Annotated in this window: 44 protein-coding genes and 1 pseudogene; 23 read left to right on the top strand and 22 right to left on the bottom strand. The window is 45.0% G+C overall.

The window, feature by feature from the left end; genetic code table 11:
* The 3 genes from IQ270_RS03630 to IQ270_RS03620 all read right to left on the bottom strand — a co-directional run.
* Positions 1-347 (bottom strand): calcium-binding protein (locus IQ270_RS03630; protein ID WP_305076206.1); only part of this gene is annotated, 347 nt, incomplete at its 3' end.
* 291 nt (positions 348-638) lie between these two features.
* Entirely contained in the window at positions 639-6,026 is a 5,388-nt protein-coding gene (locus IQ270_RS03625) for an ATP-binding sensor histidine kinase (RefSeq protein WP_193971895.1), read from the bottom strand.
* 166 nt (positions 6,027-6,192) lie between these two features.
* The gene (locus IQ270_RS03620; RefSeq protein WP_193971894.1) at positions 6,193-7,179 is read right to left on the bottom strand and encodes an AEC family transporter; all 987 of its coding nucleotides are present in this window, start codon (positions 7,177-7,179) and stop codon (positions 6,193-6,195) included.
* 362 nt (positions 7,180-7,541) lie between these two features.
* Between IQ270_RS03620 and IQ270_RS03615 the strand changes: the two genes are divergently transcribed.
* The gene (locus IQ270_RS03615; protein WP_193971893.1) at positions 7,542-10,073 is read left to right on the top strand and encodes a vWA domain-containing protein; all 2,532 of its coding nucleotides are present in this window, start codon (positions 7,542-7,544) and stop codon (positions 10,071-10,073) included.
* Between the two features lie 94 nt (positions 10,074-10,167).
* Complete coding sequence (locus tag IQ270_RS03610; protein ID WP_193971892.1) at positions 10,168-10,512, top strand: hypothetical protein; 345 nt, start codon at positions 10,168-10,170, stop codon at positions 10,510-10,512.
* A gap of 191 nt (positions 10,513-10,703) precedes the next feature.
* On the opposite strand, the gene IQ270_RS03605 is transcribed toward IQ270_RS03610, so the two are convergent.
* Positions 10,704-11,996, bottom strand: coding sequence for a ribonuclease D (locus IQ270_RS03605; protein WP_193971891.1), 1,293 nt, complete (start codon positions 11,994-11,996; stop codon positions 10,704-10,706).
* A 217-nt stretch (positions 11,997-12,213) separates the two neighbouring features.
* On the opposite strand from IQ270_RS03605, the gene IQ270_RS03600 reads away from it, so the two are divergent.
* Complete coding sequence (locus IQ270_RS03600; protein ID WP_193971890.1) at positions 12,214-13,095, top strand: Uma2 family endonuclease; 882 nt, start codon at positions 12,214-12,216, stop codon at positions 13,093-13,095.
* 287 nt (positions 13,096-13,382) lie between these two features.
* Here the strand turns inward: IQ270_RS03600 and IQ270_RS03595 are convergent, their stop codons facing one another.
* Positions 13,383-14,039 carry a Uma2 family endonuclease gene (locus IQ270_RS03595; RefSeq protein ID WP_339384254.1) on the bottom strand — a complete coding sequence of 219 codons (657 nt, stop codon included), beginning with the start codon at positions 14,037-14,039 and terminating at the stop codon, positions 13,383-13,385.
* Positions 14,040-14,224: 185 nt separating this feature from the next.
* Complete coding sequence (gene gyrA, locus IQ270_RS03590) at positions 14,225-16,942, bottom strand: DNA gyrase subunit A (RefSeq protein WP_193971889.1); 2,718 nt, start codon at positions 16,940-16,942, stop codon at positions 14,225-14,227.
* Between the two features lie 138 nt (positions 16,943-17,080).
* Here gyrA and IQ270_RS03585 point away from each other — a divergent pair, with 138 nt between their 5' ends.
* A complete protein-coding gene (locus tag IQ270_RS03585) occupies positions 17,081-17,371 on the top strand; it encodes a hypothetical protein (protein WP_193971888.1) in 291 nt (96 codons plus the stop codon).
* A 100-nt stretch (positions 17,372-17,471) separates the two neighbouring features.
* Positions 17,472-18,395: a histone deacetylase gene (locus tag IQ270_RS03580; RefSeq protein WP_193971887.1), complete on the top strand. Its 924-nt coding sequence runs from the start codon at positions 17,472-17,474 to the stop codon at positions 18,393-18,395.
* A 41-nt stretch (positions 18,396-18,436) separates the two neighbouring features.
* Here IQ270_RS03580 and IQ270_RS03575 read toward each other — a convergent pair whose 3' ends face one another.
* A complete protein-coding gene (locus tag IQ270_RS03575) occupies positions 18,437-18,595 on the bottom strand; it encodes a hypothetical protein (RefSeq protein WP_193971886.1) in 159 nt (52 codons plus the stop codon).
* A gap of 193 nt (positions 18,596-18,788) precedes the next feature.
* Between IQ270_RS03575 and IQ270_RS03570 the strand changes: the two genes are divergently transcribed.
* Together IQ270_RS03570 and IQ270_RS03565 are read left to right on the top strand one after the other, a co-directional pair.
* A complete protein-coding gene (locus tag IQ270_RS03570) occupies positions 18,789-18,977 on the top strand; it encodes a hypothetical protein (RefSeq protein ID WP_193971885.1) in 189 nt (62 codons plus the stop codon).
* Positions 18,978-19,470: 493 nt separating this feature from the next.
* The gene (locus IQ270_RS03565; protein WP_193971896.1) at positions 19,471-20,493 is read left to right on the top strand and encodes an ATP-binding cassette domain-containing protein; all 1,023 of its coding nucleotides are present in this window, start codon (positions 19,471-19,473) and stop codon (positions 20,491-20,493) included.
* A 287-nt stretch (positions 20,494-20,780) separates the two neighbouring features.
* Here IQ270_RS03565 and IQ270_RS03560 read toward each other — a convergent pair whose 3' ends face one another.
* The 4 genes from IQ270_RS03560 to IQ270_RS03545 form a co-directional block, all read right to left on the bottom strand.
* Entirely contained in the window at positions 20,781-21,398 is a 618-nt protein-coding gene (locus IQ270_RS03560) for a Uma2 family endonuclease (protein WP_193971884.1), read from the bottom strand.
* A gap of 127 nt (positions 21,399-21,525) precedes the next feature.
* Positions 21,526-22,203: a hypothetical protein gene (locus IQ270_RS03555; protein WP_228056049.1), complete on the bottom strand. Its 678-nt coding sequence runs from the start codon at positions 22,201-22,203 to the stop codon at positions 21,526-21,528.
* An 893-nt stretch (positions 22,204-23,096) separates the two neighbouring features.
* Entirely contained in the window at positions 23,097-23,441 is a 345-nt protein-coding gene (locus IQ270_RS03550; protein WP_228056048.1) for a hypothetical protein, read from the bottom strand.
* Between the two features lie 661 nt (positions 23,442-24,102).
* Positions 24,103-25,599: a glycosyl hydrolase family 57 gene (locus IQ270_RS03545; RefSeq protein ID WP_193971882.1), complete on the bottom strand. Its 1,497-nt coding sequence runs from the start codon at positions 25,597-25,599 to the stop codon at positions 24,103-24,105.
* 511 nt (positions 25,600-26,110) lie between these two features.
* Here IQ270_RS03545 and IQ270_RS03540 point away from each other — a divergent pair.
* The 6 genes from IQ270_RS03540 to IQ270_RS03515 all read left to right on the top strand — a co-directional run bounded on the left by IQ270_RS03540 (position 26,111) and on the right by IQ270_RS03515 (position 30,026).
* Entirely contained in the window at positions 26,111-26,287 is a 177-nt protein-coding gene (locus IQ270_RS03540; protein WP_228056047.1) for a hypothetical protein, read from the top strand.
* A gap of 247 nt (positions 26,288-26,534) precedes the next feature.
* A complete protein-coding gene (glgA, locus tag IQ270_RS03535) occupies positions 26,535-28,010 on the top strand; it encodes a glycogen synthase GlgA (RefSeq protein ID WP_193971881.1) in 1,476 nt (491 codons plus the stop codon).
* A 286-nt stretch (positions 28,011-28,296) separates the two neighbouring features.
* The gene (locus tag IQ270_RS03530) at positions 28,297-28,668 is read left to right on the top strand and encodes a DUF4342 domain-containing protein (RefSeq protein ID WP_193971880.1); all 372 of its coding nucleotides are present in this window, start codon (positions 28,297-28,299) and stop codon (positions 28,666-28,668) included.
* Positions 28,669-28,943: 275 nt separating this feature from the next.
* Positions 28,944-29,276 (top strand): hypothetical protein, encoded by a 333-nt coding sequence (locus tag IQ270_RS03525; RefSeq protein ID WP_193971898.1) that lies wholly within the window; start codon positions 28,944-28,946, stop codon positions 29,274-29,276.
* Positions 29,248-29,385 (top strand): deaminase domain-containing protein, encoded by a 138-nt coding sequence (locus IQ270_RS32195; RefSeq protein ID WP_193971879.1) that lies wholly within the window; start codon positions 29,248-29,250, stop codon positions 29,383-29,385. Before IQ270_RS03525 ends, IQ270_RS32195 begins: the two co-directional genes overlap by 29 nt.
* Before the next feature lie 167 nt (positions 29,386-29,552).
* Positions 29,553-30,026 carry an SMI1/KNR4 family protein gene (locus IQ270_RS03515; protein WP_193971878.1) on the top strand — a complete coding sequence of 158 codons (474 nt, stop codon included), beginning with the start codon at positions 29,553-29,555 and terminating at the stop codon, positions 30,024-30,026.
* A 97-nt stretch (positions 30,027-30,123) separates the two neighbouring features.
* On the opposite strand, the gene IQ270_RS03510 is transcribed toward IQ270_RS03515, so the two are convergent.
* From IQ270_RS03510 to IQ270_RS03500, 3 genes are all read right to left on the bottom strand, one after another.
* Positions 30,124-31,446: a serine hydrolase gene (locus IQ270_RS03510; protein WP_193971877.1), complete on the bottom strand. Its 1,323-nt coding sequence runs from the start codon at positions 31,444-31,446 to the stop codon at positions 30,124-30,126.
* A 276-nt stretch (positions 31,447-31,722) separates the two neighbouring features.
* A complete protein-coding gene (locus IQ270_RS03505) occupies positions 31,723-32,073 on the bottom strand; it encodes a hypothetical protein (RefSeq protein WP_193971876.1) in 351 nt (116 codons plus the stop codon).
* Positions 32,074-32,104: 31 nt separating this feature from the next.
* Entirely contained in the window at positions 32,105-32,251 is a 147-nt protein-coding gene (locus IQ270_RS03500; protein ID WP_228056046.1) for a hypothetical protein, read from the bottom strand.
* Between the two features lie 390 nt (positions 32,252-32,641).
* Between IQ270_RS03500 and IQ270_RS03495 the strand changes: the two genes are divergently transcribed.
* The 3 genes from IQ270_RS03495 (at position 32,642) to IQ270_RS03485 (ending at position 36,567) form a co-directional block, all read left to right on the top strand.
* A complete protein-coding gene (locus IQ270_RS03495; protein ID WP_193971874.1) occupies positions 32,642-34,507 on the top strand; it encodes an AAA-like domain-containing protein in 1,866 nt (621 codons plus the stop codon).
* Between the two features lie 116 nt (positions 34,508-34,623).
* Entirely contained in the window at positions 34,624-35,574 is a 951-nt protein-coding gene (locus IQ270_RS03490) for a phytanoyl-CoA dioxygenase family protein (protein ID WP_193971873.1), read from the top strand.
* A 393-nt stretch (positions 35,575-35,967) separates the two neighbouring features.
* Positions 35,968-36,567: a Uma2 family endonuclease gene (locus IQ270_RS03485; protein WP_193971872.1), complete on the top strand. Its 600-nt coding sequence runs from the start codon at positions 35,968-35,970 to the stop codon at positions 36,565-36,567.
* 20 nt (positions 36,568-36,587) lie between these two features.
* Here the strand turns inward: IQ270_RS03485 and IQ270_RS03480 are convergent, their stop codons facing one another.
* On the bottom strand, positions 36,588-37,340 hold the full coding sequence (locus IQ270_RS03480; protein WP_193971871.1) for a 5-formyltetrahydrofolate cyclo-ligase: 753 nt from the start codon (positions 37,338-37,340) through the stop codon (positions 36,588-36,590).
* A 106-nt stretch (positions 37,341-37,446) separates the two neighbouring features.
* Here IQ270_RS03480 and IQ270_RS03475 point away from each other — a divergent pair, with 106 nt between their 5' ends.
* Positions 37,447-40,155 carry an AAA-like domain-containing protein gene (locus IQ270_RS03475; RefSeq protein WP_193971870.1) on the top strand — a complete coding sequence of 903 codons (2,709 nt, stop codon included), beginning with the start codon at positions 37,447-37,449 and terminating at the stop codon, positions 40,153-40,155.
* A 142-nt stretch (positions 40,156-40,297) separates the two neighbouring features.
* On the opposite strand, the gene IQ270_RS03470 is transcribed toward IQ270_RS03475, so the two are convergent.
* A complete protein-coding gene (locus tag IQ270_RS03470; protein WP_193971869.1) occupies positions 40,298-40,762 on the bottom strand; it encodes a COP23 domain-containing protein in 465 nt (154 codons plus the stop codon).
* A gap of 342 nt (positions 40,763-41,104) precedes the next feature.
* Here IQ270_RS03470 and IQ270_RS03465 point away from each other — a divergent pair, with 342 nt between their 5' ends.
* Both IQ270_RS03465 and IQ270_RS03460 read left to right on the top strand, forming a co-directional pair.
* Complete coding sequence (locus IQ270_RS03465; RefSeq protein WP_193971868.1) at positions 41,105-41,602, top strand: HNH endonuclease; 498 nt, start codon at positions 41,105-41,107, stop codon at positions 41,600-41,602.
* A gap of 239 nt (positions 41,603-41,841) precedes the next feature.
* The gene (locus tag IQ270_RS03460) at positions 41,842-43,116 is read left to right on the top strand and encodes a bifunctional oligoribonuclease/PAP phosphatase NrnA (protein WP_193971867.1); all 1,275 of its coding nucleotides are present in this window, start codon (positions 41,842-41,844) and stop codon (positions 43,114-43,116) included.
* 272 nt (positions 43,117-43,388) lie between these two features.
* On the opposite strand, the gene IQ270_RS03455 is transcribed toward IQ270_RS03460, so the two are convergent.
* Positions 43,389-43,637, bottom strand: coding sequence for a hypothetical protein (locus IQ270_RS03455; protein ID WP_193971866.1), 249 nt, complete (start codon positions 43,635-43,637; stop codon positions 43,389-43,391).
* A gap of 37 nt (positions 43,638-43,674) precedes the next feature.
* Between IQ270_RS03455 and sixA the strand changes: the two genes are divergently transcribed.
* Both sixA and IQ270_RS03445 read left to right on the top strand, forming a co-directional pair.
* Positions 43,675-44,169 (top strand): phosphohistidine phosphatase SixA, encoded by a 495-nt coding sequence (gene sixA, locus IQ270_RS03450; RefSeq protein ID WP_193971865.1) that lies wholly within the window; start codon positions 43,675-43,677, stop codon positions 44,167-44,169.
* 108 nt (positions 44,170-44,277) lie between these two features.
* Positions 44,278-45,450, top strand: coding sequence for a citrate synthase (locus IQ270_RS03445; protein ID WP_193971864.1), 1,173 nt, complete (start codon positions 44,278-44,280; stop codon positions 45,448-45,450).
* 387 nt (positions 45,451-45,837) lie between these two features.
* Here the strand turns inward: IQ270_RS03445 and IQ270_RS03440 are convergent, their stop codons facing one another.
* Together IQ270_RS03440 and IQ270_RS03435 are read right to left on the bottom strand one after the other, a co-directional pair.
* Entirely contained in the window at positions 45,838-46,353 is a 516-nt protein-coding gene (locus IQ270_RS03440) for a DUF29 family protein (RefSeq protein WP_193971863.1), read from the bottom strand.
* A gap of 136 nt (positions 46,354-46,489) precedes the next feature.
* On the bottom strand, positions 46,490-48,604 hold the full coding sequence (locus IQ270_RS03435; RefSeq protein WP_193971862.1) for a TIGR00300 family protein: 2,115 nt from the start codon (positions 48,602-48,604) through the stop codon (positions 46,490-46,492).
* A 556-nt stretch (positions 48,605-49,160) separates the two neighbouring features.
* Between IQ270_RS03435 and IQ270_RS32115 the strand changes: the two are divergent.
* A pseudogene (locus IQ270_RS32115) lies at positions 49,161-49,289 on the top strand (DUF433 domain-containing protein); the annotation flags it as partial.
* Between the two features lie 283 nt (positions 49,290-49,572).
* Here IQ270_RS32115 and IQ270_RS03425 read toward each other — a convergent pair.
* Positions 49,573-52,779, bottom strand: a complete 3,207-nt coding sequence (locus IQ270_RS03425; RefSeq protein WP_193971861.1) for a PAS domain-containing protein — start codon at positions 52,777-52,779, stop codon at positions 49,573-49,575.
* A gap of 780 nt (positions 52,780-53,559) precedes the next feature.
* A complete protein-coding gene (locus IQ270_RS03420) occupies positions 53,560-54,498 on the bottom strand; it encodes a glycosyltransferase (protein WP_193971860.1) in 939 nt (312 codons plus the stop codon).
* Between the two features lie 308 nt (positions 54,499-54,806).
* Here IQ270_RS03420 and IQ270_RS03415 point away from each other — a divergent pair, with 308 nt between their 5' ends.
* Complete coding sequence (locus IQ270_RS03415) at positions 54,807-56,009, top strand: argininosuccinate synthase (protein WP_193971859.1); 1,203 nt, start codon at positions 54,807-54,809, stop codon at positions 56,007-56,009.
* A gap of 3 nt (positions 56,010-56,012) precedes the next feature.
* On the opposite strand, the gene IQ270_RS03410 is transcribed toward IQ270_RS03415, so the two are convergent.
* Entirely contained in the window at positions 56,013-56,165 is a 153-nt protein-coding gene (locus IQ270_RS03410) for a hypothetical protein (protein WP_193971858.1), read from the bottom strand.
* Between the last annotated feature and the right edge of the window lie 472 nt (positions 56,166-56,637).

Here is a 56,637-nt window from a genome sequence, read left to right as displayed (position 1 = left end):
CCGTCGCCCCTAACCAAGTCGTCCCCCGCGTCTCCGAATACGGTGTCTGACCCGTCGTTGCCTTCGAGGATGTCGTTGCCCAAACCGCCGCGAATCGAGTCGTCGCCGTTGCCGCCTAAAGCAAAATCGCGACCTTGGTTGCCAATGAGTTCGTCATTTCCTTCGCCCCCAAACAGCGAATCTCCTCCGTCGCCTCCCAGAAGCTGGTCGTTGCCTGCGTCGCCTTCTAGGGTGTCGTCTCCTCCGGCACCCAGGAGCGTGTCATCGCCATCTAAAGCGCGAATTCGATCGCCCTGCGGAGTTCCTAGAATAAAGTCGTTGCTGTCTGTGCCGATCAGGTTTGCCATAGGGGATACACCGCTCCTCAATAAAATTAATTGTTTTAAATTATGTCAATCGCCTGCGTGACAAGGCATTGCTGCTTGCCTACGTTAGCATAGTTGAGATTTTGTCAATTTGCTGGAGGGGCGCGGGAAATTTTCCCAGTGTCTGGAGTGGCAGCAAATAGGTTCGATCGTTCGGACTAAAGTCCAATCGCAAAGCAGAAGAGTTGAAAACCGCTATCATCACTTTTCTGACGAATGTTCGCTCGGGGGGGGACGCGATCGCACTTCTGACTAATCACCAATCACCAATGACTAATGACTTTCTTCGCTAACAGGTAACACGATCGCAAACACAGTCCCCTCGCCAGAGGCAGAATCAACTGTAATTTTTCCGCCATGTTTTTCCTCAATAATTTGACGCGCAATTGCCAATCCTAATCCCGTCCCTTTACCTACAGCCTTCGTTGTAAATAAGTGGTCGAAGATGCGAGATTTAACATCTTCTGATATTCCTTTACCAGTGTCGGCGAGATCAATTTTTACTTGTTCGCCTTCCACTCTCGTCCGAATTATAATCCGATTGGGATTGGCTGCAATTTCGCCAAATTTCCTGTCTGTATTTGATTCATCCAACGCATCGATCGCATTCGCCAGAATATTCATAAATACCTGATTGAGCTGTCCGGGAAAACACTGGATTTTCGGTAAATCTCCATACTCAGTGACTACTTCAATGGTGGGACGTTTTTCGTTAGCTTTGAGGCGATGTTTGAGGATAAGAATTGTGCTGTCAATCCCTTCGTGAATATTGAAAGAAACTTTGTAATCTTTGTCCGCACGGGAGAATGTTCTTAAACTGGTGCTGATGTTTTTCAGGCGATCGCAAGCCATGACCATTGAATTGAGAGACTTAGGAAAATCTTCTAAACTATAATCCAGGTCAATCTCTTCTGCATGATCGAGAATTTCTTCTCCGGGATTAGGAAGAGCGTCTTGATACAATTTTAAGTGTTCGATCAGATCGGCGACAGTCGGTTTAGATTGTTCGAGGCTGGCTGAAATAAAACCCAGAGGATTGTTCATCTCGTGAGCAACTCCCGCCACTAAGTTACCCAATGCCGACATTTTTTCGCTCTGCACAATTTGTAATTGAGCTTGTTGTAAATCAAGCAAAGCTTGTTGAGATTGTTGATAAAGCCGTGCATTTTCTAGGGAGATGGCGGCTTGGGAGGAAAGGAGTTTGATCAGTTGTAGGCGAGCCCTCGTGAATACCCCGCTAGTAAGTTGATTTTCCAGATAGAGAATCCCCACCAAATGACCCTGATTGATAATCGGCGTGCAACATACGCTTTGAGGTTGATGGGCGAGCATATAGTCCCCAATCAGTCCAGAAATTTCGGGTTTTAGGCGATCGATGATAACGGTTTTTTGAGTATTTTTGACATATTGAATAATCTTCCTCGGCACATCTTGACAAGTATCTAAGGGTTGGGAATCAAGAACAGTTTGGATCTCTTCAGAGTTGGTCTGATAATTGACAGAAGTCATTGCTCTGACTTGCCAATTCCCATCTTGCAGGAGAATCAGAGCCGATTTTTTCGCCCCAGAGTTTTCTAAGAGAATGCGGGTGAGGCTAGTCATCAATTCATCGAGTTCAATACTACTAGAAATGGCCCCGGCAGCTTTGAGGATGGAGGCGAAATCTAGGGCATCGGAAATCTTGCTACTGCTGCTGTGAGTAGATGTCGAAATTGATGTATGGGCAATGGTGGCGATCGTTTCTAGGGGATTTAGGTTGAGTAGTCGCTGTTGCAGAATGGGTTGGAGTAGTTGGGGATAGCGTTTTTCTAGGTCGTCGGTTTTGGCTTGTGCACCCCAGCGCGCATAACCGTAGTAGGCTTCAGTCATATAGACTTGAGCAATTTTTTCTTTGCCCCAATGAAGGTAGAATTTAGCGGCGAGTTCGTTGGCTAATGCTTCTTCTTGAATATAGCCGTTTTCTTTGGCTCCAGAAATGGCGCGATCGTACAAATCGATCGCCTCAATTTTATTTTCCAAAACGCGACATTTTTCTGCTTCAACCAAGTCATATTTGTGTTGAAAGTTCATCGGCGCGTGGTAAGCGCGATGGTGCAGTTTGGTCTGGTTTTCAGAAACGCGATCGAGGACTGCCGTTTTGTCTGTCACCTCCGAAAAGTCAACCAAGGCTGTCAGAGAATCATAGAAGTAAAAAATGGGTGTGCTAATCTGACCTGCGCCGGCGGCTAAGGTTTGGCGTGCTGCCACCACATCTTGTTTTGCCTCAACCATTTCGTTGAGCAAATAGGAAGCTGTCAGCCGATAAACCCAATACATATGTAATCCGGTTAAATCATTAGAAGTAGTTAAGGTATGATGCAACTCCTTTTGGGCAGTCAGCATAGCCTCATTTCGAGTCGCTTGTAATCGCCGGATAGTTTGCAAAATAGTAAAAATGTAGTTTGAGTTCGTGACGATGTTTAGCTTCAGAAGTGTGGCGAGATAAATTTCTATTTCTGCCCGCAGTGTCGTTAATTCTTTGCCAACAGCATAGGAAAATTGACAATGATTGGAAGCACTGTAGCCAGTAGATTCAAAATCACCCACTTCTAGCCCAATTTTGAATGCTTCTGTCAGTAGAGGCAAACTATTTTTAAAGTGGGATTTATGGTGAAAAATCAAAGCTCCGACAACCATATTCACCTTTGCCTGAACAGGTGGCACTTTAAACTTCTCCGCCAGTTTCAATCCTAGCTGACCAAATTCATAGGCTGCATCGAAGTCTTCTAAAACACCGCTTAATAAAACAGCATACGCACTGTAGCCAAAAGCAGAGAGGGCTGTATTACCTACTTGCATCGATAGTTTGATTTGAGCTAAAACGACAAAGGGAAACAGTAAGGGGGCAGAATTATAAGAGGCTGGCGTAATACTCGACAGTAACTGTATACTTGCCAAAGATATCGCGTCTGTCATCAAAGGCAAATCAAGTAAATCATGGGCAGTTCTGCCATTGAGTAATATAGCCACTTCTTGCATGGCTGGGACAATATCTGCGGGTGTTGGTTGTTGGGGTAGATGAATATTGAGTTGCTCTAGGGCGTTTCGTGCGATCGCGATCGCCTCTGAAAACTGACCCTGATTGCTATGGGCTTGAATCTGGATTTCATAGGTTTTAACCAGGTCAAGAGGAGCCAGTTTTTGAGCTAAGATCGCGCTCACACACTGCTCCATTTGAGCAAAATCACCACAGAGATAAGCCGCTGATGCTGCACCTTCATGCAATGCCAGCATCAGGCTGGTTTGGTTCTGCCAGCCACCCAGATCGTCTAGAAGAGCTAGACCTGTCCTGCAATACTTCAGGGCGGGTTCGTAGGCATTAGCTGCTTTGGCTTTGCTTCCAGCAATTAAATTGAGTCGGGCGAGATTGGTTGTTTCCAGTGGATCGACTAGAAGTGCGATCGCGCTATTCCAGTGGTTGACAATCTCAAAAATATTGGCTTCTAGTTCTGCATCTGGGGTATTTTGTCGCAGCAAGCGAGCAATTGTTAAATGAGTTGACTGTTGTCGATCTTGTGGAATCAGAGAATAAGCGGCTTGTTGGACGCGATCGTGCAAAAAACGATATTTGGGATTGACCGTATTTTGCATATCCGATTTCTCTCTCCCCTGAAAGAACTTATAGATTTGGCTCGTGGGGAGAATCAAACCTTCTTGTAAAGCTTTCCACAAGGCCGTTGCTGCATCGGTTTGAGACTGCTCAGAAACGATCGCCAAGGTATTCAAATCAAACTGATTGCCCACACAAGCCGCTAACTTCAGCACCTGTTGCGTTGTGGCTGGCAATTTCTGCAATTGCGTTGCCATAAACTCCACCACATCATCGGTGAGAGACAGCGCGTTCACTTGAGCGATATCACATTCCCAATAGCGTTGAACTTGATCGAAGGTAATTTGTCCATCGTCATGCAGCGCTTTGAGAAACTGCGTTGTGAAAAAAGGATTGCCTTGGGTTTTGCGATCCACTAATTCAGTCAAAGGTTGAGCCAACTGTGCATCACAGTTCAATGTATCTGCAACCAATTGATTTGTATCTGCCAAACTCAATGGTTGCAACGTAATAGTATTCACTCTTGCACCAGTTTTGACCATTTCATCCACTGTCAATATAAATGGGTGAGCCGGGAATACTTCATTATCTCGATAAGCACCCAACACCAATAAATGCCCTGTATCCTGCATCAACAGTTGCAATAATTTCAGCGATGCCAAATCTGCCCACTGCAAGTCATCCAAAAATATCACTAAAGGATGTTCTCGGCTGGTAAATATTTGCACGAATTTCTGCATCAGCAGATTGAATCGATTTTGGGCCGCACTGCCTGATAACTCTTGAGCAGGGAGTTGAGTACCGATTATATTTTCTAATTCGGGAATTACCTCAATCAAGACTTGTCCATTGTCTCCAACTGCTGACAGAATTTTGGTTTTCCAAGTTTGCAGTTGCGCGTCTGATTCTGATAGTATTTGTGCGAGCAAATCTCGGAAGGCTTGGACAAATGCACTCAAGGGAATGTTGCGCTGGAATTGATCGTATTTGCCTTTGATGAAATAGCCGCGCTGTCGCACAATGGGTTTGTGGACTTCGTTCACTACTGCGGTTTTGCCGATGCCGGAGAAACCCGCTACTAACATCATTTCTGTTGCGCCTTTGCTGACTCTTTCAAATGCTTGGAGTAGGGTTGATACTTCGGCCTCTCGTCCGTATAGTTTCTCTGGTATGATGAAGCGATCGCACAAATCTCTCTGACCTATTTCAAAACCTTCTATTCTACCATTTTGTTGTATTTGACTCAAACATAATTCTAAGTCAAATTTCAGCCCCAAAGCACTCTGATAGCGGCTTTCAGCATTTTTTGCCATCAACTTGCTGACAATCTCCGAGAGTACAGGCGCAATTTTTGGATTGATTTGATGCAGCGATGGCGGTTGTTTGGCAATATGAGAGTGTACCAATTCCATCGCATCGTTGGATTGAAACGGCAATTCTCCCGCCAGCAATTCATAAAAAGTCACACCCAAAGAGTAAAAATCAGTGCGGTAGTCAATGCCGCGATTCATCCTGCCCGTTTGTTCGGGTGACAAGTAGCCGAGTGTCCCTTCGAGTACGTTAGGATTCATCAGGGTTTGAGTTTCCCTAGGCAGCAAAGATGCAATACTAAAGTCAATTAGTTTGACTTGTTTGGTTTGGGGATTAATCAGAATATTGACTGGTTTAATGTCTTTGTGAATGATGCGGTGGCGGCCAAGTATGTCTAATGTACTGCTGATGTCGATCGCCATTTGCAAAAATTCGCTTAAATTCGGCGCAGTTTCCCCTTGTTGAGTCCATTCCTTCAGAGAGATTCCCCCGAAATCTTCCATTACCAGCGCATAGCTGTTTTGGTAAGCTTTTAAGCTGTATGTTTCGATGATTCCTGGTAAATTGAGGTTTTTGGCAATGGTATATTGATTGCGAAACTGCATGAGTTCACTGAAGCTGGGATATTCGCTGTGCAGGACTTTGATGGCGACTGGCTGTTTGTCGCTAGTACGGAAACCTCGATAAACTAGGGTGCGAGTGCCTGAGTAAATGCGATCGATAATTTCATAACCTGTCAATGTAAAATTTTGAGTTGTCATACTTTTATTATCTGCCTAATCCGTAGACTATTTGTAGCTTAGCAGAAGGAAATTGAATTTCCAACTCCAGTGATTATCAAGTAAAATGAACATGACATAGATCGCTGAATAATTGTGATTCATGTCACTGAAATAACGCAGTTCTTAAACTAATCACATTCTATATTCATGAAAAACTAAATAGCAGCATCCAGATGGGAATAGTGAATAATAGACTAAGGCAGCCGATGCCGATCGCAGTTACGGCTAATTCGCGATCGAGATTAAAAACTTCAGCCAGCAAAGTAGTACCAAAAGCCGGAGGCATTGCCATTTGCAGCACCAGCGAAAGCCGCGGCGCGCCCGCAATGCCAACAAACGTTAAACCCGCGCCAATTACCAAAGGAATCAACAGCATTTTAATCGCCAGACAACTCAAAACTTGTTTGAGATTGTGCAAAGAATTCAACTTGCTCAACTGCATCCCGATCGCAATCAAAGATAAACTAATTACAGCCCAAGCACCAGTTGTTAGCAATGCTTCGATTTGTGTCGGCAGCGGCCAATTGCGCGAGACAAATCCCACAGCCAGAGCCCACAGTGCCGGATTCTGCAAAATTGCCCGCAGGGGAGTTAACCAATGCTGATGCCGATCGCTGTTACCGCAGCCAGAGGCGATCGCAATTCCGAGTATATTGATTGCCATTCCAGTGCCCAGCAAGTCATAAAACAACGACCAAGCAAAGTGTTCCGATCCCAATAAAGACAAGCTGACGGGAATGCCTAAAAAACCAGTATTGCCAAACATCGCCGCTAATAAAAAACTGCCTCGATTCGGCAAACTCCAGGCAGTTGTGTGTTCCGAGGTATTTTTTGCGAGCCGGTTAAGAGTCTTGAAACGTCCAGCGCTGACTAAATATATCAAAAGCCAAGCGAGTCCCCCACCTGCTACAATTGCCGTCCAAGCTGTCAGCGGTGCTATCAAAATAGTACCAGACAAATTGGCGCGGCGGATGAAAGCAACAATGCTCAACGGTGTGCCAAAAAAGAACAAAAACTTAGCTAAATATGTAGCACAGCTTCTCGGTAGCAGGCTGCCAAAAATGAATCCGATTGCTACCCATCCGATCAGATTTAGATAAAGTTTGAGCAGCGGATTGTCTAAATTAAGCATTATTGATTAAATATTTTAGGACTGGCGCAAAAAGTGGTTTGACGCGCTACTCATAGCGGTGAGGTACGCAGTGCATTAGTGTGAACAATTGCCTAAAATCCTTGATAAATCTCGTTTATAGCTTAGTCTAGATCCCCCTAAATCCCTCTTAAAAAGGGGGACTTTGAGTGCTTCCGGTTCCCCCCTTCTTAAGGGGGGATCGAGGCCCTAATCGTCAGACAGTAGAGCGATCGCACTTTCCCTACAATAACTAAGTATTAATGCTTATTTAGCCTACCAGATAATTTTCCACACAGGCCTTGACACCCACAAAATGCCGTGTCAAGATAGTATTGACGAATAAGTCAACACAGGTGAAAAGTATGGCACGGCACTTCAAACAATCATCTCAGATCAAAAGTTCCAGCAGCCAAGCAGCCTCGAATAATCGCACCAAATTTACGCTCTACAATTTTGCCGGAAACGAAAAAGCATTCTATTTAGTCGATCGCACAAATCTCGAAAGAAAGCCCGGGGATATCCCCGAAAAATCCGTCGCCCACAGCATCATCATTATCGATCGCTCCGGCTCAATGTATTATGACTTAAAGCCGCTGAAAGAAACCCTAGTCAAGCTTTTGACCTTAGACGAATACAACAATTACCAGCTAATAATCAGCTTAATTTCCTATGCTGACAATCGGGATGTAATTTCTCACTTCCAGCGAATTCCGATTCAAGAAGTGATGAAGTTTGACTCTCAATACATCAAAGAAATTCAAAAAATAAACACCGCTGGCTGTACCTGCATATCGCAGTCGATGGAACTAGCTAAATCTCTGGTGAAAGCGGGAGAAGTGACAGCAATTAATTTGCACACAGACGGTTATGCCAATGACCCCAGTGCTAATTCCGAATCTGCAAAACTAGCAGAAATTTGCGAAGAACTCAAAGACATGGATGTGTTTGCAAATACCATATCCTATGGCTGTGCTGACTTCAAATTGCTCTCCAAAATTGCCAACACCTTATCGGGAAATTGCATCCGCGCTGGCGAAGTCAAAATGGTTTATGATGCTCTTTATGAAAGTACAAAACTGTTAGGCGGTTCCGTTGCGCCACCGCTGGAAGAACCGTTAATCAAGGAATACGATTATCAAGTTTTTGTTTCCAAAACTGGCAGGAAAATCAGCGGTTCATCGAGTACGCTGAAAATCTGCGGGCTGAAAGCAGACGATGCAGGATTGTTTTACAAGTATCAGCAAGTCACCAAAGAAGAGTATGATAAACTAGATATTCCGGTTGCTCAAACTGATGACTCGGTGTTTGCTTTTGCCAAAGCTAACCTTGCTGATGGCAATTTAAATACGGCGAAGTACGCGCTGGCGAGTACCTTCGACGCGACTTTGACGGAAAAACACGCTAAAGCCTTGACAAATGCTCAAATAGCCGAGTTTACGGAGGATTTGGAACAAGCTGTGTTTGCGCCTGATGTGTTGCAAAATCATCAAATTGGCGATCGGGTAAAAGTCAGCGACAAAATTTCCCTGCTGGAGCTAGTCAAGATATTAGAGGAAAACAGCAACAGCATCATCATCAACTTGAAACACTTGCAAGAAAACTATCAGCGCAAAGGTTTAAAACGAATTGAAGGAAAGCGCGACGAAAACGGCAACCTTGTCAAGCCTTGGCTGAAAACAGAATTTTTAGATGGTGGCGAATACGTGCGGATGGGTTCATTTGCAATCAATCAAAATACTGCTACCATCAATATGCTGATTACCAGGAAAGTTAAACTGGTAAAAGTTGAGGATGGAAGTGCGATCGCAGAAGTGGCAGGAATTCTGGTGACAGACCTCAATACTTTCAACAACTATAGCATTGTCAGCGACGGCGAAGTTAATATCAAGTCGCTGCGAACCAAAATCAGCAGCAAACCCGTGTTTGACTTGCTCAACAAATGCGGTGTCCTCCAACAAGACGGCTTGCCTGCGGGAGATTTTGACTTCCATTCGGAGTATGATATTAACTTAGAAAGTTTGCCGCTAGTGCCTTTTGACGGACGTTACAGCAGCCTTGACGGAGTGTTTGAGGAACTCGCCAACATTAAAATTCTCTCCAGCATCCTCTCGGCTCATTTGAAAGAAGAATCCGAGAGTTATACGGCTCAACAGTTGGAAGAGTTGAAACAGCACTATCTGTCGAAAAGCCTTTACCTCAACTTTCCGACGACGACGGAATATACGGAATTGAAAAGTGCGATCGCCAACGGTGAAGTAGATTCGCGAGTCAGCTACAAAATCGACATCGGCAGCAAAAACATCCTCAACTTCGGCAAATTCCACTCAGCCAACAAATTTCTCGATCGCCTTTACGAAGTTTACCACAAAAACACTGGCGAAAAACTAGCAAAACCCACCTTTGACATCACCTTAGATGAGCCTGTTGTCTTCGCGCACAAAACGCTGTCATCCCGCACCAAAATCACCAAAGTTGACGACTTGATGAAACTGATTTTCGATGACTTTTTGGGGTTGGAGGATAACGGAATTGTTAGCGCTACTTTAGCCAAAGTTGGCGCAGACAGTTTGCTGCGCCTTTTGCAAGCAAAATGGCAGGGAGAAGATGTCAATCGAAACGAGTTTGTCGCTGCTTTAACCCGTGCAAACGAGCGACTAGAAACCTACGCCGAAAAAGTGTACGCTGAGAAAGTTTCGCCGCTAGTTTTCTACATCGGTTCAACCGGACTTATTCCCGATGAAATGGAGGCAAAAGCGGCGACTGCGGATGAACTTAGCTCTAAGTATGGCAACTTACAATTTTCTAAAGATGAGCAAGAGGGGATGTTTTTTGAAGTGGGCGACTGCATTATTAGCGTGTATGCTAAGAATGAGTATTTCACCGTAGGAAAGTAGGAATTAGGGTGGGCATTTGCCCACCTTGCTCAAATATGGTAGATTGAAATCAACTGTAAAATATAGTATATGGTAATATTACAAGGCAAAAAATATGGATACACCACCACTGCCACAACCCCAACTCGATCGCACACCGATCGCTTTCGATCAATACGCAGCCTACACACCCGAAAAACTAGAACTATGGGATGGTTTCTATAACTATGGAGGGCAAGACTTGACAGGTTTTTATCTTGCAGTATTGGCAAATATGGGGTTACGCAAAGCTGTGCGCCATGTACCGCTTTCACTATGGCTACAGGCAATTCAAGAGTTAGCTTTGCAAAATCCTAAACTCAACTTTGATACTGAGATTGGGGAAGCTATGCTGAACCGCTTGAATCGAGGATTGGAAGATTTGCAAGCAGTTGCGGAGTATTTGGAAGAACAAGGTTAATTGCGGTACAAACAGCAAAAATGAAACGCGATTTAACTGGTTCCCAGGCTCCTGCCCGGGCACCCAGAGCAAGAGGCTCTGCCTCGCTTGGGAAAAAGGAGGCAGAGCCTCCGGATATGCGTTACCAGGCCTGAGCCTGGTAACGAGTAATAACATCTTGTAGGGGCGGTGCCCCCGTGCCCGCCCTCCACTCAAAACGGAATTTCCTCATCTTCATCTTCCACAGTCCTAGCCGTCATCCGCCAACTGGTAATATAATCAATTTTCACATCAATTTTGTTAATCGCATCCCCTAACTGCTTTTGGATGTATTGAGTCAGCGTCACCATAAAATCTAATTCAACTCCCGCAGACTGCGCCAGTTTAGCCAACCTAGCAAAATCCACCTTCAAAATCGAAGAACTAGATAACTTAAACTCAGGAGTATTGCTCTTATTTTGCACCAACATTGCTTTTTTGATCCGCTCTTTCAGATGCTCAACTTCCGAATCCAACAACTTCCATTCCGGCAAAATTTCTTTGTACCTTTTCCCCAATGCTGTGAAATCCTCAGTCTCCGGTTGCGGCGCAATTTTCTTAGTAGATTTCCGCCGCTGCTGTAGGTTGGAATTCAACCGCCAACTAGCAATATCCTCAACTTGCAAAGATGGATCGGCGATGAGTTTTCCTAACTGTTTTTGAATTTCTTTAGTCAGCGTCACCGGAAAATTTAACTCAATTCCCTCAGTTTGTGTCAGCCTCGCTAGCGTCATAAAATCAACTTTCATCGTGATCGAACTGGAAAGCTGAAAATAAGAACTATCTTTGAGATTTTGCGCCAGCATCCCCGCTTTAAATCGTTCTTTAACTTCAGCAATTTCTGCATCTAGGGGCTTCCACTGAGATTCTATTTCCTGATATTTTTCGCCCAATGCTGTCAAGTTTTCTGTGGCGGGATCTGGGTAACACTCTTCCAGGATTTCTCGCAAGCGGCTGTGTACTCTAGCTAAATAAACCGCGTCCATCTTGGCATATTCTAGCTGCTTCTGCGTCAGGGGACGCTTGGCCCAATCGCCGCTTTGTTCTGTTTTATCTACATAAGCAATGCCGCAAAGTGTTTCGATTAATGTTTTGAGTTGTCGGTTGGGTAATGGCAGAATGTAAGCTGGAATCTGTCTCGACATTTGCAACGTGCAAGTGACATTTTGGGCATCGTCATTGCCCAGAAATCTGATGTCATAGCTGGCGCTGTGGAAGACTTTTTCAATATTTTGGTTTACCATGATTTGGCTGATGAAATTTTTTGCCAATTCAGGTTTATCTAATACATCTAGTAAAAACGTGGCATCTCCCGTCCCATCTGTGGAGTCTGCTAATACTTGAATTAGAGATAATCGGGGGTTGGATTTATAGTCTGCTATTTCTGTGTCAACCCACAGGATTTTAGCTTTGGAAATTTTAGCGATGAGTGCTTTGATGTCGTTCGCTGCTGTTAAATAAGGCATTTTTACAGACTTTTGCTATTAACTTTTTGATTCTATTATGCTATAGCAATTATCGGATCGATTGTCAAGTATTTGTCTGCTTTTAGTCGCTATAGCGAGAGTGCAGTCACTACCCTACAAGTTGTTAACAGTTGACACAACATACCCAGATTGAGATAAAATGATCGCAGGACGATCGCTCAATCTGAATTTTGATTAAACCCCAGCCAAATCAGCCATGTCTGAGCAGATAACTCTTGACCCAAGTCAATACCCCGATACGACACAACTCGTACAAGAAGACGATACTCCCTTGGATAGTTTCATTAACGAAAAACAACAGCGACTGCTTACGGAAGTTCTCTCTGGATATGAGTTAAATGATGGTATTCCTTTCATTGTCGCAGCCAATGTGGGTATCTTCCGTACTGTTCGGCATCCGGCGATTGTTCCTGATATATTCCTCAGTTTAAATGTGACTGTTGCGGATAGTTGGGATAGGCGAGATGTTCGTTCCTATTTACTCTGGGAATTTGGCAAACCTCCCGAAATTGCGATCGAAATTGTTTCTCCGACTCCGGGGAATGAATTGGGTAGCAAATTTACTGATTATGCCCTAATGGGTGTAATGTATTATGTTGTTTACGATCCTCTTGGTGAATTGAGCGATCGCCCTTTACAGATGTTTCAACTACAAGGAGGGCGTTACGTACCGAAAATCGATACTTGGTTTCCCTTAGTCGATTTAGGTTTAACCCTCTGGCGTGGTGTCTTTGAAAGTGTCAATGATACTTGGTTAAGATGGTGCGATGCTGAGGGTAATGTTATTCCTACTGTGGAGGAATTAGCCTCCAGACTATCTCAAACTCAGTCACAGTTAACTGAATCTGAGGTACAGTTATCTCAAACTCAATTACAATTAACTGAGGCTCAAAATCAGACAAAACAAGCTTTACTGCAAGGAATTCAGTTAGGTTTACAGCTTAAGTTTGGCAGTTCCGGATTAGAGATTTTTGGAGAAATTTCTGCCATTGACAATCTGAATTTACTGCAAACTATAACTTCTAGGTTGTTAACAGTTGAGGGTTTAGAAGACTTACGACAAATTTATTTGTCATAACTTACCCAAAACATCTCATGAAATATCCTGACTCACGACTTATGCAGTAAACCTTAAGAAAGTGGGTTTTTATACCAGAAACGATCGCAATAAGCTGTCGCGCAAATAAACATTGCATATTCAGGGCCCGCTCTCCTGCCCACCCCAGTCATTGTTTGGTTGTTTTTTACATAAAATTTAAATGCCGCAACAGCTTAACGATACTTTTTTCTATAAAAACTCGGTTGAGGCATGATTGGGTAGAAAACTGCGAAAGGTCGATTCACGGGATAGCTAAGTCGATCGCACTATTGAGGATTCCCGCGAACTTCCTCTAAGAACCAGTTGCCTACTTCTGTATTGTCCGTCTGGCGACTGCGGCGCAAACCTTCCTCTAACAAAGCAACTTTTAACCCTGGCAAAATTTGAGATTCTGTCAGACGTTCGCTTCCCCGGTTAGCAGTAATTTTAAAAGCAATAACTTGGGCTTTCTGTACGTCTACCACCCAATATTCAGACACTCCTAATTCTTCATAAATCATTCTTTTTGTGCCCAAATCGTCAACAAGAGAACTGTCGGCAATTTCAATTGCTAAATCTGGGGAAACTGCGCTATCCAAATTCACTACCGAACTGCCACGAGATGCCATTTGTACCCGGTCTCCGATGTAGTAAGAAGCATCAGGTTGAGCGCCTCTGACACCTGTTTTGGCGTAGCTACAGTTGACCAGCAGTCTCATTTTTATACCTTTAGCAATGCCAAATAAATTGATTAAAATAACGATAATTCCGTTGTCATCAGCATGATCTGGCCCGACTGCTGCCATTTCAATCCTCAACTGTCCGTTGTAGTAGTAGCATTTTGCGCGATCGTACTCCGGCTGTTTAATGATTTCTATATATTTATCCCAAGTCGCTGTAACCCAGGTATCAGTTAGTAATTTGGTTTGGAGTTGACTCATCATTACCTCACCGGAAAAAATCTTTGACTTTTGAGCGAAAACTTTTGAGTAGGGGCGATCGCATTTTAGCTTGATTCTTTAGTCGGCGTCCGGCGGACATCGTTTGTATAGACGCGGTTTCAACCGCCGATCGCACTTTTACCCTTCAGCAGTAAGGTGCACCGCAGCGCACCCTACAAACTATTAACCTATGACTCCTCTGTCGCTTCCTCAGATGCCGCTTCTTCGATCGATTCTTCACCGACTGGCGGCACTAACGCCACAGCTACGATCGAATCATCCTCATCCAACCGCTGCACCCGCACGCCCGTTGCAGTGCGCGATTGGGTGGAAATTGCACTCACAGCCTGACGGATAATAATACCTCGGTTGGTAATAATCATCAACTCATCGCTGTCGTTGACAATTCGCAGCGCAGCCACATAATCTTTAGCCTTTTTCGACTTGAATTTAGTAGCCGTCAATCCCTTGCCAGCGCGTCTTTGCAGGCGGAATTGAGAAACTGGAACCCGCTTGCCATAGCCGTTGCTAGTGATTACCAATACCGATGGAACTTCGCTGCTAACTGCGGCAATTTCTTCGGCATCTTCGCCTTCAATTTCCTCAGCTTGCAGTTCTAATCCTTCCTCTTCCAATTCCACATCTTCAGCTTCTAATTCAGCAATTTCTGCTCCTTCAAATTCCAATTCTCCCGTTTCTAGCAGAGCAATTTCTGCTCCTTCAAATTCCAATTCTCCCGTTACCAGTTCAGCAATTTCGGCAATAATTGAACTCGGCAAAATGTCCATGCTAATCAGCTCGTCGCCCGATCGCAATTTCATGGATTTTACACCTCGAGTCGCGCGGCCGACCGGGCGCAACTGTTCGTGATTTGTGCGGAAATGAATCGCCATACCTTGGCGCGTGCCGATGATGATGCTGTCACCAACTTTTGCTCTCCGCACCCAGCGCAGTTGGTCGCCTTCTTCTAGAGAAATCGCGATCAAACCGTTAGTGCGGATGTTGCCAAAAGCTGAAAGTGCGGTTTTCTTGATATAGCCGCCGCGAGTTAGCATCACCAAGTATTCTTCGCTGGTAAATTCTGTGACTGACACCATAGAAGTGATTTTTTCTTCTATAGGAATCGGCAGCAGTTGCACCACGGGAGTGCCGCGCGCTGTCCGCGAACAGACGGGAATTTGATAAGCTTTGACACAGTAAACTACGCCTCTGTCGCTGAAGAACAAAACGCTATCGTGATCGCAACAAGAAAGGAAATGTTCTACTCCGTCGTCTTCCTTCATTTTCGCGCCTGCTTTGCCACGAGTAGCGCGGCTTTGGGCCTCGAAAGTGCTGACAGGCATCCGCTTGATGTAGCCTTGCTCTGTGATCAGAATAATTGCTTGTTCGTTGGCAATTAAATCTCTTTCATCGATTTCTCCTTCGGCGTGTTCGATGACGCTGCGTCTAGGAGTAGCGATTTTGGTTTGGATTTCGACTGCTTCAAATTCAGCGATTTCTAAGATGCGTTCCCGGCGCGCTAAGATATCTTCCAAATCGGCAATTTTAGCTCGCAGTTCTTCGTGTTCTTGCTGAATTTTTTGCGCTTCTAAGGCGGTCAATCGCCGGAGCTGCATTTGCAAAATTGCATCAGATTGCTGTTCTGAAAGACCGTAATTATCCATCAATTGCTGTTTCGCTGCGGCGGAGTCGGCAGCGGCGCGAATCAAGTGAATAATTGCGTCTAAGTTGTCTAAGGCAATTAATAAGCCTTGCAGGAGGTGGTCGCGTTCTTCTGCTTTGCGGAGTTCGTATTGAGTCCGGCGAGTAATTGTCTCAATTCGGAAGTCTAGGAAGACATTCAGGAATTGGGAGAGCGTCAGTAGTTGGGGTTCCCCGTTTACTAGCGCTAACATATTGGCTCCAAAGTTTGATTGGAGCGGTGTTTGTTTGTAGAGGTTGTTGAGGACGACGCGGGGATAGGCATCGCGTTTGAGTTCGATCACGATCCGCATTCCGTCTCTATCGCTTTCGTCGCGAATGTCGGAAATTCCATCTAATCTTTTGTCGTTTACCAGTTCCGCAATTTTCTCAATTAACGCTGCTTTGTTTGTTTGGTAAGGCAGTTCGGTGATAATAATTGCTTCTTTGTCGGGGCGGCCGGCGTGTTCGATGGTTTCAATGCCGGCGACTCCGCGCATGGTAATCGAACCGCGCCCGGTGGTGTAAGCATCGCGAATGCCACCTCTCCCCAGAATTTGTCCTCCGGTGGGAAAGTCCGGGCCGGGAATGTACTGCATCAATTCCAGGTCGGTAATGCCTGGATTGTGGATTAGCGCTACCAAACCGTCAATTATTTCGCCCAAGTTGTGCGGCGGAATGTTGGTTGCCATTCCCACGGCAATCCCGGAGGAACCGTTGAGCAAAATTTGGGGGATGCGTGCGGGGAGCACGAGGGGTTCTTGCTGGGAACCGTCGAAGTTGTCGCCGAAATCTACTGTTTCCGAGTCGATGTCGCGCAGCATGGAATCGCTAGTCAAAGCTGTGAGACGGCATTCGGTGTACCGCATGGCAGCGGGCGGGTCGTTGTCAACTGAACCGAAGTTGCCGTGGCCGTTGATCAGGCGTTCCCGCATGGAGAAATCTTGAGCCATCCGCACTAGGGCATCGTAAACCGCTGTATCTCCGTGCGGGTGATACTTGCCGAGCACCTCCCCGACGACGCGGGCGCATTTGCGGAATGGTCGATCGGGAGTCAAGCCCAATTCGTTCATGGCGTAGAGAATGCGTCGGTGAACCGGCTTGAGACCGTCCCTGGCATCTGGTAGCGCCCGACCGACTATGACGCTCATGGCGTATTCCAAGTACGATCGAGACATCTCACCACCCAGATCCGTCGGGATTATCCGCGACTCAGAGATACTCATAGGTTGAAAAACTCCGTTAAAACTTTAAATTTGACCGCTATAAATCTCAAAAATGCGATAAAATCGATTTGGATTCAGTAGAGCTGCCAAATATTGCAAATTACTCCTAAAATTATATCACAATTTGCCTTTGACTTTATGGGAAAGTGGCCAGAAAGATTCAGGGACGAAACGAGGACAATTGATGATTTGGTAGTTGGTGATTTAGTCATCAATTTGCCGAAACTAGAAAGGTTTTTTGATGCGGTCTGGTTTGATGCTTTGGTGATTTATTTTGAGGGTTCGATAAAAATTTTAAAGCAAGCATCGATCGGGCAAGGTTTAATGCGTGTTCTTCAAGAGAGCGCACGGGTTAGGTCGGCTTTGGGTTCTATGGAAGTGCTGGGAATCAAACAAAAAAAAATACAAAAATCAGATGCTTCTAATTAAAAGGGTTCCCAGAACGCAATGAAAATTTCAAAAAGCTTTCTGCCGAATAGAAGCAAACAGACAATTCTTCAATCTAAAACCTAAAAACTAAAATCTGCCGATGCTACCTGTCATCTACTCCCCCGATTTCTTGCTGCACAAGACTGGAATGCTTCACCCAGAGCGACCAGAACGTTTAACGGCGATCGCCAATGCTCTGAAAGCTGCTCCGATCGCCGATCGCATTGAGTGGCAACTGCCTACGCCAGTGGCGGAGCGCGAACCGGAACTGATCGCGGCGATCAAAAAAGTTCACGCGCCAAGATACATCAAAGAAGTCGAACATTTGGCTCGTCGGGGAGGCGGCTACCTCGACGGCGATACGCCGATTTCTGCAGAAAGTTACGATGTAGCGCTGCTGGCGGCGAGTGCTTGGCTCGATGGGGTCGATCGAGTGCTCGCAGGAAACGCACCAGCTTTTGTGCTGGCCAGGCCGCCGGGACACCACGCTGAGAGCGACCGCGCCATGGGATTTTGCTTGTTTTCCAATGCTGCGATCGCCGCTCACTACGCCCTGGAACAGCCGGGAATCAACCGCGTAGCCGTCCTCGACTGGGACGTGCACCACGGTAACGGCACTCAGTCCTTGGTGGAAAACTACCGACAAATTGCCTACTGTTCCCTGCACCAATCTCCCTGCTATCCGGGAACGGGAGACTCAGACGAGCGCGGCACCTACGACAACGTGCTGAACATTCCGCTGTATCCGGGCGGCGGCATAGCTGAATACCTGAACGCCTTTGAATCTCTTGTGGTACCGTTTTTGTCAAATTTTCAACCGGATTTGTTGATTGTCAGCGCAGGTTACGACGCTAATGCGTCGGATCCGCTGGCGAGCATGACTCTGGTGCCGTCAGATTTCGGTACTTTTACCGGATATTGCTTGCAAATCACCCGCCGCATTGCTTTTGGTTTGGAGGGGGGTTACGCCCTGAAAGAGTTGGCTGAGTCGGTGGTGGCAACTATTGACCGATGCCTCAATTAGCTGGATAATTGGCAAGCGAGGCAAACGAGGAGGAAAACGGATTAGTAAGGGATTGAGAGCAATGGCGGGCGATCGGCTCCCCTGAGATTGGTCGATCGCCCGATCGCCCGATCGCCCGATCGCCCCTCTCCCGTCTCCCCTCTTCCTTCTCCCCTCTTCCTTCTTCCTTCTTCCTTCTTCCTTCTTCCTTCTTCCTTCAAAATCAGTGACGGGGATCACAAATTAAAAAGATCCGAGTCACTGGGCGTCAAAGTCTCAGTCACAGACTTTTAGCGCAAAAATCACACGGTGTAAATGTTTTCGATCGCCTAAATTGGCGCTCCCGGAAAGCATAATATAAATACAAGGATCGTGTGAAAATTTTATTTATCTCAATCAATTAGGAGGTTTATCATGTCAGTTTCCCAAATGACACTCGAAGAATTATTTGGCCAGGTCATGTTCTCCAGCGTCGTGACTCGCCACGACCGGAGACAGCTCAGATACGCGCTCTTAGAAAGAACGCTGAATGAAGATGAGTATGCCATCATCAACCGACTGCTGTACAACGTGCGCCGCGGTTGGGTAAAAATTATCGATTAAAGCCGTGCCAGCCAACTCCCGCTCAGGAGTTAAAAGTAGAACTTGCCACTAGGGGAAGTTTTTCGCGTTTCATAGTGGGATAGACAGTTTTAGGTATTTGAGAGCGGTGTTAAATCATGAAAATCGCGATCGACATGAGCCTATACGTAGAGATAATTATAAAATAACAGGTTTCGGGTGCATATCTAGTTGTTGGTCAAAAATAGTGAGTTTTGAGTCGATCGCCCAAAAGTTAGAGTGACCTCAAAACTCATTATTTTTGCCAAAAAATCAATCGTATAAAAATAAACAAAACGCGGTATCCGATAAACAGGCCCCGGATTGAGCCTTGGTTGAGGGCGGGTACGAGATGATTGGTTTTAGGCTGTAGATGGTTAGCCTAACCCGCCAGTACAAGTTAAATTTACAAGGAATTGGCATTGGTCGATCGACCATTATGCAATTTAAGCGCAGAAGTGTCAAAATATTAACAACCAGTTCATCCCCAAAATATATGGCTCCCGCCGTTTTAATTGAAAATCTTCAGAAACGCTACGGCACTGTAGAAGCCGTTAAAGATGTTTCCTTCAAGGTAGAACCGGGGGAAATATTTGGTTTGCTAGGCCCCAACGGTGCTGGTAAAACCACTACCCTGCGGGTACTTTGTACTTTAACATCGCCAGACAGCGGACGCATTGAAGTGTCTGGCATTTCTGCAGTCAGCCAGCCGAGAATTGCCAGACAAAGACTCGGCTACGTCGCTCAAGAAGTGGCTCTCGATAAGGTGCTGACGGGGCGGGAACTTTTGCAACTGCAATCCGCCCTTTACCATTTACCCCGCAATACAATTAAAGGGCGGATTGACGAAATGGTGAAACTCCTCGGTTTGGAGGAGTGGGAAAATAAAAAGACGGGTACGTATTCTGGCGGTATCCGCAAGCGCTTGGATTTGGCGGCTGGATTGCTGCACCAGCCGGATGTTTTGGTGTTAGACGAACCGACTGTCGGGCTCGATATTGAAAGTCGGGTGGTGGTGTGGGATTTCCTGCGGCGCTTGCGGGAGGAAGGTACTACGGTTTTGATTACGAGTCACTATCTCGAAGAGGTGGATGCTTTGGCCGATCGGGTGGCGATTATTGACAAGGGTACAGTAATTGCACAGGGCACGCCGGAGGAGTTGAAAAATCGGGTTGGGGGCGATCGGGTGACTCTGCGGATTCGGGAGTTTTCGCCACTGGAAGAAGCCCAAAAAGCCAAAACTCTGATGCAATCTCTGCCTTTTGTGCAGGAAGTAATTGTCAACAGCGCCCAAGGAAATTCTCTCAATTTAGTAGTAACACCGCAAAGCGACGCGCTGGTGACAATTCAGCAAGCTTTGAAAGATGCGGGATTGCCTACTTTTGGGATTGCTCAATCTCGGCCGAGTTTGGATGATGTGTATTTGGCGGCGACTGGTAAGACGCTGTTGGATGCGGAGTTGGCTGCTGCTAGCAACCGCGATTTGAAGGCGGAACAAAAACAGGCGATGCGATCGTAGTAGGTGTAGGGTGCGTCGCTATGAAAAATCCCAAAGAAAGATCGACAATCTCACAGCGACGCACCGGTGCACACACTCTTTCAGGAAACAAACACAACACTCATGATAGCATTTCGGCGGTTGAAACCGCATTTACACCAACGAAGTCTGCCTTCGCAGACAAGCGAGATAAACGGAGATATTTAAGAAATTAGGAGACGGCAGTGCCGTGTCCCTACAATATTATTTTGGGGTAGGGACACGGCATTGCCGTCTCCTCTATTACTTCGGTGCAACCGGATTTAATATCATACATCTAACACTTGCTCTGCTGTCAGCGCTAATTCTGGGAAAGTTCGGGATATAATTCTCTCAGTTCCTCGGAAAGCAGCCATTTGATAAACCCCATTTTCATCAAGCAGGTAAACAAAAACAGTCGGTTCTTTCGGGTTTCCCAGATAGTTTCTGCTACCCAAAGCTAAATAATCGACAATCCAATATTCAGAAATTCCCAGCCTCTGATATTCATCCAGCTTGTCGATATAATCATCTTCCCAATTTGTTGAGACAACTTCTACAACTAATTGTGGGGGTTCAGTTAGGGCTGAATAAGCGAAAGGAGCTGAGTCCCAGAGAGTTTTATCTACTACCGTAACATCAGGATGGCGGCCTTGTTCTTTACCATTTGGAGTTAACGTCCTCACCACAATTCTACCAGATATTTTGTAATTCAGGTTGAGCAGTTTTACTTCTTCATGAAACGTATTCTGAATAAAATCAGCTACATTTTCGTGCAGTCTGATTGTTGGTAAGATTTTGACAATTTCTCCATTAACAAGTTCATAGCGTCCGTCTTCATCGGGAAGTTGCTTGATGAATAGATCGAAGGTGAGCATTTGTTTAGGTTGGGTAGGAGTTGCGCTCATATTTGGCTCTCATTTAGGTAGATATTTAATACAAAATCCTGGTTAAATATCCCTTATTTATTAGTCCGCGAAGGCGGAATTCGTTTGTGTAGTAGCGGTTTCAACCGCCAATTAATCAAGGTGGTATCTATTCTGCAACCATTTTAACATACTGTTTTAACACAGGTGGAATCGTGAAAACCGTTTCAGCTTCACCGCTCAATTTTGCAATTATTCCCCGTCTGTCTAAAGATTGAATTGCTTTAAATAATTCGCGTTCTGACCCTTGAGATTTCGCCATCAATTGGGTAAGCAAAACAGGTTCACTTTCATTGCTGATTAGGGCGATCGCCTGTTTTTCTATTTCCGACAACCGCTGATAGTGCTGCTGCAATATTGGTGTCAATTCATCGCTTAAAAATACTGGTTGATAGCTTAAATATTGAGAAACTCTACCGCCAAATAAGTTGTTAATGGTTTGAGCGACTAATTTTAACCACAGGGGATTACCGTGATAAATCTCAATCAATTCTGGCCATAATTCTTCATCTAATAAACCTTTTTGTCTCAGAATTTCTGTGGCGGCTTCACCTAAACCGATTAACTGTAATAAACTTACTGCTGAATTATCGTCGGTGAAGGTGAGAATGTCTGAGGGAGGTTCCCAACTATTGAGAATTAAGCAGCTATTGTGGGGGATTTCGCCGATGAGTTTAAATAGGGTTCCGTAGTTTTCATATTCGGGTTTATAATTTCCTGCAAGTTGCCCGCTGCTGAGAATTTGCTGCACGTCATCAAGTACGATCAGACAGCGATTGTCTCGCAAATATTCGATTAAGATTGATAACTGAACATCGGTGTTGGCGGGGAAAACCCCCAGGGTAAACGCATCTAATTTCTAAACTCCCATATATAGTGTTTGAGTATCCGCTCAATAAGTTGCGGTAAGCATTAATTTTTCGGAATTGTAGAATTTTAATTTAATTGTACAAATATCTTAATTTAGATACAAAAATCTCGCATTTGCTGGCTGCTAAATCTTGATCTAAATAATGTATTATCAATCATGAAGTCAAGGATATTACAGTCTTTTTGGAACAGTCACAATTAACAGTGGGGTGACACTTAATAAAGGAATCAAGTTCCGATAATTCAAAAATGTATGTTTTCTTTTCTGAAGGTGAGTAATACTTCTGTTTCCGGAATAACACGTTATCTGTTTTCAGTAAAATGTCTTGAACTATTACCTCTTCATAACCCTTGAATTCTGAATCGAATGGTAGTTCTGCCTGGGGATACTCGATGATTTTTTCTCTGTCAACTTTGACCAGAGCATTTTTACTACTTTTAATATGTTTTTTTGGTGTTTTTCGCTGTTTCTCGGATGAGTAGTTTTCTTTTGACTTTTTCGGCCCATTAGCTTTAACCTCTGGTTTGCCCTGTTCTCCTTTGGGCCGATTATTTTCGTCTTTTAATCTTTGATTTTCTGACCGTAATTCTTTGGTTTCTGCTTATAATTGTTCTATGAGGTTCAGCAATATGGACACAGTACGACGCAATGATTCGTCTGCAATGTCAGATGGATCAATGCTTTGCAGTAAGGTTTCTACTAATTTTTGAGGAGATGATTCTTGTGTCATGAATCATATTCTACCATGCTGTGCCTAGATTGTGAACCTTCTTTTTTTGCTGTTACCCCGATTTATTGAGCGGATACTTCTACTTGTAATATCCCAACACAGGTTCACAATCATTCTTCTTCGGCGCAGGAGTCGGCCAAGTACGGGTAGATGAGGACCAACAATTGTCTGGCATACTCTGCCGTCTGGTGGGTAGATAACCGTAAGTTAAATTCAGCTTTGGACGAGGAGGTAAGCGTTCTTGAATAGCAAGTTCTTTCTGGGTCGCTTGCACAAACTCTGACTTCAGTTCAATCGTGCGATGAGACCCAACTGTGCGATCGCAACTAATACAAAACTGATTGCCAGTAAGCTTTTGAGGCTGAGGACAGTGAAATTTATTGCAGTAATGTTTTTCGCCACGGCGTGTTTGCAAGTAGTTCATAACGATGCCTTTCATTTCCTGATTAATGAGTTGACAGACAGACAACAACCTCAATCCTGACTTGATTATTCTTGGCTTGGACGGTCTTTGAGTATTTTAATTACAGGCAGTATAGCCAGGGCTAACAAAGTTCCTCCTGTTGTAATGCTGTTGACCCTACTGTGATTTCCAGTAATTCATAATCTCTTTTTTACCCCCGATCGATGAATGAAGAGATTGACCGCGATGCCACAAGCTTAAACAGTAATAAATTGATTTACAAGTATTATAAAAACAACTATCATAAAATATTTATTAAAAATCTTATGTTATGTATATCAAAAATTAGGCTTAAAGTAAGTTAACAAAACCTTGCAATTAGACACATAATTTAGCGATTTCTAATCAGCGATTAGAAAAAAGAACAGACAACAACCTAAATTAATATTTTGCTACTATTTACAAAACGCGCTTGTGCAGGGGCTTTGCGTAAATTCTGCAATGCTCTTAATGCTGTAGGCTAAATTTGAGGGTGCGGAATCGAGGTCTACGTAAAATGCTAGACAATCTCAGCGAATGTAGGGTTAATATCAAATTTGGCTGTACTGGAATTATTGGTTGGTAAAATTTGGTAAACTTCGCAGTTGCGGGTTTTTCGCCACACCGCAACTGCGAACTTTTCCTACTTCATTAAAGCAGCGCCGCGGTTGTAAAGTTCCCGCGCATAATCAGTCCAAGTTCCCTGTCCCCAATAGCGGAAACAACTTGTTTGCACCAACAGGTTGTAAAGCAAAGCTTGTTGGTATTCAAACTGCTTGGTAACGGCGGCATCTTGCTGCAACAGCCGATCGTACTTTTGGTGAAATGCAGCGCTGAGTAGATTCATCGGTTCCAAGACATTTTCGTAGCCTTTCACCCAACTCAAATCGTTAGTCCAAGAGGCACCGTCCATGTGAAAATTGTGGTCTGTTTGCTTGAGTTGGACGATCGCACTTTCGACCTTTTCCGGCGTCGCAGTATCTGGATCGACTAACTGCCAAATTTTGTGCTGGTTGATTCCCTGACAAATCGGATAATCATCAGGATTAACACCCGCGGCCTCAATTATCTCCAAATATTCAGTGCCGTTTAAACCGACAACACCGGATTTTCCGCCGCCTTGTTCGCGGTTTTCGTGCCAAGCTTTCATAAAGGCGCTGGGAAATTCATTCATCATCACGCCGCCATTTTCGCCGTCGGCAATTTGAGTGACTAAAGAAGGAACTGTGACACTGCCAATTTGCTGTTTGTTGCGTCCTTTTGCTTCGTAATACGGCTGCATTTGTCCGACCAACTTTGTATCGGAACCTTGGGTTTTAATCAAAGCTGTAATGCTGATGGTTTCGCCGCGAGAATTGCGGGCTTGCAAACGGTTGGGAATGTATTTTTGGTCTTGAGACAATCCCGAACCGTCGAGATTTTCTACAGAATGTTCCTGCACCATCAGCCAGCGGTAGCCGCATTCTTTCAAAGCTTTGATGTATTCGTAAAGGGTGTCTGGGTGATTGGGAAAGTGCATTTCTGGGGGCGAAAAACCTTTGACGCGCTTCAGGGCATCTATGCCAAAAATGGCTGCAAAATGATGTTGCCACGCTTGTATTTGGAGTTTGATGTCGGGAATGGGGGTTGAGGGAATGACGGCGTGACTCCACATTGTCCCCAGCCATTCTACGTGAGGTTGGTATTGTGGATCGCAGGTAATGCGCTTGAGATTGTCGAAGACATCATCGCGTCCCATTTGGCGCAATCCCCACAATAAATTGCCCGAATAGTCGAGCATAATTCGCGGGTTGCAGCCTTCGGCAATTAGTTGGGGAATGAATTCGCCCATGCGGGAATAGCACCAAGCAAAGACTCCGGCGTTGTGATTGTCTCCTTGGTTTGGATTTTCAAACATATTCTGCAGATTGCAGATTAGTTCGCCGTTTGCACCGGCTGGAATTGTGGGTTGGTGCATATGCAGGGCGCAGGCAAATCCGGCTTGAATGTTTTCGAGGCGCAGATTTGTGTTAGGTAAAAAGACTGGTTCGTTGCTGTTCGTAGCAGCACTGATTTCTGCTTCGGAACCGCAAATGTTGGGCAATCCTGAGTTGATTTCGTTTAAAACGGGTAGGTTGGGAGATTGGGCGATCGCAGGCATAAGACTTTCCTCAGTAATTGTGGATCTGTACTGTCTGCTATTGCTATAATAGCTGTAAAATTTAATCTTAGCAGAATATGCCTGCCAAAGATAAGTTTATTAATTACCGATACGCACTTTTGGGTGCAAGAGCCTAAAAGAGTTTTATTCGTTGCAGGGTTTCAAATACTTACAGGGAGTTTTTTATCAGAGCGTTTATTTGAGTAAATTTAGGTAAGATAAGGAGGAAGAAACATCGCACACAAATTGGCAGTCATGAAAGTGTCTGAGATTCTTAAAAGTAAAAAAGGTAGTATAAAACAAGCGCAACTTCCGGTAACTTCGCCAAGTTGAGAAGAATTTAGCGAAATAATATGGGAGCAAATTGAAAGGGGTAGTGAAGAAAATATCCCGGGTTTTAGGATGGTTCGCAACTTGTTGAGCAATCGGAGATTTGATAGATAAAAGGTAATGGATTTGACAAATTAATTCAATTTTTTCAAAATCTGGAAAAACAGGCGACGGTTACTGTTTGGCGCATCACCGCGATGAATCTGTGATGGTGATTGTGGCTGTACCTGGGGAACGGTGGGAATTTGAATTTTTGAGTGATGGTTCGCCGGAGGTAGAGAAGTTTGTCAGTAATGGAGAGATTGCTGGTGAACAAGCTTTGAGTGAGTTATTCGATCGCTACTGGAAGACGAGATAAATGGCGATTTGACTCAAAAAATTGAGTTGACAAATGCGAGAAAATGATTGATGTTTTGCGGAATTTGCGATCGAACTACTGCAATGCCGAAACGATATGGCCGCCCGCAACCGACTCAAATTCGGCTGCTGGGAATGAATATCGCCCTTTTATGCCCAATGGCCGACTTGCTGATCTGCCGAGAAATCATATACTTTGTCAAGTTAAGAAAATATTTTTTTGATTCATCTAGGAGCGAGTAAAAAAAATGTACATCGTACAAATTGCCTCGGAGTGCGCCCCCGTCATCAAAGCAGGGGGTTTGGGTGACGTAGTTTACGGTTTGAGTCGGGAATTGCAGAATTCCGGCCACTCCGTCGAGATTATTCTGCCCAAGTACGACTGCATGAGGTACGACCACATTTGGGGGCTGCACGAGGCCTATCGGGATCTGGCGGTGCCTTGGTACGGCGGCGAAATCCTTTGCGATGTCTACTGCGGCTGGGTGCACGGGGTGTTGTGTTTTTTCATTGAACCTCGATCGCAAGACTATTTTTTCAACCGGGGCTGTTATTACGGTTGCAACGATGACAATATGCGGTTTGCATTTTTCAGCAAAGCTGCTTTGGAATTTTTGCTCAGAAGCAACAAGCGCCCGGATGTGATTCACTGTCACGATTGGCAAACTGGCTTGATTCCAGTCATGCTGTTTGAAGTTTACAAGTACAATTGGATGGAAAATCAGCGAGTCTGCTATACCATTCACAATTTCAAACATCAAGGTATGGGCGGTAGCGAGGTTTTGCGGGCAACGGGTTTGAATCGAGATGATTATTATTTTCAGTACGATCGCCTGCGAGATAATTTTAACCCTTTTGCCATCAACTTTATGAAAGGTGGCATTGTCTACTCAAACTTTGTGACGACGGTTTCGCCGCACCACGCTTGGGAAGCTCATGTGGGCGAGTTCGGCTACGGTTTGGGCCACACTTTGCATTTGTATCAAGATAAGTTTCGCGGGGTGCTCAACGGCATTGATTATGACGTGTGGAATGCCGAGAGCGATCGCTATATTCCGCAGCACTACACTGCGAAGGATTTGGCAGGAAAAGCCAAAACTAAAAAAGCTTTGCGCGATCGGCTGTTATTGCGCGATGCTGACAAGCCTCTGATTACCTTTATCGGTCGTTTGGACGACCAAAAAGGCGTTCACCTCGTCCACCACGCAATTTATTACTCTCTGAGTAAAGGAGCGCAATTCGTGCTTTTGGGTTCGGCGACGGAAGCGGGAATTAACGCACATTTCCAGCACGAGAAATGGTTTTTAAATGACAATCCCGACTGCCATTTGGAACTTGGTTTTAATGAGGAACTTTCGCACTTAATTTACGCGGGTGCGGATCTGATTGTGGTGCCGAGCAATTACGAACCCTGCGGGCTGACTCAGATGATCGGGTTGAGGTACGGTACTGTTCCTGTGGTGCGGGGTGTGGGCGGTTTGGTGAATACGGTGTTCGATCGCGATTACGGCACCAGCCACCCCCCCGAAGAGCGCAACGGTTACGTGTTTTACCAAAGCGATTACTGCGCTTTAGAGTCGGCGCTCGATCGGGCGATCGGATTGTGGTATGACTATCACGATGAATTTGAAAAGCTGATGATTCAAGGTATGAATTGCGATAATTCGTGGAAATATCCAGCTAAAGACTATGTGGAAATTTACGAACTAATTCGACACAAATAAGTTAGTCAGTAGTCATTGGTCATTAGTCATTAGTCATTAGTCATTGGTCATTAGTCATTGGTAATTGGTAATTGGTAATTAGTGATTAGTCATTCGTAATTGGTCAACTGTCAACTGCCAACTGCCAACTGTCAACTGTCAACAGAAATAATGTTTTGAGTAAAAAGGCGGGTGCGGAAAATACGAATGCAGATTGTAGGGTTTTCTTGCCTGTCGGTGCGAAGTGCGATCGTACAAGATAGAAGTATAGAAATTAAACGGCTGGTGTTCGCCCGCCCTACACAAAATGAACTCACAACTAGAACAACAAGTAACAATCATGCAAGACGAAACAGCAGCCGCAGCCGATTCAGCAAACCCAACGGTTGAAACACCTTTATTCGCCTCAGAATTTGCAACCGAAGAAAAAGTCAGAGTAGAAGAATTTAAGATTAGCGCCGACAGTTTAATTGGTAAAGTCAAAGAACTAATTCAGCAAGGAAAACTCCGCCGCCTCGTCATCAAAAACTCGCAAGGGCGGACTTTGGCAGACATTCCGCTGATGGCGGGATTGGTAGGCGGTGTTGCAGGGAGTGTAGTCTTTCCAATTGCTGCTGCACTTGGCGCAGTTGGGGCAGTTGTCGCTCATTTGACTGTAACTGTCGAGCGCCCAGAATAGTAGTTTGTCCGCAGTCATTTGTCCTTAAATCATCTAATTTGTAATTGCGCGACGAGAGAGCAATCCCAGAGTTGGGGATTGCTCTTTCGTCGCGTAATGGTATTACTCTTGTTACTAGACTCTGCGAAAGTAACGCATATCTTGAGGCTCTGCTTCGCTGCTTCGAGTCTCATTTTACCGGAGGTAGAGGCTAGAAACCAGAGGATAACCTAATTTTTAGGGTGAAGTATTCTGCTAGTTTAAGTTTTTTTCCCAGATGACTTTGCTACAATAGAATGGGGCTACTGAAAAGTTTTACCCCATATAATTATCTCTATTTTAAAAAAATGCAAGAACGGATAACTCGTATCGATATAATACGGGAAGAGCTAGGAGTGTCAGCCTACAAAAACATTGCTGTTGCAGACTTTCAGATTGGGAATGATAGTGACGAATTGATAGCCGTCAGCGGTCGTTCGACTCGTCCCGGCACAGTTGGTTTACCAGACGAGCCATTATTTAAGACTTTTGAAGTCCCACCCGGACATTCACGAGGCTATGACAGCGAATACAAACTTCTTGAGGAAGTGGCATTGAGATATGTTCAAACACTTCTGGATTCAAGGTAACGTAAATCTATGGACGGAAAGAGAACCCTGCGATTCCTGTTGTTACGCAATCGAGCAATTTCGTAGGCTGTTTCCCAATATCAGACTGACGGTAAACCATACAATGTAAACTCAGCAAAATCTACGCACAGCCAGATTTTTAAAGTGGGGATATCTCAAGGTTGGCGTTGCTGAATAGGGTTCGGAAATCTGTAAGAGCAATCCTCCCAAGAATTGCTCCCATCGCCAACACACTCCGGGGCGCCCCGGAGGTATTACTTAAAGGATGTAGTAGCTATGTACTTAGATCGAGTTAAAAAACAACTGATAGAACTAAAACTCATAAGGCAAGATGAACTTGTAGGCTGTACCCCCGATGAGGTAATGGCTATCCAGCAACAGTTGGGGATTTCTCTGCCCCTCGCCTATCAAGAATTTCTGTTATCTATGGGGCGTAGTGCTGGTAAATTCTTGCGGGGTTCGGACTGTTTCTTGAATCATTTACCTCAACTTCAGGAGTGGGCTGTTGAGTTATTAAATGAAAATAACTTTCCTGAATCCTTAGCAGATGATGCCTTTATTTTCTTGATGCACCAGGGCTATCAATTCAGCTTTTTTAGATTATCAGAAGGCGCAGATCCCCCGATTTACTCTTATTGCGAAGAAACTAACCAAATTGATTTCATTAAAAGCCATGAAAGTTTTAGTAATTTTTTGGTGACAGAGGTCGAAATTCATGCGAAGTATTTGATGCCTGTTGCTACCAAGTAATGACTTCACATACAACAGAATCTCACCTTACTGAAGTCAGAGCCTCTTGGTATTCATTCCCAGGCCGAGCCTGGGAATGAGAGGAAGAGGAAATGATTTAATTCGATACTTTCGCCGAAGGCTGATCTAAATAATTATAAACAATCCGCGAAATTCGACGCACAAAATCTCTGACAATTGGGTCATTGTAAGGACGTTTTACAAAAATTGCTGCTAAATAACGCTTGCCGTTAGGCATATCAATAATCCCCGCATCGCCCACCACAAAACCGATATCTCCAGTTTTGTCGGCAATCACGGCTCCCGCCCCTAAACCAGAAGGCAACAATGTTCTCGTTGTAGTACGCCGCAATAATTCTAAAGCCTGTTCTCGACTCGATTCCGAAACTAATTTCTCGCGAGATAACATAGATAGCAACTTTACCATATCCACAGAACTGGTGGTATTTGTTCCTTGAAAATCGCCTAACCAGTTGCGAATTTTCGTATCAGTTAATCCCCAAGTACGAAAACGTTCGTTGAGTTTAGCGATTCCTCCCAAACGTTCGATAATCATGTTGGTGGCTGTATTATCGCTGATCGTAATCATTTTATCTACGGTTTCTCTGATGCTAAACCGAGTGTTATCTGGTTCGTCCTGCATGGTTCCAGAACCGCTGGCCACTAAGTCCGACTTCATAACTAATGTTTCGTCCAAGCTAACTTTGCCTGCGTCTACATCTTGATAAAATGCAATTAGGATTGGCAGTTTGATGGTACTCGCCGCCGGAAATACTCGATCGCCCTTGATATCCAAATATTCTCCTGTATCTAAATCCAGAAAAAACATTCCGGCACTCAGGGAGCTGTATTGGGCGATCGCACTTTCAATCTGAGGCTTAATTGCGCTCATTTCCAAACCCGTTCGCATCTCCAAATCAGCAGCATAGTTTCTCTCAATTCCTGAAGCAACAGTAGGCGAAACTTGACGTGGTTTTTGTTCTACCTGGGTAATAGCTGTTGGTGGAAAAGACTCGTTACCGGAGATTTGCTCTGGATTGGGCAACTGAAACGACCAGCGGGTTGCAGATTCTCTAATAACTCGGACTTTTTGCGGGTCTAGCTGATAGCCTGGAGTTAATTGTATCACTAATCTGGTAGTTTCGCGATCGAATTGCCCGATTCTAATTTGTTGAATAGCTGAGTTGTAGCTTTGAGGAGTTTCGGGATATTCCAAGACTATTCCCGGTAAATCAATTACTAAGCGGGTGGGATTGGCGATTAATTTAACTTCCGGCTGAACTCCAGAATCTGTGGTTAAATTCAGTTGATTTTGGCGGGTGTCGAAGTGCCAGGATGTTAGTGTATCAGCTTTTGCCGGTAGGGCGATCGACAAAACACTAATTAAAGTCGGCAACAGCCATCGCAGTTTTAAAGTCATTGTGTGAGGAGTAAGAGTTGAACGGCTGCAACGAGAAAGCGGTTGGAACATTGTTCTCAACCGCTTTCGAGGCGAACCACCTAGCATCATACAGTTAAGTCTTGCCCGCACCCGTATTTTTTATTATTTTCTTTAAGAATATTCGGTTTCCTGGAATTAGAGCGCATCCGGTTCTATTAAACCTGTTTATTCTCATCTCGCATCCATCTGAAAGTTCATTCAGCCGGAAATTGTATTCGCAGAATTGTTGTTTCCTCGGCGCGAATTGTATTTGTTTTAGAGTACAAATTCTAGTTGTGCGATCGCCAGATTTCTCGCATCTTCGATGGAGTCGATCGCACTTTCGGCAAAAATTTTGCTTTTCGCGACAAATCGGCGATCGCTCAAATGGTCGTAAGCTTCCCAATTACCGCTAACTTCGCGATCGTGCCAGAGAAACCAGCCGCGGTAGATTTCCCCGCTATCTATATCATCGCACAGAACCAGCCAATCATCCCCCGTGAGAGCGCTGTCATCTAACGCTATCAATTCAACCCAGGCTAATGCAGTGCAGGCATCGATCGCCTCAGCATCAACCAAGTCAGAGTGTGTAGCGGTAGGTTGCGGCGAACAAAGTGTAGATTTCATAATTTCTCCTTAATTAAATCAATAAATTTCCTTATTTATGCAAAAAAGCGGGTATAGCAAGTGGGAAAACGTTGTTTTGATGAGTTTCTGGTTGATCGAATTTACCAGCGGCTGATGCTTCTGTTAAATTATTAAGTGTATTAATTGTGAAAATTGCTGCGGTTCCTAAAGCTGCCATTCCCAGTCTGTGTAAGATTTTACTCATTGTGACGATGCTCCTTTTTGGCTCGATGGATTCTGCGAGTGTAGGGTGTGTCAGAGTTAATATTTGACGCGAATCAGACAGTTTGTTTCTGCGGCACCCTTGGGTTTTGATGTATCTACTCTAAAAAATTAAGTGATTCCGGGCGGGGGAGATTGGGGAGTTAAGAAAAGTTTCTGGTTTTCAAATATATTCAACGGTTGAAGCCGTTATCAGGACAGAGTTTGAGGAGTCGATCGCCCAAAAACCCTGCCGCACTAAAATTCCTTAAATTCCGGTTAGGTGACTATCTGCCTCAAAATCGCCTAAAATAGGGACTTAAGACGTTAAACTTTCTAAATTCGTTCCCCTTTCAGTGCAAGCGAAGTGCTCAAGTCAAAACGATCTCGCGGCCGCATTCTCACAGTGTCCGGCTTAAAAAAACTTAACGAGGCGCTCCAAGAATGGTCTGACAGACTTAACATTAGAGGTACTCTGACGGAAATCGAGGCTGAATCTGGTGTCGGTATCGATACAGTCAGCAAAATTAAGCAGGGTAGAGAAGGTGCGGATCTCAGCAAGCTGCGACAGTTGTTCGCGGCTTTCGATCTGGCTCTGGCTGCTGGCGATCACCGATCGGCTAAACTAGACGATGCCGAAGATGTTGGCGAGTCGGACAATTTACCCGTTGCCGGGGAAACCGCCAGCAGCAGCAGAAGTGTTAAAGTATTTGTCAGTTATCGCAGCGCCGAACCCGATCGCGAGTTAGGAAAACAGTTGGAAACGGCCTTAAGTGCGATCGGTCATACAGTCTTCACAGCCGAAAATAACATTAAATTGGGAGATAATTGGTTCGAGCGCATTAACTTCTTCCTCAAAGAATGCGATTATTTGCTGTTGCTATTGCCACCAACGGTCAGCCAAAGCGAACTGCTAACATATCAAGTTCAGCAAGCAAAAGAACTGCAAGACTCTCGCCCCGACAAAAAACCAGGAATTCTCCCCATCCGCGTCGGTTTCCCGCTAAACGCGCCTCTCAACCACGACTTGCGGGGCTATCTGTACCGCATCAAACAGAGGGAATGGCAAACAACAGCCGACACTCCAATTCTGATCGAAGAAGTGCTGGATTTGCTAGCCGAAACACCCGCATTATTCACAGAAGAACCGGAAGATTTAACCGAAAACCAAGTATTAGAAATTAGCAGCGACGAAATACCCCAACCCGTCGCCGAACCGGAATTACCGGGTGGACAAGTCGATGTCGCCTCTCAATTTTATGTAGAACGCCAACCCATTGAAGAACGCTGCTATCAAACTATTTTGCAACCCAGCGCCTTAATTAGAATCAAAGCACCGAGACAAATGGGCAAAACATCCTTGATGGCAAGAATTTTGCATCACGGAGTCAGTCAAGGTTATTGCACCGTGCCGCTAACTTTTCAGTTAGTTGATAAAGGCATATTTGCCAACTTAGATAAATTCTTAAAGTGGTTTTGCGCTTATGTGGGGCGCGAGTTGCACTTAGCCAATCAATTAGACGATTATTGGGACGAGATTTTTGGCAGCAAAGTCAACTGCAAAGATTACTTTGAAAAATACATCTTGCCGCAAATCGACAGTCCTTTAATTTTAGGATTGGATGAGATCGATCGCGTTTTCCAATATCCCGATATTGCCGAAGACTTTTTGGGATTGCTGCGGGCGTGGCACGAAGAATCGAAGCGGCGCGACATCTGGAAAAAACTGCGATTAATTGTAGTTCATTCCACCGAAGTTTACATTCCGATGAACATCAATCAATCGCCTTTCAACGTCGGGCTGCCCGTAGAGTTGCCGGAATTCAACCCGCAGCAAATCCAAGATTTAGCAGCGCGCCACAATTTAAATTGGTCGGATGCAGAAGTTGGGGAGTTGATGGCAATTGTTGGCGGTCATCCGTATTTAGTGCGAGTTGCATTATATCACATTTCGCGATCGGATTTGACCCTTGATGAATTAAAAGAAACTGCTGCCAGCGATGCGGGAATTTATAGCGACCATTTGCGCCGGCAGTTGTGGAATTTAGAAGAATATCCAGAGTTGGCGCAGGGGATGAGAGAGATTGTGGCGGCGGATTCTCCGGTGCAATTAAAGGCGATGCAGGCGTTTAAATTAGATAGTTTGGGGTTAGTGAGATTGCAGGGAAACGAGTGCGTGCCGAGGTGCGAACTGTACCGCCAATATTTTAAAACTAATTGGGGAGTTAATTAATTTGATATTTTAGCTCCTTAATGACGTACAATCAGCAGTAGGGGAAAGATCGGGACAAATATCGCAAAAAAGCGATCGCCCTTTCCCCTGTGCAGTATCAACGTAAAATAGGATCGATGACTGAAGAAACCGTCACTCTGAGAAAGTCTCTTGACTTAGATAAATTAATTCCACTTCTGCCACAAGCAGAAGATATTAACTACTGGCGCGAGCTCAACCCCAATTCAACTATTTCCGATCGACCATTTGAAGGCTTTTCAGAATTTGGGGGAATCCCAAAAGCAGAACTTGACGAGTACAGGCTGCAACTGCGAGAAGAAGGCTATTTCCAAACACCTAGCGTCATACCTGCTGCTACTATTCACCAGATGCGCGACTGTATAGAAAATGTCCGAAAAGCTGGGTTTCCGACAATGTTTGCCCTCGTCTACGATGTCTTCTATCAAGCATTTGGTTACTTTAACTCAACCTTGACAGGAATTTTGGGAAACGGCTACAAGCTAGTTCCAAATTTTTGGGTTTATTACATAGAAACTTCTGACAGCGGCAAAGGATTTGAGCCTCACCGCGACGCCGAGTACGAAAATACTATAGACTCCAACGGTATGCCGACAGTGCTTACTCTCTGGGTGACAATTACTGAGGCCAATCCCCTCAATTCATGTATGTACATGATTCCGGCAAACCGCGATCCAGAGTATGCGGAAGCTATCAAAAATCTCCAGACAAAAGCTACTAAATTTGCCTTGGAAGATATCCGGGCTTTACCTACACAAGCTGGTACTCTATCGTGCTGGGATCAATACGTTTTTCACTGGGGAAGCCGCAGCAGCAGTCGGGCTAAATCGCCTCGAATTAGCTATGCCGTATATTGTCAGCGAGGGGATATTCCACCAGTTGATGATGCGATTGTCGATATCCCATCAGTCCTTGATTTCCCAACGCGGTTATCTCTGATTTGCAGAGGTTTGTATCGCTATTCTTACGCCAGTTTACAGCCATCCCCACAGGCGGAAGCACTGTTAGATTTCTTGAGGAAGCATACGGCAAGTCTGAAAAAAACTTAATATAATTTCCCCAAAAAGCCCGTCATCTCAATAGCGGTTCCATCGGAATGATTTAACCGCAGAGGACGCAGAGTACGCAGAGTCTCCAGAAGAGAGAGAGATGGGGATAACTAACCTGGATTTGGTATAATTTCTGTAATTAATAATCAGGTGAACGGTGGTCGTGAACGATATTTTTTTGATAACTTCCGATAATTGGCTAGACTGGATAGCCGTGTTTGGTTATCTAGGTTTTACTGCTTTCATTACATGGCGCGTGTTCACCACAAAGTAGATGTATTATGAAATTACCTTCTTCCTCTTCTTCTTCTTTCTTACTTTGCGTCCTTCGCGCCTTTGCGGTTCGTTAAATAAACAGTAAAATAAGACAATAATCAACTAGCCCATACAGTTATGTCGCCTGTTGAAAGTGTCGCAGCAATCCCGAACGATTTGATTTTGCGCTTGAGCGTCAAGCAGTATCATGCTATGATTCAAGCTGGCATTTTGGCGGATGACGACCCAGTAGAACTGCTGGAGGGATGGCTTGTTTTCAAAATGCCCAAAAATCCACCGCATCGAGTAGCAACTCGCCTTGTCAGAACAGCTTTAGAGAATATTTTACCTCCCGGATGGTATGTTGATTCCCAAGAACCAATTACGCTGCAAAATAGCGAACCAGAACCGGATATAGTTGTTGTCCGAGGGGATACGCGACAGTATATCGATCGCCATCCGGGCGCTGAAGATGTTGCTATAGTCATTGAAGTATCTGATACAACGCTTGGGCGCGATCGAACTGTAAAAAAACTGATTTATGCCCGCGCCGGAATTGCGATTTATTGGATTGTGAATCTTGTGGAAGGACTGGTTGAGGTGTACGATCGACCTTTGGGAGATTCCGAACAACCGGATTACGGGCAAATGTTGATTTACGGGCGATCGGCTGTTGTACCGATTATTATTGAAGGAAAAGAAATTGGGGCGATCGATGTAGATGCTATTTTGCCTTAATTTTGATGGAAAGCTATTTGCTATTTGGTTAATTGCGCTTGTAACTTTCGCAAAATCGGAATTTGTGCCAACTGTTCCGATCGCAAACTATCCCAGTTTAACCCAGTTGGACGCGGATAACTTGTATTAGTCTCAATTACCTCGTCAGCAGTCACAATCCAATCCAACGGCCAATCGTGAGCCTGCATTGGCAATCGCGAATCTTCGACTATTTGCAAAGGATGCACAGTTGTCACAATCGGCGTGTCGATTTCTACTAATCCGAATTCTGTCAACATTGCCAATTCCAAATCCGCAAATCCTGCACCTTTTCCGGTTCTTCCGCCGCTGCGCCCCGCCGCTACGCAGCCGACTATTACTAAATCAATTGGTTCCATTTCTGCAAAACTTACCAATTTGCCGCAAGCGAGTGCTTTGCGGGCAATCGCACCTTCAGCAATAGATACACTTTGTCTCTGTAAATCCCCAGCAGTCAACTCAACAAAACAGCGATCGTCTGTCAAGCGCGGTACTGCCATATACAGGCATTTTCCGTCTTGCAAAGCCCGCATCCGTACCGGAATTTGTGGCGAATCTGGATTGCACTTAATCGTTTTTGCCTGTTGCCAAATTGGTAAATCTGCCAATTTTTCGGCCGCCACCTGTGCACCAACAAAATTGGGAATATGACCAAATGAATCGCCAACAGATGCGGCTTGCTGCTTCAGCAAAGACCAAATTTCCGTTCTTAACTTGTCTTTTTCTTGATGATATCCAATCCAATCAGTTTTCATCTTATATTATGGTAAAATATATCAGACAAAATTTTACTTGAATTCTTGAGTCCGCGCAGGCGGACTTTGTTTGTATAGTAGCGGTTTCAACCGCCGAATAAGTCATATGAATTTTACCACAAAATCCAGTTACTATCAAGTCGGCGGCAGTCTCACCAATAACGCGCCCAATTATGTGAAGCGGCAAGCAGATGACGATTTTTATAACGGCTTGAAAGCAGGGGAATTTTGCTATGTTTTGAATTCCCGACAAATGGGAAAATCTAGCTTGCAAGTGCGGACAATTCAGCGACTCAGAGATGAAGGAATTGCTTGTGCTGCGATCGACATTTCGGAAATTGGCAACCGTAGCGTGACTCCAGAACAGTGGTATGCTGGGTTGCTCCGCATTCTGGAAAATAACTTTAACCTGTCGGATGTTGTTAACGTGCGGAGTTGGTGGCGCGATCGCAATTTTTTAACTCCGGTGCAAAGATTGAGCGAATTCATCGAAACTGTACTGCTAGCCAACATTTCCGGCAATATTGTCATTTTTATTGACGAAATCGACAGCATTCTCGCCTTGGATTTTCCCGCCGATGATTTTTTGGCGTTAATTCGATCGTGCTACAACAAGCGCGCCAACAATCCAGAATTCGATCGCCTGACGTGGGCTCTGTTAGGCGTAGCATCGCCGACGGATTTGTGCCGCGACAAAAATCTGGGCAGCAACACCCCTTTTAATATCGGCAGGGCGATCGAATTAACTGGTTTTGACGAAACAGAAGCCCAACCCCTAGCAGCCGGGTTAGCAGAGCTGACAGACCAATCTGCGGAAGTTTTGAAAGAAGTTTTGTATTGGACGGGCGGGCAACCTTTTCTGACTCAAAAGCTGTGCAAACTTCTGCTTGAAAATGCCGAATTAATCCCGGATTTACCGCAGCGAGTCAATAATCCTCAAGAGTGGGTGGAGAAAGTAGTGCGGTTGAAGATTGTGGAGAATTGGGAATCTCAGGATGTGCCCGAACATTTGTCCACAATTCGCGATCGGCTTTTCAAAGAAAACCGACGCATTATCAGAAGACTCGGATTGTACCAGCAAATTTTGCAGCAAGTTGAAATTGTTCCCGACGGTAGTGCCGAACAAATGGAATTGCGATTAACCGGATTAATCGTCAAGCGCCGGGAAAACTTAACAATTTCTAATCCAATTTATCAAGCTGTATTTAACAAAAACTTAATCGCCCAAAAAATCGAAAAACTCTCGCCTTACTCAGCAGCTATCAAAGCTTGGCTGAATTCAAACTGTGAAGACGATTCCCAACTGTTGCGCGATGACGATTTGCAGTCAGCATTAGTTTGGGCGACAGACAAAAGTTTGAGAAACGAAGATTTCCAGTTTTTGACAGCCAGCCAAAAAATGATTTTGAGCGACCAAAATCAACTGCTGCTTGCAGCTACGCTAGAAACAAAAAAAGCGGCGCGCGATGCCGAAACAGCTTTGATTGAAGCTGATGCAGCCAAGCAAAAAGCGCAACAGTGGATCGGCATCGGTTCGGCGGTACTGGCAGCATCGTTAGTTGGGGCGATCGGCTTTTCAACTCTCGCTTACCAGCGCTTCAAACTGGCACAAGCAAGTATTGAAATCGAACAAAACGGCAGCGATGCTTTGCTATTGGCGGTATCTCAAAAAACCGAAAATAGCCAAGCTTTATCAGAAGCTTTACTCAGGGCGATCGCCTCGGGAGAAAAATTAAAAATATTGGTCAAAAATAAGCAGCATTTAGAACAATATCCGGCAACTAGACCGCTATTAGCATTACAAATAATTCTCGACAAAATCAACAATAAACAGCAAATAAAAATATCATTGCTCCCGCACAGAAAAATTAATTGGAAAGCTCATGCAGGTGCAGTTACCAGCGTCAATTTTAGCCCTGACAGACAAATCTTAGCAACCGCAGGCGTAGACAGTACAGTTCGGATTTGGAACTTTTCAGGACAGAAAATTGCTGAATGGAAAACTTTTCAGAAGTCAGTTAATATGGTAAGCTTTAGCCCGGACGGCAAGTTTTTAGCAACGGCAGGACAGGACAAAACAGTTAAATTGTGGAAATTATCAGGAAAAAATATTTCTAGTTTTAAAGCAATTGAAGGCTCAGTTACCAGCATCAGTTTTAGTCCGGACTTAAAATTTTTAGCTGCGGCAGGAATAGACAGCAATGCAGCAATTTTGCCGCTGTCAAAACTGCAAAAAGTAACATTATCTAGCGTGAAACTTTCCGGTCACAACGGTTTAGTCAGGAGCGTTAATTTTAGCCCCAATGGAGATTTTGTAACGACTTTAGACGGCAAATCTACAGTACGAATTTGGAATTTGTCTGGACAACTCGAAAAAACACTGCCGATGCAGGCAATTGGTATCAGCTTCAGTCCCTATCCACAGCAGTATCGCTTTGCTACAGTAACATTGAACGGCAAAATTGGGTTGTGGAATCTGTCAGAAAAAGAATTAGTTAGTGAATTTCAAACCTTGCATTTAGATGCGAAATCAATCAGTTTTAGTCCCGACGGAGAAAGGCTGGCTACTGTGGGAATTGACAAGACTGTGCGACTGTGGAATTTAGCGGGGCGGCAGGTTGCTCAATTTGAGTTTGAGGAGAATGTTGTTAGTGTCGGTTGGAGTCGAGATGGAAAGCAAATTGCTGTAGCTGGAAGCAATGGCACTGTCTGGCTGAGGCAGGTTGAAGGGTTGGAAGAATTGTTGAAGCAAAGCTGCGATTTTCTTGGCACTCAACCCGAGTATTTGAGAAGGATTTCAAATATTTGCAAGTAATCAAATTATTAAGAATACAGACACGGCAATGTCGATATATCGTAATAAATAAGGCACTACGAACCCATATTACTAAGAAGGCAGAGCCTCCGCACCTGGATTACCAGGCAGAGCCTGGTAACGAGCTAATGACTAATGACTATCAATTTACTTTGACAGGCGAAACACTTACATTAGGATTTTTGACTCTTCTGAGGAGTTCTTGTCGGGCTTGTTCGGGATTTTGTCCTCTTGGTACTTGATATAATAATCTACAGGAACCGTCTTGAGAATTAGCTGCACAAATAATTAGTTGACCGCTGGGGGATGCACCTGCTGTGACAATATTGTCCCAGCTTCCTTGGGGTTGCGAGTTGTTGAGAATTCCCGAGACTCGGGTGCAGCGAGTAATTGCGTCTTCTCCTGATTCATTGAAATAGTTATCGGCTATCCACAGAATAACGGGAATATTTTTGCCTTGTTGCACAGCAATTGTGGCTGGCCGCCCGCCTGCAGCACCGCAGAAGAATGATGGGCTTTGGGCAAAGGCGGGACTGTTTGCTAAAATCGGAGCAGCCAGGGCAATAATTGACGCGCTAAAAACTGACTTGAGGAGCCGAAATTTCATGAGCAGTAATAAGCTTTTTCATTGATGGTTACTAATACTGTAAAAAGTTATAGTGTTTGTTGCCGGGAAGATTAGGCATTTAGGGAAAAAAATCAAATTTATTCTGCAAATTTTTGCCGATCGCACATACTCGTCTGGTATAGGCCAAAACTCCCGGAAAAAAGCTCGCCGACACCGAGGGCAAAAAATAGGTGCAGCCACAAAGGGCGAAAGCGCGAAGCTATAGGGTAAAGGCGCGGTTTTTCACTGTTTTTTGTTGAGTCTTGCCAAGACCGAGCCCGCCCCCCCCTAAGCTGCAATCTGTGTTAGCATCAGTAAAAATCTTCTCTTTAATAATCAACAATGGGCAATGTTTTGGTGCTCAACGCCTCCTACGAACCGCTCAACATCACCAATTGGCGAAGGGCGGTAGTTTTGTTGCTGAAAGGAAAAGCAGAACAGGTAGAACACAACGGGAAATTTATTGCGCCAAACTTCCCGCTACCAACTGTGATCCGACTGCGGCATTACGTCCGAGTTCCTTATAAGGATATTCCGCTCACCCGCCGGAACATCTTGCACCGGGACGCGCACTCTTGTCAATACTGCGGTTATAGCGGGGACGATTTGACGCTCGATCACGTGATTCCTCGATCGCGCGGAGGAGGCGACAGTTGGGAAAACCTCGTCACGGCTTGTATGCGCTGCAACGTGAATAAAGGCAGCCGCACCCCGAAAGAATCGGGAATGCTGCTGCGCTATCCGCCGAGGAAGCCTCACAGCGGTCTTTATTTTGAAGTGACTAAACACGTTAAGAGCGGTATGCACAAAGAATGGCAAAAATATGTAATCGGTCTTTAAAACCCCTGTCAGCTAAAGCGCGGGGGTTTTTTGCGGAAGTTTTGATTTGTCAGGACTGCGCCAAGATGCGATCGCCCGATAATAGTTTAGAGTTAAATAGTTAAATAGAGAAATTATGCTCTTAAATCGGGTTTCCGATCGGCAATATTGGGTTTGACAGCGAGAAACCTACAAAGAAACCGGGTTTAAAAGCTTTTAGCGCGCCACTCCTGACAGAATTAAATGGTTAATTTTTAACGATGAAAGACCGCCCCTCTACCAATTCAGATGAAACCTCCAGCAACCTCGAAGGTGAGGTTGACGCGATAGTCGAAGTTTTACCCGGAGTCAGCGGGCCCCTGAAACGGCGATCCAAAGCCGAAGTTGCTTCCGAAGACAATCGCGCTAGTCTCCGCGAGGAAATGCACGAACGCAAAGTCAAGGAATTGCGCCAAATGTTCGATCGCCACAAAGGCAATCGCCAGTTAATCTTGCTGCAAGATTTTCCCGATCCCGACGCGCTTTCTAGCGCTTGGACTTACAAATTAATGGCGGAAAAATACGATATCCAATGCGAGATTCTCTACGCCGGCGCTCTCAGCCACCAAGAAAATATTGCCTTAGTGAAATTGACAGGGTTGCCGTTGCAGCGGTGGACGCTGGAAATGGCAAAAAGTAAAGATTTGTCGGCTTATAAGGGGTGCGTTTTTATCGACAACCAAGGCACAACTTGTAACTTAACTGAGTTTATTTTAGGGGCGGGAATTCCGATCGCAGCAGTGATCGACCACCACAGTTTGCAGGGGGAAATGAACGCAGAATTTACGGATTTGCGTCCGGAAATCAGGGCGACAGCCACGATTTTTACGGAGTATTTGCAGGCGGGAATGCTAGCTTTTGACAGCAGTATCAGCCAGCACGTCAAGTGCGCTACGGCTTTGATGCACGGTTTGCGCTCGGATACGAACTCCCTCAGACAAGCTCAGGAGGAAGAGTTTTTAGCTGCTGCTTATTTGAGCCGTTTTTATGACCCGCAGTTGTTGAATGCGGTGTTGCAGTCGTCTCGTTCTAAGTGGGTGATGGACGCGATCGAGCGATCGCTCAAACACCGCATCGTCCAGAACAATTTTTCGATCGCCGGCATCGGCTACCTCCGCTATGACGATCGGGATTCTATTCCCCAAGCGGCGGACTTTTTAGTGACAGAAGAGAACGTACACACAGCCGTTGTCTATGCAATTGTTCACGACAAAGACGAAGAAATTGAAGTGGTAATTGGCTCGCTGCGAACTAATAAACTGACTCTCGATCCGGACGAATTTATTAAAGAAGCTTTCGGACAAGATGCTGAAGGACGCTTTTTTGGCGGTGGCAGAAGTCAAGCTGGAGGCTTTGAAATTCCGGTGGGATTTCTTTCTGGCGGGAATGAGGATAGCGATTATGCCAGGATGAAATGGGAAGTATTTGATGCTCAAATCAAGCAAAAGTTGCTCGATTTAGTTAGTCCTAAAGATAATCCTGTTTACGATCATTAATTAGGAGTTTTTAGCTGGTATTTCAATCAGCAAAAGCCGGGGAATACTGCTGGCGAAGCAAAGACAGTACCAACTATTGATACACGATGTTTTTATCACCGCAGATACAGGCAGATTCACACAGATTAACGCCTCGGAATTAGACCGATTTTGGTGGCAGCGTCTGCGGTTGACTGTTGACTACTGATTTCTATACATCTGCGTCAATCCCTTGTCATCTGCGGTTGAATTTTCTCTTTTTATCACCGCAGATACAGGCAGATTCACACAGATTAACGCCTCGTCGGAATTAGAGCGTTTTCGGTGGCAGCGGTTGACGGTTGACTGTTGACTTGGTGTGACAAATGGGATGCGGAGGGATTTGATATTTCTTGCACCCATTGGATCTCCGAACCCGAACAAAAGTCTAAAATTTTCGGCTGGCCCAGATGCTGGTGTCGGACATCAATTACCCGTTTTTGGGCGAGGTCAATGCAGTTGTAGAATAGGTGAAAATGTCGATCGCGACAAATTTTACCCATCGCGTGCGATCGCACAGCAATCAAAAGGACAGTTAAAGTGCATCTATATCTGTTCCGTCACGGCATCGCAGCCGAACCCGAAGAATACGAGACAGACTCAGAAAGGCCGCTGACTAAACAGGGCGATCGTAAAACCCGAAAAATTGCCCAGCGGCTGTACGATCTCGAAATTCAGTTCGATCTGATTCTCGCCAGTCCCCTGCTGCGGGCACAGCAAACCGCCCAAATCCTGCTTTCAGTCGGTTTGAGTGCCAAAATCACAGAGTCCGCAGCCCTGGCACCATCAGGAGACATCGGGGACTGGCTCAAGTGGTACAAGCAGTGGCAGGAAACAGGCAGCCGCAGCTTAGTCCTAGTGGGTCACCAACCAGATTTGGGCAACTGGGCAGAAACTTTGCTTTGGGGGCGATCGCAAGATGCCCTCATCCTCAAAAAAGCAGGTATCATCGGCTTAATCCTACCCGAAACAGGCTCCCCAGTAGGTCGCAGCCAAATGTTCTGGCTGACTGGGCCCAAGTTTTTGCTGGGGTAGACAGCGAATAGTCACATTAATTGATTATTGTTTGTTAACGCGGTGACACTATCTTGGTTTCTGGTAATGTAATTTGATTAGATTCAACTCACACACTACGGTATCGCAATGGTCGTCGGCGAATTCAAACCAGGTTTAGAAGGTGTTCCCGCCACCTTGTCCAGCATTAGTTACGTAGATGGACAAAAAGGGGTGCTAGAATATCGCGGGATTAGGATTGAGGAACTAGCACTCAAAAGTTCCTTTGTGGAAACTGCATATTTATTAATCTGGGGTGCGCTTCCGACAAAGGAAGAACTAGAAGCTTTCGAGCACGAAATTCGCTATCACCGCCGGATCAAATATCGCATCCGGGATATGATGAAATGCTTCCCCGAAAGAGGACATCCCATGGACGCGCTGCAAGCTTCAGCAGCGGCTTTGGGCTTATTCTACTCGCGCAGAGCTCTGGCTAACCCGGCATACATTCGAGAAGCTGTAGTGCGGCTGCTAGCCAAAATTCCGACAATGGTGGCGGCATTCCAGCAAATGCGGCGGGGTAATGACCCGCTGTTACCGAGGGACGACTTGAACTACTCGGCTAACTTTCTTTATATGCTCAACGAGCGAGAACCCGATCCGCTGTTGGCTAATATTTTTGATGCTTGTCTGACTCTCCACGCCGAACATACAATCAATGCTTCTACTTTTTCGGCAATGGTAACAGCTTCGACGCTGACAGACCCTTACGGGGTGATAGCTTCAGCAGTTGGCACTTTGGCCGGGCCGCTGCACGGGGGAGCGAATGAAGAAGTGATTGATATGTTGCAGCAAATTGGTTCGGTAGAAAACGTGCGACCTTTTGTTGAGAAGTGCGTTGAAAATAAGGAAAAAATCATGGGATTCGGCCACCGAGTTTACAAGGTGAAAGATCCGAGAGCAACTATTCTTCAAGGGTTGGCAGAACAGTTGTTTGAAAATTTTGGCCACGACGATTATTACGACATTGCTATCTTGTTGGAAAAAGTGGTTGAGGAAAAAATGGGTCATAAAGGAATTTATGCAAATGTAGATTTCTATTCTGGTTTGGTGTATCGGAAAATGGGAATTCCGATCGACTTATTTACTCCTGTTTTTGCGATCGCCCGAGTTGCAGGCTGGCTGGCCCACTGGAAGGAACAGCTAGAAGCAAACCGCATTTACCGCCCGACTCAAATATATACGGGTACTCACGGTGTTCCTTATATTGCGATCGGGGAAAGGTTGCCCGACTCAAGCATCGCGATCGACCGCGAGCGGTAAAATGGCGATAGATATTGTTTTGCACAGTGAAATGTTGAATCAAAAATTGATTTCGCGCTGCGACTCAGGAAGCAATTTGGGCCTACCAACAACTGCCGTGCTGGGTTTCACCCCCCTTGTGTTTTGTGCTGTTCGTTAGCGACAATGTTGCTAAGTGACGATTTTCAGGAACTCCGGTCCTCAGACTTGCGGGTCTGAGGCTTTTTATTGCAATATCCGGCGTTGCCGCCGATGTACAAGCAGTTGCACCAAAATCTGTAATAAAAGCGCGAAAGACCCAGTAAACCCGCCCTAGCCGCGGTCTAATTTACGAATAGCTTTCGATAGGGTGCGATCGCACACATCGTTTCTACGCTGAGTATTCTACAGCAACGCCTTTTTCTATTTTTAACTCTCTACATTCCAATCTTCACCACCAGGTAACTGCGACAAATATTCATCGATGACATCCTCAAATTCAGCTCTAGAATAAGTGTATGTCAGGGACAGTAGCTCAGTTGCGATCGCAACCATTTGCTCTCTGTCCACCCTCTTAGCAAGTTGAGCACGGCTTAACCTTCCTTCCAACACTTCCCTGCTAGCCTCACGAATTGCGGCTTCTAGTTCATCTTCTAGAAAAGGCTCCCACTCCGAAGCATTGATGTAGTAAGATGTTTTATTATCTTTGAGATTGAGCTTTTTAATACCTCGGACAGAATTAGCAATAGAAGCAGCCCAAGAATTAGTTAAACGCTGCTCTACTTGGTTTTTAATTAAGTGGATTAGCAGAATTAGTAAAAAAGAACCGATATTCCGCAGAGTTGCTTGTTTGCTCATGCCCTCTAATTCATCGATAATCAAGAGAGCATCTTCATTCCTCCCCTCTAAAATACAATTTCTCAGGTCTATTAATTCCTGTACCATTGCTTTTGGCCTCAATATTTATAGGAATTTCGTAAGGTGCGCTGCGGCGCACCCTACGCACTCTATTCTTCAGTCCGCGGAGGCGGACATTGTTTGTGTAGACGCGGTTTCAACCGCCGAGTCTAAATGGATTCAGTTACACGGATTGAGTTACATGATGGCGGCTAGTCAACTTATCCAATTGATTCACCAACAAACTCAGGAACAATCCCACATCGGTAACAACTCCCGTAGATTCGATCGACCCCCGATCGCTCAATTTCGTCACCACCGCCGGATTAATGTCCACACAGACCATCTTCACACCCGCCGGCGTCATATTTCCCACACCAATTGAGTGCAGCATAGACGACAGCATTAACACCATATCCGCGCCCCGTAACAGCTCAGTATACTCTTCTTGAGCCTTCACCAAATCCATTTGCGTGTCGGGAAGCGGCCCGTCATCGCGGATCGAACCAGCCAGCGAAAACGGTATATGATGCTTCACGCACTCGTACATCACACCATTAGTAACCAGGCCAGCTTCAACAGCTTTTGCAATACTTCCGTAACGCCGCACAGTGTTAATTATTTTCAAGTGGTGGCGGTGTCCGCCCCGCACAGCAACACCGCGTTTCATGTCAACTCCCAAAGAAGTTCCCATGCTAGATTGTTCCATGTCGTGAACTGCGATCGCATTGCCGCCCAACAACGCTTGCACGTAACCTTCGCGAATCAAATGCGCTAAATGTTCGCCGCCGCCAGTATGAATGACTACAGGCCCTGCGGTAACAACAACTTTACCACCCCGATCGCGAATTTGGCGCAATTCCCAGGCTACTTGTTCCACCACCAATTCTACCCGGCGTTCGCTAGAAACGCTCCCCGACATAAAGCTGAATTCCTGAGAATTCCGTTGTTCCCGCGATTCTGTTTTGCGGATAGTGCGGATGCCGACCACATCGACAACGACTTTTTCACCTACTTTTAGATCCCGCAATAATTTGCAGGTTGCGACTGGGCCATCAGCAGTTTCAGTAATAGCAACGGCACCATCCATCCGCTGATTTTGCGCTTTCACCCACTGACCGTTTACCCGCACTTCCGTGGGATAAATCGTACTGACGTAAAAGTCATCTGGGCCAACACCATCTTGCACGACATCTTCTAAAATAGCGTCGCAAATCTCTTGCGGTGGAGGCACTGCACCCAAGTCGATCAGCATTCCCATCATTTCTTCCATCACATCGTGGGAAGGAGCCGAAACTTTAACGTCCGCAGAAGATGTACTTTGCCGCTGCTCTCCCAGATTGAAATTGAGCACTTGGAAACTGCCGCCGAGATCGACAATTAAGTCTAAAGCGCGGCTGATTAAACCAGCATCCAGCAGGTGGCCTTCCATGCGAATTGTGCGGCTTTCGACCATCACGTTTGCCGATCGATCTTCTTGAACCGGTTCCGTTACCCTGAGCGTCAAACACTTACAGGCACCGCCCGCTTTCAGGAATTCGCTCATCGGTGTTTCAATAACTTTAAAACCAGCTTTAGCGATGCGAGTTTTCAAGCCTTCGCTGACCTTGTTCATTACCACAGTTTGGTCAATATTTACAGCATTGCAGGCAAAATTTGCAGCATCTGCTTCTTCAATAGCAATGCGTTTTTCCGGCGCAACTCGCATTTCAATTAGGCGGTTCGAGTAGGAGTCAAATGCTGCTGGATAGTAGAGCAAATATCCGCCGTTGAGCGGACAAAAACAGGTGTCTAAATGATAGAAACGTTCGTCTACTAAACGCAGCGAAAGCACTTCTATGTTGAGCCATTTTGCTAGCAGCGGGTGCGAGTCGAGTTCGGAACGGAAGCCGTACCCTGCCCACAGCCAGCGTCCTTCGCGATCGAGCAAAGCATCGCCAGCACCCTCAAATGGCAAGTCTTTCGGGAGTTCGTGCACGGTGAAACCTTTGGTTTCAAACCATGCTTTGAAATAAGGTTCTTCGCCTTGCCGCTCTTTGTGATAGAAACGGCTGAGGACGAAAGTATTACCTAAAAGCAAGCCTGCATTGGCTGTGAAAACCATATCCGGCCAGCCTTTTTCCGGTGGCACCAAGTCTACTACGGCGTTTTCTTTGAGGATGTGGTAGAGTTTTTCCCACTGTTCGACAGCGCGATCGCGCGATGATTTGTGGACATTTCCCTCCATCCAGGGGTTAATCACGTAGTCTACATCGTAGTGGTCGGGGGCGCACATCAAGAAGCGAATTGAGTCAGTCATAATTTAGTTAAAATGCGGTAGATGCTACAGACTTAAGTTGACAGAGTTTGCTTGAGAACAACTGCAATATTCGCCCGTCACGCCAAGAGTGCAACATCTGGTCGCTAAAAAAGTAACTTTTAACTATATCACATCAAGGCGTATTTTGAGTAAAAAGGGGCTGCCAGCGGGAAGTAATGAAATCTTGACAATGCTGCCCGTGCTCGCACCCAAAACAGTCGGGTATACCTAATATCTTGTACCTGCGGTCAAAAACCTGTAGGGGTTCGCTTCACCAATAGCTTTCTCATGATACCCAAAGACTCAAAAACCCGCCCCCAAAAGCGCGATCGTCCAGAACATCGATCTGGGTGCCTGATGTAAGTATATAATTAAAGTAATACAGTGCGATCTTGTTGCGATTAATTTGATCAACAAACAAATAGCCATGACGATCGCAGCCACTGAATATAAATACGTACAACTAGACGATCGCAATATCCCCATCATTGAAGGGACATCAATGAAAATCGTAGAGTTACTTACCTCTGTGAAAGCCTACGGTTAGACCCCTGAAGAATTGCTACAAAGTTACCCTCACCTTACCCAGAGCAAAATTTACTCAGCATTGGCCTACTATTTGGACAAGCAACAAGAAATAGACGCAGATATCGAGCGGCGCGAGGAGTATGTAAAACAGTTATAACAAGAAGCTGGCGAATCTGCTTTTGCTGCTAGAATGCGCCCTCAAGGGTTATTGAAATGAGTCCATTTTCCTTGTTCCTTGTTCCTTGTTCCTTTTTCCATTACATCATTTCCAGTTACATCGGTATTCTTCAAGCAGTCAACAGTCAACAGTCAGTAGGGGCGGTGCCTGTGAGTGCGGGTCCTTCTTAACAGTCAACAGTCAACAGTCAACAAAAGTGCAACCGGAATTGATATTACATCCTTTACATCCGCTACAAAATCCGTTGTCGAACTTGCTTCTTTTAACTGTTAATTTTCAACTTTTGCAAAATCGGAAGTTCGATCGCAAATTCTGTTCCCCGCCCAACTTCGGAACAGCACGACAACTTACCGCCGTGGCTGTCTTTGACAATTTGGTAACTAATCGACAATCCCAAACCAGTGCCGCTGCCGATCGGCTTTGTAGTAAAAAACGGGTCAAACATCCTTGACTGAACCTCTGGAGGGATACCGGCCCCATTGTCAGCAATCCGCACAATAACTAGATTGTCTCCATTTATTTCAGTGCTAATCTGAATCTGAAGATGTTTTTCAAACATTTGCCTGGAATCATTGGTAACTGTTGGAATATTGTTTGCTAATGACTGATGACTGATGACTAATGACTCTTCACAAGCGTCGATCGCATTCAACAGCAAATTCATAAACACCTGGTTTAATTGCGCCGGATAGCACTCGATTTTTGGCAGTTCGCCGTAATTTTTAATAATTTTAATTTCCCCACCTTTTGGCTGTGACTGCAATCGCTGCTGTAAAAGCACCAAAGTGCTCTCGATACCTTCATGAATATCTGTTAACTTTATATCCTTTTCATCCAGTCTCGAAAAGTTTCTCAAAGACAACACAATTTGCTTAATTCGGTTAGCACCTCCTTTCATTGAAGCCATAATTTTCGGAAAATCTTCAGCGATAAAATATACATCGACTTCGGCTAATTTTTCGGCAATTTCTGGAACTGGTTCAGGATAGTGTTGCTGGTATATCTGGAGCAATTTTATTAAATCGCCAGCGTACTGTGCGGCCGGAACAATATTGCCGTAAATGAAGCTGATCGGGTTATTAATTTCGTGGGCAACTCCCGCTACCATTTGCCCGATACTTGACATCTTTTCGGTTTGAACGAGATGGGATTGAGCATTTTTTAAGTGTTCCAGAGTTTGTGCTAACTGTTGGGCTTTTTCTCGTTCTCGCTGTTCGCTAAATTGCAAATCTACTTCTGCTTGTTTGCGATCGCTAATATCGATGTGCGTTCCCGTCATCCGCAAAGGATTTCCCCAAGCATCCCGTTCCATCACCTTCCCTTGAGCCAAAATCCACTTCCACTCGCCGGATTTTGCCAACATCCTAAATTCCACTTCGTAAGTCGTATCTTTGCCTTCCCAGTGAGCATTTATCGCTGCTATAGCCGATGACAAATCCTCTGGATGTACCAGTCTTTCCCAGGATGCAAAACTATTTTCTATCTCCTCAACTTCATATCCCAGCATCGTTTTCCAGCGCGAATTAAAATACACTTCTTCCCTGGCAATATTCCAGTCCCACAATCCCATCGCACTACCTTCAAATGCCATATAAAAACGTTCTTCGCTAATTTGTAAAGCTGCTTCGGCTTGTTTGCGATCGGTGATATCCATTACTGTTCCCAAGAGTTTGATGACTTCTGGGGTTTCCTCGCTGAAAACACACGTTCCCCTTGCTTCCACATGTCGGATTTGGCCGCTAGGATGCAAAATTCGCAACTCTTTTTTGTAGGAAATTCCTTGCGAGATAGCAAAGGAGACAGTTTCTTGGAAGAAGTCTCTGTCGTCGCGATGACACATCTGTAAAAATTTGACATATGTCGGTTCAGGTGCGCTGGAGTCCAGACCAAAAATGCGGAATACTTCTTCTGACCAAGTAATCTTATTTGTGATGACATCAAATTCCCAACTGCCGATATGGGCAATTTTCTGGGCTGCTGCTAGACTAGCTTCGCTTTGTTGCAATTTCAGTCGCTGCTGTTTGTCTTGTTCGAGAAGATTGGCTTGGGCGATCGCAATTCCCATTTGTGCCGCCACAGTTTTCAATAATCCGATCTCGTCTTGGGTCCAATTGCGGCGATCGTACTGGTGCAAGCACATCATTCCGTTCGCTTTTCCCTGGTAGGAAGTGCGGACTGCTATCATCGACTTCAAACCTATTCCCTGGCACAAATCCCTAATATTTTCTAACAGCGGATCGGCAAAAACATCGTCACAAACTACAACTCGATCTTGGGACAATACAAACTGAACGTGAGAATTGCCATCCACGGGAATTTCTACATCTAAAAGCGACTGCGATTCCGATTTTGTGTACTTAGCCACACAAGAAAGCTGGGGAAGTGGATCTTCTGTGTAGGTATGAATCAAGCAGGTATCGGCATTAAAAACTCGACAAATTTGGGCCGCCGCTGTTTGAAAAACTCGCTCCTGCTTTAAGCTGTAGCGAATTTCCAGAGTAATTGTTTCTAGCAAAAATCTTTGCTTGATTTGCCGTTCCAAAGCAGCTAAAGCAGTTTTTAGTTCGAGTTCTGCTTGTTTGCGATCGCTAATTTCAGTAGCAGTTCCCAGAAATTTCCAAGGTTTGCCCTCCGCTGTTCTGACAAACACGGTATCTAGGCTAAAAAACCAGCGATATTCACCGTTTTTGTGCTGGATTCGGTACTCAAATTCAAAGGTTTCGCCGTCTTTCGATCTTTCAATCCGGCTCATATGTTCTGAGAAAGCCGGCAAATCGTCAGGGTGGATCAAGTTAGGAAAAAATGCGGCTGGCATTTGCTGTATTTCTGGCAGCGAGTAACCAAGATCGGCATATACTTCGCGATTTAGATATAAAATTCGCTGTTCTAGCAAATCGTAAACATACAAAAGATTAGGATTCATTTTAATTATTGCCGACAGCCACTGCTGACTTTCTCGCAGTTGTGCTTCCAGGCGCTGGCGTTCTTCTATTTCTGCTTGCAGCCGTGCATTTTGTGCTATAATTTGCTGGGAAAGTCGGCTGAGCAGCAGTTGATTTTCGACGCGAGCCACCACTTCTTCTATTTCAAACGGTTTAGTTATGTAGTCTACTGCCCCCAGGCCGAAAGCTTTGACTTTATCAATTACTTCATTTAAACAGCTTATAAAAATTACAGGAATATCTTTGGTTTCGGGACAAGCTTTTAGCTGTTCGCAAACTTTATAGCCATCCATACCGGGCATTATGATGTCCAGCAAAATCAAATCAGGTCGATTCGACCGAGCAAAGTTGAGAGCCAATTGGCCATCCCGTGTCGGTCGCGCTTTGTATCCCCGCTTAGACAAAAACTGGGATAAAAGGCGCAAGCTTTCTGGATTGTCGTCAACGATTAAAATATTTTGTTTTAGGCTACCAATTTCAGGTGTCAGTGTTTGTACTTTTGCGTATTTTTTGTCAGATTCTTTCATAATATATCCCCTCAAATTATTGAAAAACCGAGTTTAAAATTTAGCAAATTTCCTGATTTTGGAAAAACCAAACAATTAGCTTGCAGCAATGGTATTTGGTAGATGTTGTTCGATAGCGCCGATTTGATATCTGCAAGTTTTAATCAGCTCCTAATCTTGTTTTTGGAACGCTGGCGGTCATTCGATTTGAGATTTTAGATATTAGATTTATTTGCGACCGATGAATCTGGGAGATTTAACACGATGCTAAAAATTTGGGCTGTTCGCCACAGGAGTCGGGAGCTTGCATCAGTTTTCGGGCAGGGTCAATGAGCGCTTTCTACTATGCTTCGATCGGCTATAGCAGCGCAAATCAGACTCTCAGCCTTTTTTTGCGGTTGAGGCGGTGGAACTGTCCGATCGCCAAAATAGCGCACCCCTGATACTTGTAATAATTGTATCAAAAATGTTTAATTTTTTAAACCTTTTGCGGACAAAGTTATCTGAGGCGAGCGACTTTCACAGCCGACAATCCTCAAATCACCGCCACATTATGCAACTTTACATTAAACGTAAAACTTTGACAGCAGACGAATCATAAAAAGCCTGTAAACAGCACACAAGCGAGCCAGGGAAGCGAGAATCATGGGAAATTTATAGTGTTTTAAGCTTTGTTTTGCCTTTATTTATCCGGTTGTTTGGACTTGTGATTTCAGTAAATATACTTACTTTAAACAGCAACTACACTAGCCCCGACAAGCTTTGAGAGTCTTTTATCTTTTGTTTGGGCGATCGGCTAATTTATGGCATCTCGGTATTAGCCTTCAACTCACCGTAAGCAGAATAAACAGCTTTCACATTATACCAATTCAGAAAAATTCGAGCAATTTCCAAAGCTAACTGCGGCTTGCCTCGGTCAATCAACCACTGCAATAAAGGTTTCATCGTGTGCTCGTTTAGCAGCCCGCCCAAAGATAAAAAACCCCACAGTATTTGGTGTAGAACAGTCATTTGAATCATCAGCCTCACGTCCCAATTCGGGTGTTTTTGATAAAACAAAACTCCCATTCTTCCGCGCTGAATTTCTCGGTCAATCATGCCTGGTATTTGCTCTAAGTTAAAAGCTGGGTGCCAGTGGTAGCCAACAGCCTCCGGACATTTAATCAATTTTAAACCTAAGTTTTTTAACCTGACACCCAATTCTAAATCTTCCCATCCATAAAGTTGAAAGCGATTGTCAAACAGTCCAGCTTCCAGTAGCCAGTGGCGGGCGATCGCCACATTTCCCGTAGCAAAATAAGCCGCCGAAAAATCCGTTATTTTGTAAAGTTCCGAGGTGGGATTGTCGAAATTGCAAGTATTAATCACGCTACCGTAAGTAAAAACCGCATCAGTATCCTTGTATCCCTGTCGCAAAGCATCTGCGTGTGCTTGCAAAAAATGCTCTGTAACGACCAAATCGCTGTCGATAAAAATAATCGTATCGCCCTTTGCCTGTTCAACGCCCAAATTCCGGGCGGCGGCGGGACCTTGGTGAGATTGACAGATCGATCGCACGTGCGGCAACAAGTCGGGATTTGCCGCCAACCACTCGATCGTCGAGTCCGTCGAGCCATCATCGACTACAATCACCTCATAATCTGTGACACCGTTACCAAACTGCTGATTTTCCAGAGCCAGTAGACATTTTGCCAAAATCGGTTTACGATTGTACGTCGGAATCACAACACTAAAAAACACAGCTTTTCCCCATCGCCACAGTTACCGTATCCCACGGTAGCAGATTTTTCGCAGCAACTGTGCCTGGAAATGGTCAAGCTTAGCAAAAAAAGAATATCTAAATCTGTACTATTTCTGACAAGAATATATCTCAATTAGGTGCATAATACAAAGTTGGTTAAATATCACATCTTGCACTATTCTCCAGAACAGGCAAGATGCCTGTTCCACAAAAATTAAATTTTATTGTGGGGCGGGCATCTTGCCCGCCCTGAACAGCTTAGTGATAATGGTGCAAGATGTAAGTTAAATTCAGGATGTAAATAGCAATGAGTCGCGCTACAAAAGTTGTGCTAGCATATTCCGGCGGAGTTGATACCTCCGTCTGCATTCCTTACCTCAAAAACGAGTGGGGCGTCGAAGAGGTAATTACTCTGGCGGCGGATTTGGGACAGGGAGACGAGTTAGAACCGATCCGCAAAAAAGCTTTAGCATCGGGTGCTTCGGAATCTTTAGTTATTGATGCTACCGAGGAATTTGTCAAAGATTATGCGTTTCCAGCCATTCAAGCTAACGCGCTTTACGAAAATCGGTATCCGCTTTCTACGGCGCTGGCCCGCCCGCTGATTGCTAAATTGTTAGTAGAAGCTGCCGAAAAATACGGTGCAGATGCGATCGCCCACGGTTGTACGGGTAAAGGAAACGATCAAGTGCGGTTTGATGTGTCGATCGGCGCGCTAAATCCGAAGATTAAGATTTTAGCACCGGCGCGGGAGTGGAAAATGAGCCGGGAAGAAACCATCGCATACGGGGAAAAATGCGGCATTCCGTCGCCGGTGAAAAAGTCTTCGCCTTACAGTATCGATCGCAATTTGTTAGGAATGGCGATCGAAGCTGGAATCCTCGAAGATCCGTGGGCGGAACCGCCAGAAGAGGTATATTTGATGACAAAGGCGATCGAAAAAACTCCCGACACACCCGAATACATTGAAATCGGTTTCGATTGCGGAAGTCCCGTTAGTTTGAACGGCAAAGATTTAGCCCCAGTCGCCTTAATTACCCAACTCAACGAAATAGTTGGAAATCATGGAGTCGGGCGCATCGACATGATTGAAAACCGCCTAGTCGGCATTAAATCGCGGGAAATTTACGAAACACCAGCGATTTTAGTTTTGATGCACGCGCACCGCGACTTAGAAAGCTTAACCCTGACAGCAGATGTCACCCGGTACAAGCGAGGCATCGAAGAAACCTACAGCCAAATGATTTACAACGGTCTTTGGTACAACCCTTTAAAAACCGCTTTAGACGCATTTATTCAGGACACACAAAAGCGAGTAACTGGAACCGTGCGAATCAAACTGTTCAAAGGAAATGCCACAATTGTCGGCCGCAAATCCGAAAAATCGCTGTACAGTTTCGACTTAGCAACCTATGGCGCTGAGGATGACTTCGATCACAAAGCAGCAGAAGGATTTGTCTACGTTTGGGGACTGCCAACGCGCATTTGGTCGGAGAAGAATCGGGGTTAGAAATTAGTCCGGCGTGTACCACCAGGGTTTTAAACCCCTCGCGTCGGGCGAAAGTCCTCTAAAACAAAACTGACTAATATCATCTTCGTTCCATTGCCCGTTATCAAAACGGTTCGCAGTGATGACTTTAGTTAGCAACAGTTCGTAGTGAGGCATTGTCTCCTCACTACAAACCTTATTTATTAGGGTAGAGCGATCAAAGTTGATAGAATTCATTAATCATCTAATTAACCCGATCTAATTTTTCAGTCGTCTTGAGACGACTTTAGCTATAATCCGAGGTTTAAACCCGGCGGATTGTGCAGTTAATTGACAATAACTGAAGCAACTGCTACTCGTTCCAAGCCAGGAAAGATTGAAAGAAATCTAGGCAGTGAAGATTATATCGTTCTCTTGTCAAAAATCGGAGGAGATACACCTTACTCTTTCTCGATTAAACTTTCTTCTCAGCCGCAGTGAATAAACTTAGCTACGAATAATATAATCGCCTAAACAGAAGTACGATCGCCCTTCCTCCACCTCTTCAACAACTCCGGCGTCACCAAACCCTGCGGAAAAAATATCGTCCCCAAAACAATCAGTACCCCAAACACAATTAACCGCCCATCCCGCAGAAATTGCGCCAACC

It is taken from the genome of Microcoleus sp. LEGE 07076 (assembly GCF_015207455.1).
Taxonomy (GTDB): domain Bacteria; phylum Cyanobacteriota; class Cyanobacteriia; order Cyanobacteriales; family Microcoleaceae; genus Microcoleus.
Note: the sequence above shows the minus strand (reverse complement) of the source record. Positions and strands in the feature narration are given on the sequence as shown.

Excerpts from the sequence above, each read along its gene's own strand:
- IQ270_RS03625 (WP_193971895.1), bottom strand. The coding sequence starts at position 6,026 with ATGACAACTCAAAATTTTACATTGACAGGTTATGAAATTATCGATCGC.
- IQ270_RS03620 (WP_193971894.1), bottom strand. The coding sequence starts at position 7,179 with ATGCTTAATTTAGACAATCCGCTGCTCAAACTTTATCTAAATCTGATC.
- IQ270_RS03615 (WP_193971893.1), top strand. The coding sequence starts at position 7,542 with ATGGCACGGCACTTCAAACAATCATCTCAGATCAAAAGTTCCAGCAGC.
- IQ270_RS03610 (WP_193971892.1), top strand. The coding sequence starts at position 10,168 with ATGGATACACCACCACTGCCACAACCCCAACTCGATCGCACACCGATC.
- IQ270_RS03605 (WP_193971891.1), bottom strand. The coding sequence starts at position 11,996 with ATGCCTTATTTAACAGCAGCGAACGACATCAAAGCACTCATCGCTAAA.
- IQ270_RS03600 (WP_193971890.1), top strand. The coding sequence starts at position 12,214 with ATGTCTGAGCAGATAACTCTTGACCCAAGTCAATACCCCGATACGACA.
- IQ270_RS03595 (WP_339384254.1), bottom strand. The coding sequence starts at position 14,039 with ATGATGAGTCAACTCCAAACCAAATTACTAACTGATACCTGGGTTACA.
- gyrA (WP_193971889.1), bottom strand. The coding sequence starts at position 16,942 with ATGAGTATCTCTGAGTCGCGGATAATCCCGACGGATCTGGGTGGTGAG.
- IQ270_RS03585 (WP_193971888.1), top strand. The coding sequence starts at position 17,081 with ATGGGAAAGTGGCCAGAAAGATTCAGGGACGAAACGAGGACAATTGAT.
- IQ270_RS03580 (WP_193971887.1), top strand. The coding sequence starts at position 17,472 with ATGCTACCTGTCATCTACTCCCCCGATTTCTTGCTGCACAAGACTGGA.
- IQ270_RS03570 (WP_193971885.1), top strand. The coding sequence starts at position 18,789 with ATGTCAGTTTCCCAAATGACACTCGAAGAATTATTTGGCCAGGTCATG.
- IQ270_RS03565 (WP_193971896.1), top strand. The coding sequence starts at position 19,471 with ATGGCTCCCGCCGTTTTAATTGAAAATCTTCAGAAACGCTACGGCACT.
- IQ270_RS03560 (WP_193971884.1), bottom strand. The coding sequence starts at position 21,398 with ATGAGCGCAACTCCTACCCAACCTAAACAAATGCTCACCTTCGATCTA.
- IQ270_RS03550 (WP_228056048.1), bottom strand. The coding sequence starts at position 23,441 with ATGAACTACTTGCAAACACGCCGTGGCGAAAAACATTACTGCAATAAA.
- IQ270_RS03545 (WP_193971882.1), bottom strand. The coding sequence starts at position 25,599 with ATGCCTGCGATCGCCCAATCTCCCAACCTACCCGTTTTAAACGAAATC.
- glgA (WP_193971881.1), top strand. The coding sequence starts at position 26,535 with ATGTACATCGTACAAATTGCCTCGGAGTGCGCCCCCGTCATCAAAGCA.
- IQ270_RS03530 (WP_193971880.1), top strand. The coding sequence starts at position 28,297 with ATGAACTCACAACTAGAACAACAAGTAACAATCATGCAAGACGAAACA.
- IQ270_RS03525 (WP_193971898.1), top strand. The coding sequence starts at position 28,944 with ATGGGGCTACTGAAAAGTTTTACCCCATATAATTATCTCTATTTTAAA.
- IQ270_RS32195 (WP_193971879.1), top strand. The coding sequence starts at position 29,248 with ATGTTCAAACACTTCTGGATTCAAGGTAACGTAAATCTATGGACGGAA.
- IQ270_RS03515 (WP_193971878.1), top strand. The coding sequence starts at position 29,553 with ATGTACTTAGATCGAGTTAAAAAACAACTGATAGAACTAAAACTCATA.
- IQ270_RS03510 (WP_193971877.1), bottom strand. The coding sequence starts at position 31,446 with ATGACTTTAAAACTGCGATGGCTGTTGCCGACTTTAATTAGTGTTTTG.
- IQ270_RS03505 (WP_193971876.1), bottom strand. The coding sequence starts at position 32,073 with ATGAAATCTACACTTTGTTCGCCGCAACCTACCGCTACACACTCTGAC.
- IQ270_RS03500 (WP_228056046.1), bottom strand. The coding sequence starts at position 32,251 with ATGGCAGCTTTAGGAACCGCAGCAATTTTCACAATTAATACACTTAAT.
- IQ270_RS03490 (WP_193971873.1), top strand. The coding sequence starts at position 34,624 with ATGACTGAAGAAACCGTCACTCTGAGAAAGTCTCTTGACTTAGATAAA.
- IQ270_RS03485 (WP_193971872.1), top strand. The coding sequence starts at position 35,968 with ATGTCGCCTGTTGAAAGTGTCGCAGCAATCCCGAACGATTTGATTTTG.
- IQ270_RS03480 (WP_193971871.1), bottom strand. The coding sequence starts at position 37,340 with ATGAAAACTGATTGGATTGGATATCATCAAGAAAAAGACAAGTTAAGA.
- IQ270_RS03475 (WP_193971870.1), top strand. The coding sequence starts at position 37,447 with ATGAATTTTACCACAAAATCCAGTTACTATCAAGTCGGCGGCAGTCTC.
- IQ270_RS03470 (WP_193971869.1), bottom strand. The coding sequence starts at position 40,762 with ATGAAATTTCGGCTCCTCAAGTCAGTTTTTAGCGCGTCAATTATTGCC.
- IQ270_RS03465 (WP_193971868.1), top strand. The coding sequence starts at position 41,105 with ATGGGCAATGTTTTGGTGCTCAACGCCTCCTACGAACCGCTCAACATC.
- IQ270_RS03460 (WP_193971867.1), top strand. The coding sequence starts at position 41,842 with ATGAAAGACCGCCCCTCTACCAATTCAGATGAAACCTCCAGCAACCTC.
- IQ270_RS03455 (WP_193971866.1), bottom strand. The coding sequence starts at position 43,637 with ATGGGTAAAATTTGTCGCGATCGACATTTTCACCTATTCTACAACTGC.
- IQ270_RS03445 (WP_193971864.1), top strand. The coding sequence starts at position 44,278 with ATGGTCGTCGGCGAATTCAAACCAGGTTTAGAAGGTGTTCCCGCCACC.
- IQ270_RS03440 (WP_193971863.1), bottom strand. The coding sequence starts at position 46,353 with ATGGTACAGGAATTAATAGACCTGAGAAATTGTATTTTAGAGGGGAGG.
- IQ270_RS03435 (WP_193971862.1), bottom strand. The coding sequence starts at position 48,604 with ATGACTGACTCAATTCGCTTCTTGATGTGCGCCCCCGACCACTACGAT.
- IQ270_RS03425 (WP_193971861.1), bottom strand. The coding sequence starts at position 52,779 with ATGAAAGAATCTGACAAAAAATACGCAAAAGTACAAACACTGACACCT.
- IQ270_RS03415 (WP_193971859.1), top strand. The coding sequence starts at position 54,807 with ATGAGTCGCGCTACAAAAGTTGTGCTAGCATATTCCGGCGGAGTTGAT.
- IQ270_RS03410 (WP_193971858.1), bottom strand. The coding sequence starts at position 56,165 with ATGCCTCACTACGAACTGTTGCTAACTAAAGTCATCACTGCGAACCGT.